This window comes from Streptomyces sp. NPDC001093, assembly GCF_040298985.1.
Taxonomy (GTDB): Bacteria; Actinomycetota; Actinomycetes; order Streptomycetales; family Streptomycetaceae; genus Streptomyces.
This window is the reverse complement of record NZ_JBEPBF010000089.1, coordinates 1-42760: the sequence shown is the minus strand read 5'-3', so window position 1 is coordinate 42760 and position 42760 is coordinate 1. Positions and strand designations below refer to the sequence as shown.

At 70.6% G+C, this 42760-nt stretch carries 37 protein-coding genes and 1 pseudogene; 16 read left to right on the top strand and 22 right to left on the bottom strand.

Features of this window, described 5'->3' with window-relative positions; all coding sequences use genetic code 11:
* Positions 1-58 precede the first annotated feature (58 nt).
* A pseudogene (locus ABT288_RS33565) lies at positions 59-1114 on the bottom strand (RICIN domain-containing protein); the annotation flags it as partial.
* A 304-nt stretch (positions 1115-1418) separates the two neighbouring features.
* Here ABT288_RS33565 and galU point away from each other — a divergent pair.
* The gene (gene galU, locus ABT288_RS33560) at positions 1419-2372 is read left to right on the top strand and encodes a UTP--glucose-1-phosphate uridylyltransferase GalU (protein ID WP_351615934.1); all 954 of its coding nucleotides are present in this window, start codon (positions 1419-1421) and stop codon (positions 2370-2372) included.
* A gap of 61 nt (positions 2373-2433) precedes the next feature.
* On the opposite strand, the gene ABT288_RS33555 is transcribed toward galU, so the two are convergent.
* A complete protein-coding gene (locus tag ABT288_RS33555) occupies positions 2434-2886 on the bottom strand; it encodes a DUF4442 domain-containing protein (protein ID WP_351615931.1) in 453 nt (150 codons plus the stop codon).
* Positions 2887-3034: 148 nt separating this feature from the next.
* Between ABT288_RS33555 and ABT288_RS33550 the strand changes: the two genes are divergently transcribed.
* Entirely contained in the window at positions 3035-4057 is a 1023-nt protein-coding gene (locus ABT288_RS33550; protein ID WP_351615928.1) for a DUF8017 domain-containing protein, read from the top strand.
* Positions 4058-4368: 311 nt separating this feature from the next.
* Here the strand turns inward: ABT288_RS33550 and ABT288_RS33545 are convergent, their stop codons facing one another.
* Positions 4369-5823, bottom strand: coding sequence for an MFS transporter (locus tag ABT288_RS33545; protein WP_351615925.1), 1455 nt, complete (start codon positions 5821-5823; stop codon positions 4369-4371).
* Between the two features lie 45 nt (positions 5824-5868).
* Entirely contained in the window at positions 5869-6813 is a 945-nt protein-coding gene (locus tag ABT288_RS33540; protein WP_351615922.1) for an NADP-dependent oxidoreductase, read from the bottom strand.
* Positions 6814-6915: 102 nt separating this feature from the next.
* Here ABT288_RS33540 and ABT288_RS33535 point away from each other — a divergent pair, with 102 nt between their 5' ends.
* Positions 6916-7923, top strand: coding sequence for a GlxA family transcriptional regulator (locus ABT288_RS33535; RefSeq protein ID WP_351615919.1), 1008 nt, complete (start codon positions 6916-6918; stop codon positions 7921-7923).
* Positions 7924-8132: 209 nt separating this feature from the next.
* A complete protein-coding gene (locus tag ABT288_RS33530; RefSeq protein WP_351615916.1) occupies positions 8133-8777 on the top strand; it encodes a dihydrofolate reductase family protein in 645 nt (214 codons plus the stop codon).
* Between the two features lie 88 nt (positions 8778-8865).
* On the opposite strand, the gene ABT288_RS33525 is transcribed toward ABT288_RS33530, so the two are convergent.
* The 3 genes from ABT288_RS33525 to ABT288_RS33515 all read right to left on the bottom strand — a co-directional run bounded on the left by ABT288_RS33525 (position 8866) and on the right by ABT288_RS33515 (position 11931).
* Positions 8866-9711 (bottom strand): spermidine synthase, encoded by an 846-nt coding sequence (locus tag ABT288_RS33525; RefSeq protein ID WP_351615914.1) that lies wholly within the window; start codon positions 9709-9711, stop codon positions 8866-8868.
* Positions 9712-9742: 31 nt separating this feature from the next.
* On the bottom strand, positions 9743-10915 hold the full coding sequence (gene tuf, locus ABT288_RS33520) for an elongation factor Tu (protein WP_351615911.1): 1173 nt from the start codon (positions 10913-10915) through the stop codon (positions 9743-9745).
* A 293-nt stretch (positions 10916-11208) separates the two neighbouring features.
* Positions 11209-11931 carry a DNA alkylation repair protein gene (locus tag ABT288_RS33515; protein ID WP_351615908.1) on the bottom strand — a complete coding sequence of 241 codons (723 nt, stop codon included), beginning with the start codon at positions 11929-11931 and terminating at the stop codon, positions 11209-11211.
* A 139-nt stretch (positions 11932-12070) separates the two neighbouring features.
* Here ABT288_RS33515 and ABT288_RS33510 point away from each other — a divergent pair, with 139 nt between their 5' ends.
* Together ABT288_RS33510 and ABT288_RS33505 are read left to right on the top strand one after the other, a co-directional pair.
* Complete coding sequence (locus ABT288_RS33510) at positions 12071-13222, top strand: glutathione-independent formaldehyde dehydrogenase (RefSeq protein WP_351615937.1); 1152 nt, start codon at positions 12071-12073, stop codon at positions 13220-13222.
* Between the two features lie 98 nt (positions 13223-13320).
* Positions 13321-14088 carry a TVP38/TMEM64 family protein gene (locus ABT288_RS33505; RefSeq protein ID WP_351615906.1) on the top strand — a complete coding sequence of 256 codons (768 nt, stop codon included), beginning with the start codon at positions 13321-13323 and terminating at the stop codon, positions 14086-14088.
* Between the two features lie 10 nt (positions 14089-14098).
* Here the strand turns inward: ABT288_RS33505 and ABT288_RS33500 are convergent, their stop codons facing one another.
* Positions 14099-15268, bottom strand: coding sequence for a thiolase family protein (locus tag ABT288_RS33500; protein ID WP_351615904.1), 1170 nt, complete (start codon positions 15266-15268; stop codon positions 14099-14101).
* A 137-nt stretch (positions 15269-15405) separates the two neighbouring features.
* Between ABT288_RS33500 and ABT288_RS33495 the strand changes: the two genes are divergently transcribed.
* On the top strand, positions 15406-15876 hold the full coding sequence (locus tag ABT288_RS33495; protein ID WP_351615901.1) for a winged helix-turn-helix transcriptional regulator: 471 nt from the start codon (positions 15406-15408) through the stop codon (positions 15874-15876).
* 3 nt (positions 15877-15879) lie between these two features.
* Here the strand turns inward: ABT288_RS33495 and ABT288_RS33490 are convergent, their stop codons facing one another.
* The 4 genes from ABT288_RS33490 to ABT288_RS33475 all read right to left on the bottom strand — a co-directional run bounded on the left by ABT288_RS33490 (position 15880) and on the right by ABT288_RS33475 (position 19125).
* Positions 15880-16155 carry a YciI family protein gene (locus tag ABT288_RS33490; protein WP_351615898.1) on the bottom strand — a complete coding sequence of 92 codons (276 nt, stop codon included), beginning with the start codon at positions 16153-16155 and terminating at the stop codon, positions 15880-15882.
* Between the two features lie 140 nt (positions 16156-16295).
* Entirely contained in the window at positions 16296-17018 is a 723-nt protein-coding gene (locus ABT288_RS33485) for a cupin domain-containing protein (RefSeq protein WP_450859575.1), read from the bottom strand.
* Positions 17015-17947: a DUF6807 domain-containing protein gene (locus ABT288_RS33480; RefSeq protein ID WP_351615893.1), complete on the bottom strand. Its 933-nt coding sequence runs from the start codon at positions 17945-17947 to the stop codon at positions 17015-17017. The genes ABT288_RS33485 and ABT288_RS33480 overlap by 4 nt, the downstream gene beginning before the upstream one ends.
* On the bottom strand, positions 17944-19125 hold the full coding sequence (locus ABT288_RS33475; protein WP_351615891.1) for a Gfo/Idh/MocA family protein: 1182 nt from the start codon (positions 19123-19125) through the stop codon (positions 17944-17946). The genes ABT288_RS33480 and ABT288_RS33475 overlap by 4 nt, the downstream gene beginning before the upstream one ends.
* Before the next feature lie 322 nt (positions 19126-19447).
* Here ABT288_RS33475 and ABT288_RS33470 point away from each other — a divergent pair, with 322 nt between their 5' ends.
* The 3 genes from ABT288_RS33470 to ABT288_RS33460 all read left to right on the top strand — a co-directional run bounded on the left by ABT288_RS33470 (position 19448) and on the right by ABT288_RS33460 (position 22698).
* Positions 19448-19627 (top strand): hypothetical protein, encoded by a 180-nt coding sequence (locus ABT288_RS33470; protein WP_351615888.1) that lies wholly within the window; start codon positions 19448-19450, stop codon positions 19625-19627.
* A gap of 334 nt (positions 19628-19961) precedes the next feature.
* Positions 19962-22025 (top strand): restriction endonuclease, encoded by a 2064-nt coding sequence (locus ABT288_RS33465; RefSeq protein ID WP_351615886.1) that lies wholly within the window; start codon positions 19962-19964, stop codon positions 22023-22025.
* A gap of 49 nt (positions 22026-22074) precedes the next feature.
* Positions 22075-22698, top strand: a complete 624-nt coding sequence (locus tag ABT288_RS33460) for a hypothetical protein (protein ID WP_351615883.1) — start codon at positions 22075-22077, stop codon at positions 22696-22698.
* Between the two features lie 52 nt (positions 22699-22750).
* Here the strand turns inward: ABT288_RS33460 and ABT288_RS33455 are convergent, their stop codons facing one another.
* Positions 22751-23404 carry a hypothetical protein gene (locus ABT288_RS33455; protein WP_351615881.1) on the bottom strand — a complete coding sequence of 218 codons (654 nt, stop codon included), beginning with the start codon at positions 23402-23404 and terminating at the stop codon, positions 22751-22753.
* A gap of 253 nt (positions 23405-23657) precedes the next feature.
* On the opposite strand from ABT288_RS33455, the gene ABT288_RS33450 reads away from it, so the two are divergent.
* Entirely contained in the window at positions 23658-24158 is a 501-nt protein-coding gene (locus ABT288_RS33450) for a nuclear transport factor 2 family protein (RefSeq protein ID WP_351615878.1), read from the top strand.
* Positions 24159-24289: 131 nt separating this feature from the next.
* On the top strand, positions 24290-25864 hold the full coding sequence (gene lnt, locus ABT288_RS33445; RefSeq protein ID WP_351615875.1) for an apolipoprotein N-acyltransferase: 1575 nt from the start codon (positions 24290-24292) through the stop codon (positions 25862-25864).
* On the opposite strand, the gene ABT288_RS33440 is transcribed toward lnt, so the two are convergent.
* Positions 25782-26693 (bottom strand): Gfo/Idh/MocA family protein, encoded by a 912-nt coding sequence (locus ABT288_RS33440; RefSeq protein WP_351615872.1) that lies wholly within the window; start codon positions 26691-26693, stop codon positions 25782-25784. The two genes, lnt and ABT288_RS33440, sit on opposite strands and share 83 nt — an antisense overlap.
* A 10-nt stretch (positions 26694-26703) precedes the next feature.
* The gene (locus ABT288_RS33435) at positions 26704-27873 is read right to left on the bottom strand and encodes an FAD-dependent monooxygenase (protein ID WP_351615870.1); all 1170 of its coding nucleotides are present in this window, start codon (positions 27871-27873) and stop codon (positions 26704-26706) included.
* An 82-nt stretch (positions 27874-27955) separates the two neighbouring features.
* On the opposite strand from ABT288_RS33435, the gene ABT288_RS33430 reads away from it, so the two are divergent.
* From ABT288_RS33430 to ABT288_RS33420, 3 genes are all read left to right on the top strand, one after another.
* Positions 27956-28546: a TetR/AcrR family transcriptional regulator gene (locus tag ABT288_RS33430; protein WP_351615868.1), complete on the top strand. Its 591-nt coding sequence runs from the start codon at positions 27956-27958 to the stop codon at positions 28544-28546.
* A gap of 43 nt (positions 28547-28589) precedes the next feature.
* Positions 28590-29102: a DinB family protein gene (locus tag ABT288_RS33425; RefSeq protein WP_351615867.1), complete on the top strand. Its 513-nt coding sequence runs from the start codon at positions 28590-28592 to the stop codon at positions 29100-29102.
* Between the two features lie 116 nt (positions 29103-29218).
* Entirely contained in the window at positions 29219-29701 is a 483-nt protein-coding gene (locus ABT288_RS33420) for a hypothetical protein (RefSeq protein WP_351615864.1), read from the top strand.
* Between the two features lie 21 nt (positions 29702-29722).
* Here ABT288_RS33420 and ABT288_RS33415 read toward each other — a convergent pair whose 3' ends face one another.
* From ABT288_RS33415 to ABT288_RS33385, 7 genes are all read right to left on the bottom strand, one after another.
* Positions 29723-30172, bottom strand: coding sequence for a hypothetical protein (locus ABT288_RS33415; protein ID WP_351615861.1), 450 nt, complete (start codon positions 30170-30172; stop codon positions 29723-29725).
* Between the two features lie 210 nt (positions 30173-30382).
* Positions 30383-31066 (bottom strand): uracil-DNA glycosylase, encoded by a 684-nt coding sequence (locus tag ABT288_RS33410; protein WP_351615858.1) that lies wholly within the window; start codon positions 31064-31066, stop codon positions 30383-30385.
* 108 nt (positions 31067-31174) lie between these two features.
* Positions 31175-32752 (bottom strand): ABC transporter substrate-binding protein, encoded by a 1578-nt coding sequence (locus ABT288_RS33405; protein ID WP_351615855.1) that lies wholly within the window; start codon positions 32750-32752, stop codon positions 31175-31177.
* Between the two features lie 187 nt (positions 32753-32939).
* Positions 32940-33707: an SDR family oxidoreductase gene (locus ABT288_RS33400; protein WP_351615852.1), complete on the bottom strand. Its 768-nt coding sequence runs from the start codon at positions 33705-33707 to the stop codon at positions 32940-32942.
* Positions 33708-33720: 13 nt separating this feature from the next.
* On the bottom strand, positions 33721-34482 hold the full coding sequence (gene fabG, locus ABT288_RS33395; RefSeq protein ID WP_351615849.1) for a 3-oxoacyl-ACP reductase FabG: 762 nt from the start codon (positions 34480-34482) through the stop codon (positions 33721-33723).
* Positions 34483-34885: 403 nt separating this feature from the next.
* On the bottom strand, positions 34886-36724 hold the full coding sequence (locus ABT288_RS33390; RefSeq protein ID WP_351615846.1) for a glycoside hydrolase family 15 protein: 1839 nt from the start codon (positions 36722-36724) through the stop codon (positions 34886-34888).
* A gap of 158 nt (positions 36725-36882) precedes the next feature.
* On the bottom strand, positions 36883-40320 hold the full coding sequence (locus ABT288_RS33385) for an ATP-binding protein (RefSeq protein WP_351615843.1): 3438 nt from the start codon (positions 40318-40320) through the stop codon (positions 36883-36885).
* Positions 40321-41942: 1622 nt separating this feature from the next.
* Here ABT288_RS33385 and ABT288_RS33380 point away from each other — a divergent pair.
* On the top strand, positions 41943-42760 hold an 818-nt coding region (locus ABT288_RS33380), incomplete at its 3' end, for an NAD(P)-binding protein (protein ID WP_351615840.1).

Here is a 42760-nt window from a genome sequence, read left to right as displayed (position 1 = left end):
GGCTTCCTCACCTGGTTCCTCAGCGGCTTCCACCACTTCTGATCAGGAAGGACACGGCGGGGGCGCCCCAGGTGGCGCCGGGTACGGGGACACCGTTGTCGTCGGACCAGCTCCTGACCGCGAGGACGGTGGCGAGCAGCGCGAGCGAGACCAGTCCGACGCCGACGGCCACTGCCGTGCGGTGGCGGCTGCCGGGCCCGGTGCGGTGCCTGCCGCCCGCCCCCGCCCCCGCTGCCGCCGGGGCGGGTGCCGGTGCCGGTGCGTACGGCAGGTCCTCGGCGGCGGCGCGTCCGGGCCGGGAGTCGAGGTAGCGGCGGGCGCCCCAGCCGAGCACGGTCTCGGCGAGCAGGAGGCCCAGGCCGCCGTCGAACAGGCCGAAGGTCTCGGCGGCGTACCGGCAGTAGGCACAGGCCTCCAGGTGCTGTCGCACCTCCGGCAGCAGGGCGCCGCCACGGCGCATGGGGACGTCCAGCAGCCGGTTGTAGAAGCGGCATTCCCTGGAGGGCGCGAGTTCCCGGTGGGCGCGTACGCAGCCCGCCCGGAATTGATCGCGCGCCTGTTCCAGGGCGGCCGTCGCGGTGGCCGGATCGATACCCAGCAGACCAGCGGGTATGTTTATCGGTTCCGCTTCCACCTCGGTGTGCCACAGAAGGCATTGCGAGGCGCCGGGAAGTGCCCGGAACGCGCGTTCGGCGAGTTGTCGCCTTTCCGGTGTTCCGGGGTTTGTCGCACGCAGTCCGCGGCCTCCGGCGGGTTTGCGCAATTCCGGCAGGGTCGCGCAGGCCACGTCGTCCGCCGCCCAGGCGCGGACGATGTCGCGGACGGCGACGAGCAGCTGCGGGCGCAGGGCGCCGCCGGCCACTCCGCCCGCCATCCGCCCGAGGACCTCGTGGAAGGCGGCGGTGGCCACGAGTTGCGGCACGGGACCGGCGGAGGCCAGACAGACGACGGCGTAGTCGCGGGCGGCGCGCCAGTGGCGGGCCAGCAGCAGGGCGACGGCGTGATGGCGGACGGGGTGGGGGCCGCCGAGCCGGGCGGCGAGATCGCGGTCGGACTCCCCGGGCGAACCGGGCAGCGGCGGGTAGGGCGGGCGTGGGGGGTGTGGGGACTGCACGGAACCATTTCCTTCCAGCCGCAGGACCGCACACGAAATGCCGTCCTGTCGGAAAGCAGTGCGAGGTGGGGCATACCTGGTTCTGGTACATACCTAAAGGGCCGGCCTGGGCGTTCGACGCCCGCCTCTGCCCTCCCGCGGGAAGGCTCACCTTCGCACATGCGACTCACAGGAAACAAGAAGTTCGATTGACTCGACTTCAAAGTCGGTGAAATACACAGGCGTTACCGCCGGTATCACTTCCACAGCCCGTTCCCATGTTTCTCCGGGCGCGCTCTCATCGGCGTACCCGAGCATGGGCCGCATGATCGTCCCCCACTCCCCGGCGACCCCCGCCCACCCCCGTACGGTCCGCAAGGCCGTCGTACCGGCCGCCGGACTCGGCACCCGCTTCCTGCCCGCGACCAAGGCCACACCGAAGGAGATGCTGCCGGTCGTCGACAAGCCGGCCATCCAGTACGTGGTCGAGGAGGCGGCCGCGGCCGGCCTGGACGACATCCTGATGGTCACCGGCCGGCACAAACGGGCCATCGAGGACCACTTCGACAGCGCCTTCGAACTGGAGCAGGCGCTGGCGGCCAAGGGCGACACCGTACGTCTGGACGCGGTGCGCGATCCGGCGCGGCTCGCCGACATCCACCACATCCGCCAGGGCGACCCGCTCGGGCTCGGCCACGCCGTACTGTGCGCCCGCCACCACGTCGGTGACCAGCCCTTCGCGGTTCTCCTCGGCGACGATCCGATCGACCCGCGCGAGACCCTGCTGAGCCGGATGCTTCAGGTCCGCGAACGTCACGCGGGCAGCGTGGTGGCGTTGATGGAGGTCGACCCGGCGCAGATCCACCTCTACGGCTGCGCGGCGGTGGAACCGGCGGGCGAGGACGGGGTCGTACGCGTCACCGGACTGGTGGAGAAGCCGGCGCCCGCGGCCGCGCCGAGCCGGTACGCGGTCATCGGCCGGTATGTCCTCGACCCGGCCGTGTTCGACGTGCTGGAGCGCACCCCGCCGGGCCGCGGCGGGGAGATCCAGCTGACCGACGCCCTCCAGGACCTCGCGGCGGCCGGCGCCGTGCACGGGGTCGTCTTCGACGGTCTGCGCTACGACACCGGCGACAAGGCCGACTATCTGCGCACGGTGGTCCGGCTGGCCTGTGCCCGCCCCGACCTCGGCCCCGAATTCACCGACTGGCTCAGGGAGTTCGTGGCAGGACTGGAGGAGGGCGCAGCCGGCGGCAGGGGCGGGCGACGGGCGGCGTAGCGAGAACGCACGCAAGGGGAAGGGCCCTTCTGCGGGCCCCCTCCCCCTCACCCATGTCCGCCTAGCCGTTGGGACGCAGCGTCCAGACGACGGTCATCTCCCCGGTCACGGCGCCGTCGGCGCGGCGGATCTCGATCGCCACGGGGAACTCGGGGCGCTGCCCGGCGTCCAGCTCGGCGACGACGTCGGCGGCCGGACGGCCCAGCGTGGCGGTCGCGGTGACGGCACCCATCGCGAGCTTCTTGTAGGCGATGTCGGCTCGGACGGCCAGCGGCACCGCGCGGGAGAGCTGCTCCCCGAAGGCGGCGAGCACGATGGCCCCGCTGGCCGACTCACCGAGGGTGAACATCGCACCGGCGTGCGGCCCGCCCACGTGGTTGTGATACGCGCCCTGGTCCGGCAGGGACACGACCGCCTTGTCCGGAGAGGTCTCCAGGAACTCGAGGTTCAGCGTCCGGGCCATGGGCACGGTGGCGGCGAGCATCTCGCCGATCGACATCTGGTCTGCGCTCATGGCGCCATGTTACTCATGAGTAGCCGAACCTGACCAGCAGGGAGCCGCGGCCCGCGTCCTCCCCTCCACTGAGTCGCCCCGCTTCGCTACGACCCTGACGAGGGCCGGTGACCGAATCGTGTCCCTGGCGGCACTAGGGTTACTGGCCATGTGGCCAGATCAGCAGCCGCCAGGGGGCGCGCAGAACCCGCAGAACAACCCGCAGCACAATCCGTACCAGCAGCCGGGTTACCAGCAGCCGAACCCGTACCAGCAGCCGGGATACCAGCAGTATCCGCAGGCCGGGCCGTACGGTCAGCAGCCGCAGTGGGGGCAGCAGCAGCCGCCCACCGTGCCCGTCCCGCAGCCGCCGCAGTCCGGCGGCGGCCGCACCAGGCTGATCGCGATCGCCGCGGCCACGGCGGTCGTGGTGGCCGCCGGAGTGACCGGCTATCTCGTCCTCGGCGGGAAGAACGACAAGAAGGACCAGGCCGACGGCAAGGGCGGGCAGCACGCGAGCCAGTCGCCCGCCTCCCAGACCACGGCCAGTCCGTCGGTGACGGACGACCCGCGCGGAGCCGAGACGGAGAAGCCGACCATTCCCGGCTGGAAGGTCGTGGTGAACCCCAAGTGGGGCGTCGCGTTCGACGTGCCGGCGGAGTGGGAGGTCCAGTCCCCCGGCGTCGCGGTCGGCTTCACCTTCCCGAAGAGCGAGAAGGACAAGGGCATCACCATGTCGGGTCTCGCCGAGTACAAGTCCAGTTGGTGCACCTCGGACGACGACAAGGACGGCCGCACCGAGGACACCCCGCTGGCGGTCGTGGGCACCAAGGGGGCGAGCGGCGCCAAGAACACGGACGAGATCGCCATCAACACACCGCCCTGGTGGATCTACGGCGGTTACACCATGCCGGACAAGAAGAGCATCTCGTGGGACAAGAAACCCACATCCTTCAAGTCCGCTTCGGGTGTCGAGGGCAGCTACGCGTGGGCCCAGTCGACCCACACGCCACGGAAGGGCAAGTGTGTGTCCGACGGCAAGGCGCTCACGTTCGGCTTCCAGAACTCGGCGCACGACTACGTGTCGTTCGACTTCTACGGCGCCAAGGGAGTGAACGGCGAGGTGTCCAAGGCAACCGTGCTGAAGATCCTCGGCACCGTCCGGCTGCACGGAGACCCGACGAATCAGTGAGCCCGCCGGGTGTTCCGGCCCGCCGCGTCCCGGTGGGCCGGAACACGAACGACAAGGCCGAGGCGGGCGCCGCGGCAACGGCGGTGCGGCGACAACGGCGGGTGCGGGGGCATCGGGCAGCGCGGCGGAAGCACGCGGCGCCGCGTCCGGCTTGTTTTTGCGGGCCCGCCGGTCCCCCGGGGCCAACGCGCCCCCCCAGCCGAGCGGTGGCCCTACAAAACGGCGGACGTCCGGCCCGCCGCCCCCCCCGCACGTCCCTACGGCTGGACCCGCCGCATCCGCGGCCCGGCCATGGCGGGTGATCCTCGCGCTCAGCCCTGGGCCGCCGCCCGCTTCGGCAGAAGGAAGACGACGATGCCCGCTGTGACAGCGAGGACGAACACCCCGAACGACGCGACGGCAAAGGCGTGGCCGGCGGCGGCAACCCTGCCTACTGCCGCGGGATGGAACGAGCCGAAGAAGACCGCTCCGACAACGGCGACGCCCAGCGCTCCGCCACACTGCTGGGCCGTGGACAGGACCCCGGACGCGACACCCGCCGACTCCGGTGTGACGCGGCTCAGCACCGTATTGAGCGCCGGAGTGATGACCAGTCCCCCACCGACGCTCTGCACAACGAGGGCGGGGATCACGAGCAGCGGAGTGATCCGCGGGCCGGAGACCAGCAAGAGGCCGGCCGCCAGGTAACCGCTCGCCAGTATGATCGCCCCGACCTCAAGGACACGTCGTCCATATGTCGGGATGATCCGGCTCGCCACCATGCTGAACACGAAGAACGCGGTGGCTGCCGGCGCCTGGACCAGGCCGGCGCCGAGCGCCGACATCCCGAGGCCCTGCTGCATCGTCACCGACAAGGCCAGGTAGTACGAGTAGATCAGCGCGTACAGGGCCAGGACGAGAATGATCCCGAGCGAGAACGAGCGCTGTCTGAACAGCGCCAGCGGTACCAGCGGATCCCCGCCCCGCCGTTCCAGGCCCCGCTCGACCGCGACGAACGAGCCGAACGCGACCGCGCTGCCCGCGAAGCAGGCCCAGACCCACCATGGCCAGCCCGCCTCCTGCCCCTGGATCAGCGGGAGCACCAAGAGGAAGAGGGCCGCGCTGAGCACCAGGACGCCGGGCACGTCCAGCTTGCGGGTGGCAGCCGAGCCGGTCTTCGGCAGGTGCCGAACGGCGAGCAGGAACAGGGCGGTCCCGATCGGCACGTTCACCCAGAACACCAGGCGCCAGCCGGAGCCGAACAGGTTGGCACCGATCAGCAGTCCGCCGATGAGTTGTCCGCCGATGGTGGCCATCCCCATGACGATGCCGACCGCGCCGTAGACGCTGTGCCGCCTCGCTGCCGGCACCAGCACGGTGACGAACGCGAACACCTGGGGAACCATCAGGGCCGCTCCCAGGCCCTGGACGACGCGCGCGGCGACAAGGCTGCCCGCGTTCGGTGACAGCGCACACGCGACTGATGACAGAGTGAACAGGGCCACCCCGAGAAGGAGGATCCGCCTGCGGCCGTACAGGTCGGCCAGGCGAGTGGCGGTGATGATGAAGACCGCGTAACTCAGCTGATAACCCGCCAGAACCCACTGGACATCGCCGGCGGAGGCGTGTAGGCCCGCCACGATCGAGGGATCGGCGACCACGACGATGAACGAGTCGAGGACCGCCATGAACAGGGCGGACAAGACCACCGATATCGTCGTCCAGGGAATGGCGTCAGCTCGCGCGGCCACCAACGGCGGGCCGGCTGATTTCTGGCTGCTGGCCACGATGAGAAGCCTCTTTGCGCGTTGTGGTCGGGCAGTGACGTTCCATCAGTCGACGGTGAGCACCAACTTCCCCGCGGTCCTGCCGGTTTCACCGAGCTCGTGGGCCTTGGCGGCGTCCGCCAGCGGGAAGACGGCGTCGACGTGGACCTTGAGCCTGCCGGTCTCGACCAACTCCGTGATGGCCAGCAGCGCTCGCCGGTCGGGCTCGACCAGCATGAAGCCGGAGCGGACGGAGCGCGCGGCCGCAGCCGAGGCGAGCGCCTCGGTCTCGCGAGCCGGAAGGGTGATCAACGTGCCGCCGTCGCGCAGGACCGACAGCGAGCGCTCCTGGTAGTCCCCGGCGATCGGGTCGATCACCACGTCCACATCGGAGACGACGGACGCGAAGTCGACCTCCGTGTAGTCGATCACCTCGTCCGCGCCCAGCCCCCGCACGAACCCGTGCTTGCCCGCGCCGGCCGTGCCGATGACGTACGCGCCGTACGCCTTGGCGATCTGCACCGCCAGGTGCCCCACGCCACCCGCCGCGGCGTGCACCAGGACGCGCTGTCCCTCCCGCAGGGCCGCCGTGTCCACCAGGGCCTGCCAGGCCGTCAGCGCGGCCAGCGGCAGGGCCGCCGCCTGCACGTGGTCGAGTCCGGCCGGCTTGGGGGCGAAGTGGCGTGCCGGAGCGGCCACGTACTGCGCATAGCCGCCGACCATCCGCGGAAAGCCCGGCATGCCGTACACCTCGTCGCCCGGCCGGAAGAGTCTCACGCCGCGGCTGACGGCCTCCACCACACCCGAGACGTCCCACCCCACGATGCCGTCACCAGGCAGGTACAGGACACCGGCCGCCCGGGTCTTCCAGTCCACCGGATTGACGCCGGCCGCGTGCACGCGGACCAGGATCTCCGTCGGACCGGGTACCGGCCGCTCCCGTTCCACGACCTTCAGGACCTCCGGCCCACCCGGCTCTTCGAAGGCAACGGCCAGCATCTTCTCCGCCATCCGGAATCACTCCCCCGTCTCGTTCGCGGTTGATCCACAGCCTGGCGCCGCCGGGCGGCCCAAACGAGTGGCCAGATTGCCAATAAGTGAGAGAATCTGGCCATGCAGCAGACCAGGCACCGCGTCGTCGTCCTCGCCCTCCCCGGCGTCGTCCCCTTCGAACTCGGCATCCCCGCCAAGGCCTTCGGCCTCGCCCACGGCCCGGACGGGAACCGGCTCTACGAGGTGCTCACCTGCACCCCGGACGGCCGGCCGGTGCGGACCAGCGAGGACTTCTCGATCGCCGTCGAGCACGACGCAGGCGTGATCGCCACCGCCGACACCCTGATCGTGGCGGCCGTCAAGGACCCGATCGGCGGCAGCGGCCCGCTCCCCGAACCGGTCGCCACCGCTCTGGCCCAGCTGCGGCCAGGGACCCGCCTGGTGTCGATCTGCACGGCCTCCTTCGTCCTCGCCGCCGCCGGACTGCTCGACGGGCGGCCCGCCACCACGCACTGGGCGCACAGCAAGCGCTTCCGCGAGCTGTACCCGCGGACCCCGCTCGACACCGACGTGCTCTACGTGGACGACGACGACGTGCTCACCTCGGCCGGCGCCGCCGCCGGGATGGACCTCTGCCTGCACCTGATCCGCCGCGACCACGGCAGCGAGGTCGCCAACCAGGTCGCCCGCCTCTGCGTCGTTCCGCCGTGGCGGGACGGCGGGCAGGCCCAGTACATCGCCCGCCCCGTCCCCGATGACAGCGGCAGCGACACCGCCGGGGCCCGCGAGTGGGCCCTCCAGCAGCTCCACCGGCCCATCCAGCTCGCCGAGTTGGCGGCCCAGGCGGGTATGAGCGTGCGCACCTTCAGCCGTCGTTTCCTCGCCGAGACCGGCCGGACCCCCGGCCAGTGGCTCACCGCCCAGCGGCTGGAACTCGCCCGCAGGCTGCTGGAGTCCAGCGACCTGCCGGTGGACCAGGTCGCCGAGCACGCCGGGTTCGGCAGCGCCTCCTCACTGCGCCAGCACCTCGCCGCCGCGATCGGCGTCTCACCCGCCGCGTACCGCCGTACCTTCCAGGGCCGGAACCACTCCCGGATCCGCCGTCAGCCACTCGACATCGGCGGCTGAACCCGGCCGCTCGGCCTGCCCGAGGCATGCGGCGCGGGGAACGGGCCGAGGCGGTGACGTCCGCCACGACCACACCGCCGGCGGTGGCGCTTCCCGACGCGCCTCGGAAGAAGTTGTGGGCCGCTGTCGATCCGGCCACGTCCCGTTCGACGTCATGATGTGCGGCGCCCCGCCACACGACGACGCGACAGGACCTGCCGAGGACACCCGTGGATCAACTACTGAGAGTCATGAACTTCACCGTCTCGAGTGACGGAATCGGTGCCGGTGAGCACCAGAGTCTCGAGCGGCCGTTCGGCCACGACCATCCCGAGAGGCTGTTCGCCTGGGCCGGAGCCACGGCGAGCTGGCCCATGCGCACGGATGCCGGGGGAAGCCGGGGCCTCGATGACTACTTCACGCGAGACTTCGCGCGCAACATCGGTGCCGAGATCATGGGCCGCAACAAGTTCGGGCCCCAGCGCGGGCCCTGGCAGGACCATGAGTGGCGCGGCTGGTGGGGGGAGGAGCCCCCGTTCCGCACACCGGTGTTCGTCATGACCCACCACACGCGCCCGTCGTTCACGCTCTCCGACACCACGTTCCACTTCGTCGACGGCGACCCGGCCGCGGTCCTCGAACGGGCGCGGGAAGCGGCACGGGGCAAGGACGTCCGGCTCGGCGGCGGGGTCACCACCGTCCGGCAGTTTCTCGATGCCGACCTCGTCGACACCATGCACGTGGCGGTCTCGCCGGTGAAGCTCGGGCCCGGACTACGGCTGTGGGAGTCCCCCGATGAGCTGCTCGACCGGTTCCACCTGGAGGTCGTGCCCAGCCCGAGCGGCGTGACACACCACCTGTTCTGGCGAAGGTGACGCGACGGCCCCGGTCTGCGCGGCGGACGTCGGCACCGGTGTGGGCGGAAAGGTTGTCCAGGATGCTGCAGATCGGGGCGCCGTCGGGTCAGCCGATGCCGAACGACCCGCCGGGAGGCTCGGGTGACGGTACGGCCTCGGCGTCCTCCACCGGCCGCGCCGGACCGGTGAACTCCCGCACCGACGCCCCGTGTTCGACCCGCGCCGGAAAGGCGTCCGCCGCGGTACGCCGGGCCAGGACGGCGGTGTCCAGGGGCCGGTGCGCGGCGACGAGCACCGTGTTCCCGAACCTCCGGCCGCGCAGCACCGCGGGCTCGGCGATCAGCAGCAGCTCCTCGAAAACGGCGGAGAACGTGGCCAGTTGGGACCGCAGGAACCCGAACGGCGCGGCGTCGGCGAGGTTGGCCAGATAGACCCCGCCCGGGCGCAGCACCCGCTCGGCCTCCCGCGCGTAGGCGAGCGTGGTCAGATGCGCCGGCACCCGGGACCCGCCGAAGACGTCGGCGATCAGCACATCGGCGTGATCGTCCGGGGCCGCCTCCAGCCAGGCCCGGGCATCGGCGGCGTGCACCGCGATGCCCGGGCCCTCCGGCAGCGGCAGATACTCGGCGACCAGGTCCAGCAGCCCCCGGTCGGCCTCGACGACGTCCTGCCGCGAGCCGGGCCGCGTCGCAGCCACGTACCTGGGCAGGGTCAGCGCTCCCCCGCCCAGGTGCACCACGTCCAGCGGCCGTCCGGCCTCGGCAACGGTGTCCAGCACGTGCCCGAGGCGCCGCGCGTACTCGAACTCCAGGTACGTCGGCTCATCGAGATCGACGTAGGACTGTGGCGCTCCGTCGACCGTGAGCAGCCAGGCCCGCTCCCGGTCGACGTCGGGCATCAGCTTGGCGGTGCCGTGGTCGGTGGCGCGGGTGACGGGTATCGATGCGTTCACTTCTCCATTGTGGGCGAGCGCGACACCGGCCTCACTCCACAGTGGTCACCGTCCCGGCTCCCACAGTCCTGCCCCCCTCACGGATGGCGAAGCCGAGACCGGGCTCCAGGGGAACCTCCCGCCCCAGCTCGACCGTCATCTCCACGGTCTCCCCGGGCCGGGCGATCCCCGCCTCCCCGAGGTCGACGTCCCCCACCACATCCGCGGTCCGGATGTAGAACTGCGGCCGGTACCCGGTCGCCACCGGGGTCGTACGACCCCCTTCGCGTCCGGACAGCAGATACACCCGCGCCGAGAACCGCCGGGCGGGCACCACGCTCCCGGGAGCCGCCACGACATGCCCGCGCCGCACGGCGTCGCGTGGCACGCCCCGCAGCAGCACCGCCACATTGTCCCCGGCCTGCGCCTCCTGCATCGGCTTGCCGAAGGTCTCGAGGCCGGTGACCACGGTCTCGACCTCGGCACCCAGCACCGCCACCCGGTCCCCGAGGCGGAGCGTCCCCCGCTCCACCGCGCCGGTGACGACCGTGCCCCGGCCGGTGATGGTGAGCACGTTCTCCACCGGCAGCAGGAACGGCGCGTCCAGGTACCGCTCCGGCATGGGCACGTAGGTGTCCACCGCGTCGAGCAGCGCCTCGATGGCCGCCGTCCACCGCGGGTCGCCCTCCAGCGCCCGCAGCCCCGAGACCCGTACGACCGGTACGGCGTCGCCCGGGTAGCCCTGCGCCGTGAGCAGGTCGCGGACCTCCAGCTCGACGAGGTCGACGAGCTCCTCGTCGTCCGTGCCGTCGGCCTTGTTGAGCGCGACGACGATGTGGTCGACGCCCACCTGCCGGGCGAGCAGCACGTGTTCGGCGGTCTGCGGCATGATCCCGTCGAGCGCGGACACGACGAGGATCGCCCCGTCGAGCTGTGCGGCGCCGGTGACCATGTTCTTGACGTAGTCGGCGTGGCCCGGCATGTCCACGTGGGCGTAGTGCCGGGTGTCGGTCTCGTACTCGACGTGCGCGATGTTGATGGTGATGCCGCGCGCGGCCTCCTCCGGGGCCCGGTCGATGCGGTCGAAGGGCACGAAGGTGCCGGTGCCGCGCTCGGCGAGGACCTTGGTGATGGCGGCGGTCAGGGTGGTCTTGCCGTGGTCGACATGACCCATGGTGCCGATGTTCAGGTGCGGCTTGGTGCGCACGTAGGCCGTTTTGGACATGGCTGTACCTCGAAGCCTCTCAGCCTTGAAAGGAGAATCGGGACCCCGGGGACTGGCCGACCCTCCCCCTGCGGGGTCCGCCGGACGTTCCGGGGAGGGTCAGCTTCGGGCGCCGTCGACAGCGGCCACGAGGATCAGGACGGCAGCCTTCGGCGCATCCGCGACGGCGGATGCTGCGAGGAGGAAGGCGTACCGGAACATGGGTCGATCATCGCCGAGCAGATGTCCCGCGTCGAACGATTTTCGGTGGTCGGCGAGTTGGGGCCTGCGGTGGAGCCCGCGTCGAGGCCTGCTCAGGCGCCGATGTTCTTCAGCGCCTCCCGGACGGTCAGCGGGGCGAACCGGCCCCGCTCGCGCGCCAGGAAGGCCCGTACGGCCTCGGGGTCGGTCTTGGCGTACTCGCGCAGGGCCCAGCCGATCGCCTTGCGGATGAAGAAGTCGGGGTGCCCGGACTGGAGCAGGCAGTAGCCGAACAGCCGGTCGGTGTCGGTGTGTTCCTTGCGGGTCAGCTGGTGGAGCAGGGCCGTGCGCACCGGCCACAGGTCGCCGTCGGTGATCCAGGCGTCCATGTCCGCGCCGAGCGCGGGGTCGGCGGCGACCAGCCGGCCGACCACGTGCGCCGCGAGCGCATCGACGGTGTCCCACCACGGGACGGTCGTCACGAGGTACCGGATCACCGGCAGGAGGCCGGAGGAGCACCGTCCGGCGTGCCGGCGCAGACAGTCCACCGCGAAGTAGTGGTACTCACGCTCGGGCAGCGCCCAGCAGCGCAGTGCGATCGCGGTGCAGTCGGCCTCGTCGGGGCGCGGGGTGCCCGCGAGGACGGTGCGGGACAGGGCACGGCGGTACGGGGTGGGGATGCCGAGGAAGGGCGCCACGTCCTTCATGTACGCCCGCATCGGTCCGGCCCGACCGGGATCGGCGGCGGCCGCGAACACGGCCGTCACCCGCTCCAGCACGGTGTCGGCGAGAGCACTGCGCGGCACATGCGGCGGGGTCGCGCCCGTGGCAGTCATGAACGAACCATACTATCGAATGCACGTTCGGACATCCGGCGCGAACCCCAGCTCAGCGGCCCTCGCGACGGGGGTTGCACCCCCTTCCGCACCGGCGTTACCTGGAAGTAGCGGTGGTACAGCGGCGGAGGTGACAGACGTGAAAGCCGTCGTCTACGAAGAGCCTTTCAGCGTGGTGGTGAAGGACGTCCAGGATCCCCGGATCCAGCATCCCAACGATGTGCTCGTACGCGTCACGTCGAGCGCCATATGCGGCTCGGACCTGCACATGTACGAGGGCCGCACGGCGGCCGAGTCGGGCATCGTCTTCGGGCACGAGAACCTCGGCATCATCGAGGAGGTCGGCAGCGGTGTGACCTCCCTGTCCCAGGGCGACCGTGTCGTGATGCCGTTCAACGTCGCCTGCGGATTCTGCAAGAACTGTCTCGCCGGGAAGACCGGCTTCTGCCTGACGGTCAATCCCGGGTTCGCGGGCGGGGCCTACGGCTATGTGGCGATGGGCCCGTACAAGGGCGGACAGGCCGAGCTGCTGCGGGTGCCGTTCGCCGACTTCAACTGTTTGAAACTGCCTCCGGGTGACGAGTTCGAGACCGATTTCGTGCTGCTCGCCGACATCTTCCCGACCGGCTACCACGGCTGCGAACTCGCCCAGGTCTCCCCCGGTGAGAGCGTGGCCGTCTACGGCGCCGGACCGGTGGGGCTGATGGCCGCCTACTCGGCACTGCTGCGCGGTGCGTCGAAGGTGTTCTCCGTCGACCGGGTGCCCGAGCGGCTCGCCAAGGCGGAGGAGATCGGGGCCATCCCGATCGACTTCACCAAGGGCGACCCGGCGGAGCAGATCAAGGAGCAGACCGCAGGCGAGGGCACCGACAAGGGTGTCGACGCCGTCGGCTACCAGGCCCAGGCACACGACGCCAGCCACGAGGAACCGGCCATCGTCCTCAATGAGCTGGTCATGACGGTACGGCCGACGGGCGTGCTCGGTGTGCCGGGTCTGTACGTGCCCTCGGACCCGGGCGGCCCCGACGAGCACGCCAAGCACGGTCAGCTACTGGTCTCCATCGGCAAGATGTTCGAGAAGGGCCAGCAGATGGGCACCGGTCAGTGCAACGTCAAGCGGTACAACCGCCAGCTGCGCGACCTGATCATCGCCGGGCGCGCCAAGCCCAGTTTCGTGGTCTCCCACGAGCTCCCGCTGGACCAGGCGCCACAGGCGTACGAGAAGTTCGACAAGCGGGTCGAGGGTTACACCAAGGTGGTACTGCACCCCGGTCACGCGCTCGCCGCGTAGGACATGGGTCCATGGGTCCGGGTGCCCGAGGTGCCCGGACCCGCTCGGTGCGGCCTACCTGACGGCGATCACACGCGCTCGTCGGTTAATGTCACCGGATGCTCGATGCCAACCGCTCTGGCACCGCCACGGCCTCTCCCCCGGCCGCCGCCACGGAGCTCGTCGTACCCGTGTCACCGCTGCCCCGCGCCGGGTTCGCCGGGCGGTGTGCGCGGGCGCTGGCGCATCCCCATGCCCGGCTGTCACTGCTGCTCGCCCTGCTCGCCGGTGCCGCCGCGTGCGTGCTGGCCTTCGAGCCGCAGCGGCTGCTGACGCACGGGTGGCCGCCGCAGCTGGGCGGAGCCGCGGCGGCCGCGGTGTTCGGTGTGACGTACGGGCTGTGCACCGTGGCGTTCGTGCCGCGTCCCCTGCTCAATCTGGCGGCGGGCGCGCTGTTCGGCTCGCAGCTGGGGCTGGTGACGTCGCTGGCGGGGACGGTGCTCGGGGCGGGCGTGGCGTTCGGGCTCGGCCGGGTGCTCGGGCAGGACGCGCTGCGCCCGCTGCTGCGGGGCCGCTGGTTGAAGGCGGCCGACGGCCAGCTGAGCCGGCACGGGTTCCGGTCCATGCTGGCGGCCCGGCTCTTCCCCGGCGTGCCGTTCTGGGCGGCGAACTACATCGCGGCCGTCTCCCGTATGCGCTGGTGGCCGTTCCTGCTGGCCACGGCCGTCGGCTCGATCCCGAACACCGCCGCCTACGCGGTCGCCGGCGCCCGCGCGGCCGCGCCGACGTCTCCCGCCTTCCTGATCGCGATGGCCGGTATCGCCGTACCGGCGCTGCTGGGCGCGGTGGTGGCCTGGCGCAAGCGTCACCACCTGCGCGGCCGGTGAGGGTCTCCGGTCAGACGCCCTCGAGGATCATCGCGTTGGCCAGTCCGCCCGCCTCGCACATGGTCTGCAGGGCGTAACGGGCGCCACGCTCGCGCATGGCGTGGACCAGGGTGGTGGTCAGCCGGGTGCCGCTGGCGCCGAGCGGGTGACCCAGGGCGATCGCGCCGCCGTGCACGTTGACCTTGGCCAGATCGGCGCCGGTCTCCTGCTGCCAGGCCAGCACCACGCTGGAGAAGGCCTCGTTGACCTCGAAGAGGTCGATGTCGGCCATCCTCAGCCCCGCCCTGTGCAGCACCTTCTCCGTGGCCGGGATGACGCCCGTCAGCATCAGCAGCGGATCGGAACCGGTGACGGCGAAGCTGTGCAGGCGGGCGAGCGGGCGCAGGCCGAGGCGGGCCGCGGTGTCGCTGGAGGTGATCAGGACGGCGGAGGCGCCGTCGTTGATCGGGCTGGCGTTGCCCGCGGTCACGTTCCACTCGATCTGCGGGAAGCGCTCGGCGAAGCCGGCGTCGTAGTAGGCGGGCTTGAGGCCGGCGAGGACCTCCGGGCTGCTGCCGGGGCGGACGCACTCGTCGCGGGCGACACCGTCCAGCGGCGCGATCTCGGCGTCGAACAGGCCCGTGTCCCAGGCCGCGGCGGCCTTGCGGTGCGAGGAGACGGCGAACTCGTCCATCCGGGCGCGGGTGAGGGACCACTTGGCGGCGATCAGCTCCGCGCTGATGCCCTGCGGGACCAGGCCCTCGGGGTAGCGCTCGGCGACGCCCGGACCGAACGGGTCCTTGCCGGCGGGCACGTTGGACCACATCGGCACCCGGCTCATCGACTCCACACCGCAGGCGACCACCAGGTCGTACGCCCCGGACAGCACGCCCTGCGCGGCGAAGTGCACGGCCTGCTGGGAGGAGCCGCACTGGCGGTCCACCGTGGTCGCCGGGACCGTCTCGGGGAAGCCGGCGGCGAGGACCGCGTACCGGGTGGTGTTCATGGCCTGCTCGCCGACCTGGTCGACGGTGCCGCCGATGACGTCGTCGATCAGCGCGGGGTCGACGCCGGAGCGCTCGACCAGGGTGCGCAGGGTGTGGGCGAGCAGCTGCACGGGGTGGACGTGGGCGAGGGAGCCGTTCGGCTTGCCCTTGCCGATGGGGGTGCGTACGGCTTCGACGATCACTGCGTCGCGCATGGCGGGGCCCTCCTTGGCCGCCTGGCTGTCCGCAGCGGGCCGGGGGGCGGGCTACGACAGCTACCGGTGAGTAGGAAATCCAAACTCACCATAGCTCGCTGGGTTGGAAAAACAAACCCTCCTCTAGACTGGCCCTCATGGCCGCCACGAAAGACCCGCGCCCCTGCTCCATCGCCGACGCCCTCGCGGTGGTCGGCGAGAAGTACTCCCTGCTCGTCCTGCGCGAGGTGTGCCTGGGCAACGGCCGCTTCGACCAGCTCGTGCGCAACATCGGCGCCCCGCGCGACGTCCTGGCCGCCCGGCTGCGCCGGCTCGTGGAGGCGGGCATCCTCACCAGGCGCGCCTACAGCGAGCGGCCCCAGCGCTTCGAGTACCGGGCCACGCAGGCGGGGCTGGACCTGGAGCCGGTCCTGATGACGCTCAAGGAGTGGGGCGACCGCCACATCCGCAAGGGCGCCGACCTGCCCATGGCCGTCGAGCACAGCTGCGGCAATGAACTGGTCCCGGTGGTCACCTGCCGGGCCTGCGGCGAGGAGGTCCGCCACGAGGACCTCACGGCCCATCCGCAGGCGCCGGGCTGGACGCGCACCGGCCCGGCGGCGGCGTGAGGCTCAGGGCGCCGTGAGGACCTCGTTCCACTCACGGATGTGCCAGGCCTTCACCACTCCGTGCAGGACGAACGGGTCACCGGCGACGAACTCCTCGGCCGCCTCGCGCGTGCGGAAGACGGCCATCGAGCCCTCTTCCCGGGGGTTCGCGAACGGGCCGATCAGCAGCAGCTCGCCGCGTTCGACGAACGGCTGGTAGCGGGCCACGTGGGCGGCGAAGTGGGCGGGCGCCTTCTCCTCCAGGTCGTCGGCCGACTCGTAGAACACCACGTACTTCATCGGGCCTCCCTGCGCATCGGGCCCTTCCCCGCCTCTCAAGGCTACCCGCCCGGGCGACCGGGCCGACCGGCCACGATCTGCCGCTGCGGGCCTGTTCCACGGCCACGGCGCGGACGGACCACCGCACGCCCGCAGGACCGCTAGGGCCCCGGGTAGACGTCCAGCCGCCCGCACATCCCGAACCTGCCCTGCTCAACGGGCAGTTCGGCCCGTACGACCGCCTCGGCGAGGTGCGCGACGTCACCCCGTTCCAGGCGATCCAGCTGCTCCCCCGTGGCCGCGGCGGCAGCGGCGGCACCGCTCCTCCAGCGCCGGCGCCACTCGGCGATCCGCGGCCGTACGAGCGCGGCGGCGGCCCGGTGGAAGGCGGCCAGGGGCTCCGGCCCCGAGGCCTCGCGGAGCGCCCGGTAGCCCTCCAGGGCCAGGTCACGCCGAGCGCGAGCGAGCCGCCCCCGCTCGGCCTCCGGGACGTCGGCCGGGATCGTGGTGGCGGCGGCGTACGTCTCCGGGTCGGCCAGGTACTCCGGGGGAAGCGTGAGCACCGCGTCCCCGGCCTCCGGCAGCCCGCTGTTCTGCATGAGGACGGTGATGCGCAGATCGCCCTCGCTGACCAGCCGGTGGATGGTGCCCGGCGTGAACCAGGCGACCGTGCCGGGCGCGAGCGGGGTGACCTCCTGGCCGGACGCGGTCAGCGTCTGCACCGCGCCCCGGCCGCCGGTGACGACGTACGCCTCCGAACAGGCCAGATGAACATGGGGAGTTCCGCCGCCCACCCCGTCGGCGGCGGGCCAGTCGTACACGCACAGCCGGGACACGGCGACCCCGCCGGGCAGACCCGTGAACGTGTGCTCCCCGGCGCTCACCACGGATGCGCCTGCAGGTACTCGACGACGTCCCCGCGCTGCCAGGCCCCGTCCGCCACGACGACCCGGTAGCGGCGGCGGAGCGTGTCGCCGGGGGCGAGTTCCAGCTCCTCGAAGAAGGACCAGGAGGGGGCGACGGCGGCGAAGGGCTCATTGCGGACGAACCAGTGGGCGGGGTGGGTTCCGCCCGCGCCGGAGTGGTCGTTCTCCGGGGCGTGCGCGAAGACGAGGGTGGCACGGCCGTCGGTGCCGTCGTGTTCGCCGCAGTAGGCGAGCCAGGGCGCCTGGGTGCCCATCAGCTCGGGCCCCTCCCCCTCGGGCCCGAGGATCCGCCCCTCCCGGAAGGCACGCGGACCGCGCCAGAACAGCCCGGTGTAGCCCGCCAGTTCGCGCCCGGCGGTGGTCGGGCTGCCGAAGCGGAGCGGTACGGCGCGCCGGTTGGTGATCGCACTGGTCCACGTCAGCGCCCAGGAACCGGAGTCCGGGTCGACGTCGTGGACCTCGATCCGCCGCTGCTCCTCGGCCCACAGCTGACCGTCGTACGGATGCCAGGTCAGCCGCTCGGCGACCACCGCCCGGCCGTCGGCCGCGGAGATCTCGTCGAAGCCGGCGTGGCGCATCGAGCCGACCCGCTCGGGCAGTTCGAGATACCCCTGCCCGTGCACGTAGGTGTTGCCGCCCCACAGGTTCGCCCCCGACAGGTGCGAGGCGGTCAGGGACAGGCCCTTGTGCCAGCGGTGGTCGTTCGGGCGGTAGTCGGTGACGACGGCGCCGGCGAGGGTGCGGACCGGGTGGAGGTAGGGCCGGGGCGCCTCCCAGGCGGCCTCGGGACGGTAGACGTAGGCGAAGAGCTCGACGCCGGTGACCGGTTCGCAGACGCTGATCCGTTCGCCGTGCGCGTGGACCACCCGCAGCCCGCCGCCGGTCATGCCGTGACCTCCTCGGCCGTCGCCGGTGCCCAGCCGGGGGCGCCGCCGTGCAGGGCGGTGTAGTAGGGGTCGCCGGGGCCGATCTCGCCGGCGCGGACGGTGGTGTCGGTGAAGGCCGACCTGTACAGGGCCGTGATCAGCTCCAGGCTCGTACGCCCGTCGGCGCCGCTGCTGCGGGGCCGGTCACCCGCGCGCATGCTCGCGACCAGTTCGCGCAGTTGGGCCAGGTGCGAGCTGGGCACGTCCGGACCGAAGTCCCGCCACCGTTCGGCCAGTTCGGCGGGGACGTCCGGGGCCGGGGTGATGCGCCAGTCGTCGTTGGCGTGCCCGTAGAGGTGGGTCAGTTCGACGGTCGCGCGCTCGCAGTCGATGCGGATGCGGCTGACCTCGTCGGGGCTCAGCACGCTGTTGACGACGGTCGCGAGGGCGCCGCTCCCGAAGCGGACCAGGGCGGTGGAGACGTCCTCCGTCTCGACGTCGTGCACCAGCCGCCCGGCCATGGCCCGCACCTCGCTCCACGGCCCGAGCAGGTCCAGCAGGAGGTCCATCTGGTGGATGCCGTGGCCCATGGCCGGGCCGCCGCCCTCGGTGTGCCAGCGGCCGCGCCAGGGCACGGCGTAGTAGGCGGTGTCGCGGTACCACGTGGTCTGGCAGTGCGCCACCAGGGGCCGCCCGAGGGCGCCTTCGGCGAGCAGTCGGCGCACATGCCGGGATCCGGAGCCGAACCGGTGCTGGAAGACGATCGCCGCGTACGGCCCGCCGTCCGCGCCCTCCGCCGCCTCGATCGCGTCGAAGTCGGCGAGCGAGGGCACCGGCGGCTTCTCGCACCACACCCATGCCCCGGCGCTCAGCGCGGCCACGGTCTGCGCGCGGTGCAGGGTGGGCGGGGTGCAGACGCTGACCAGGTCGGGCCGCTGCTCGGCCAGCATCCGGTCGAGGTCGGTGTAGGCGTGCGGGATGCCGGACCCGGCGCAGAAGGCCTCGACGGCGTCCTGGTCGATGTCGACGGCGGCGACGACCTCCGTCTCACCCTCCCGCGCGAGTTGGGCCAGCGCGGGCAGATGGGAGCCGCGCCCGATGGCGCCGGTGCCGATGACGGCGGCCCGGATGCGCCGGCCGGTGAACGGGGTTGCCGGACGAGGGCGGTCGGGCCTGGGCAGGAGGGGAGAGGGCGGCATAGGCGAGTTCAGCACTCCTCCGGTACGGCGGGCGCGCGGGCCGACAGTGCGGAAGCAATAGCGAGGAATACGGCAAGCAATGTAGCAAGCGCTTTCTCCTGTGCTGCAACGTAAGCGGCGACGCCGGGACCGGTCAACACCACGGACACGTGAACGTCCCTTGACCTTCCAGCGCCTGGAACAGTCCGGGAGTCGGGGCCTACCCCGGTTCTGCCGCGGCCGGGTGCCGATGCGGTCAGGTGTCGGTGACGGTGACCAACCGCATACCTTCTGGGTAGCCGGACGGTAGCGCAGTGTCAGTGCTTACCCCTAGGCTGTCCGCATGTCCCCCGATGTCCCGCCCTCTGGTTCCGTGCGGTCTGCCGCCGAGGTGAACGAGCAGATCCGGGCACTGTGGCTGCGTGCGGGCGGCACCCTGTCGGCTCAGGAGCGCGCGGAGTACGAGCTCTTGGTGGTCGAGTGGGCCGAGGCGATCCGTGGCGAGGTCGTCAAGGCGGCCTGACCCGACCGGCGGCCCGCTGCCGCCGGCCTACGCCCGCAGATGCGCGAGCGCCTCGTCCGCCACCGGATACGGCTGTTCCTCAGGCAACCGCCGTGCCGCCCGCTCCAGTTCTCCGGCCTGCACCAGGCCGTACCCCTGGGTGGCCGGCGGGGCGCGGGGGCGACGGACAGGCGTGCGGCAGGGCCCCCTCGCATCCCGCGCGGCGCTCACAGACCCTTCTGCCGGCGGTGGCCTTGCCCGGTGGATGTGCGATACGGGCATCGCTGGATAAAGTCGTTCCGTCACAACTGGTTGCGGGGACAGCCGGCGCGCCTTGGGGAGGGCCTGCACACACATGAGTCGTCGTTCTCACGGCTTGGTCGGCGTCTGGGCTGAGATGCAGAGGCAGCAGCAGCGCCAGAGGGAGGCCGAAGCCAGACGACAGAGACAGGAAGCACAGCAGGCTCGTGCGTATCAACGGCAGGCAGCCCAGAACTACCGCGAGCACAGGCAGGCGGAGGCGCTCCGTCGCACCGAGGAACTGGACGCCCAGGTCACGGCGCTGCAAGAGCTTCTCGCCTCGGGCTGCCAGGCTCCGGCGTTCAGGGCTTCCTCTCTCATGCGCACCGAAGAGATCGAGCCCTTCGCTCCGGGACCATTGGCGCAGCCCGTGCCCATGCCGCACTTCGCTCACTACCCGACAGACCGCGGATGGACCGCCGGTCGCCGCGCCCAGGCTCAGGCCGAGGCCAGGGCGCGCTTCGAGCAGGACTGGCACGCGGCCCAGGCAGCGGAGGCGCAGCGGCGGCAACAGTTGGCGTCGTACCAACGCGAGTACCGGGAATGGGCCGATGCCCAGCTGGCCGAGGTGCGGCGGCACAACGCCGGCGTCGTCGAGCTGACGGAAGGCGTCAGACGCCACGACCCCGCTTCCGTGGTCGAGTACTTCTCGGCCGCTCTCTACGCCTCCACTGCGTGGCCTGAGGGCTTCCCACGCCAGATCGCAGCAGCCTATGACCCGGCAGCCGGACAGCTGGTGCTGGACTGGGAGCTGCCCGCCTACAGCGTCGTACCCGAGGTCAAGTCCGTTCGATACATGCCCGGTGCGGACCAGGACAAGGAGACTCCCCGGCCAGTGGGTCAGCGTCGGTCCCTGTACCGGGAGGTCCTGGCACAGTGCATGCTGCTCGTGCTGCACGAACTCTTCGCCGCGGACGAGCTGGGCGCGCTCGAGTCGGTGACCTTGAACGGGTTCGTGGACGGACACGACCCCACGACGGGCCGCCCAGGCCACATCTACCTGGCGACGGTCATGGCTCCACGCTCGACATTCCGCGACCTGCGCTTGGCACAGGTGGACGCCGGCAGCTGTCTGGCCGATGCCCTGCGCGGGCAGCTCTCGGCCCGCCCCGACCAACTCACGCCGGTGCGGCCGAGCCGTCGGCCGCAGGAGGTCGGGCATCGTGTCGTCACGCAGGGCAGCGACGAGGAACCCGACCTGTTCGACATGGACCCCATCGCCTTCGAGAACCTCGTTGCCGAACTCTTCCGCGCCATGGGGATGCAGGCGGTCACCACGCAACGCTCGAACGACGGCGGCGTGGACGTCGACGCACTGGATCCGACGCCGATCCGAGGCGGCAAGATCGTCGTGCAGGTGAAGCGCTACCGCAACACGGTGCCGCCCACCGCTGTGCGTGACTTGTACGGGACCGTTCAGGACACCGGCGCCAACAAGGGTGTGCTCGTCACGACCTCGAGGTTCGGCCCTGGCTCACACACCTTCGCCAACGGCAAGCCGCTGGAGCTGATCTCGGGAACCGAACTCGTCGACCTGCTGCATCGTCACGGCCTGCGGGGACGCTTGGGAGATGGCGCCCGTCGTGCCGTGGCACAGCGGACGCCGACGGTCGTGGACACTCGCTTGCCCGACGAGCACAACGTCCTGGGCATGTCCTGGACCGGAAGTGTCGCCCTGGACGTGTGCGCTCTCGTCTGCCGTGGCAACCGCGTCCTCAGCGACGATCACTTCGTCTTCTACAACAACCCGCAGACGCCGGACGGCTCTGTCCGTGCCCTCCCGGCCACCGCACCCGACAGGGCCGCCCTCCGCGTCTCCTTCGACGGACTGCCGGATGACGCTGATCGACTGGTACTGGTGGCCGCCGTCGACCCGGAGGCCGACCCGAACGCCGATCTCTCCAGCTTCACGGACGCCTGCATCCGCCTGCTCGACCCGGCGCTGGCCGAGTTGGGACGACTGCGAGTCTCCGACGGGCGGCCAGGCGAAACCGCCCTGGTGCTCGGCTCGTTCCGCCGCAGGTCGAACGGCGACTGGGACTTCGTCCTGGGCGGCAAGGGCTACACGGGCGGTCTGGAAGGGCTCGTCCGGGATTTCGGCATCGAGGTCGAGGAGTGATGATGCCCGCGGGTGTCTGTCCACTCCGACGCCGTCAAGGTGCGGCGCCGTGAGTACGGACATCCATGGCGGCATCGAGTTTCGTCATCCCGGTGTCGGCACCGACCACTACGACGGCGAGCCGTGGGTGGCCGCCATGGATCTCTGGCCGCTGTACGACGAGACCGACTACGCGGCCTTCGGCTGTCTCTTCGGGGTGCGCAACTACGCGGGCTTTCCACCCCTTGCACCGGATCGCGGTCTTCCCGCCGACCTGTCGAGCGGCATGCGCTCGCAGCTCGAGCCCTGGGTTTCATCGGGCCACCTGCACGGCGCGAGCTGGGTCAGCTGGGCGGAACTCGCTTCCCTGGATCCCGGGGCCTCGCCCGATCACTTCATCGGCCGGCTGACCTGGCGCACGACATCGCTGCCATCGACCCTGCGTCAACAGCTCGTATCCGATCCATGGCCACCGGAAGCCCTGTCCGCGGCAGGCACGCCGCCCGCGGACGTGCGCAGCGCGACGCGCCGCGTGGAGTGGTCCACCGGCGAAGTGATGTGCGCCTACGAACCGTTGACCGTCGGCGCCGTCCTGGGCCCCGGGACTCACTGGCCACATGTCTTCGCGGTGATGAAGGCGCTGGCAGGCCGCTTCGGTGACGACGGCGTCCGCCTGGTCGTGGCGTTCGACTGACCGGGTGCCGCCGCGTCGCGGCCGGCCACACCTGGTCCCAGGCATCCACTGGTCAGTCGCTGCCACTGCGGCTGTGGCCGGCGCCGCGGGTCCACAGGGACAGATCGCTGCTCGTCGCCACGGCAAGGGTCTGCCCGGAGGGCGAGAAGCCGGCGGCGCGGAGCTCGGAGTAGTCGGAGTGGAAGATGTGCCACCAGCGCTCCCCGTGGGGACCGGAGTGCGGCAATCCGCTGCCGCGGGAGAGCAGGACACGCTCGTTCGGCCAGGCCGGGGCAACGACCTCCAGCTTCCAGCCGTCTTCGGTGGTGGTGTGCAGTCCTCCTCCGAAGAGCCCGGCGATGCGCACCCTGCTTCCGGCGACCGGTCCCAGTCCAGGACACGACAGAGCGGGATCTGCATCGGGGCTGCTGTCCTCGGGATCAGGGTCACGGTCCCGCGCGATCTTCTCTCCGGTGACGGCGTCGAAGAGACCGTGACCGTCGTGCGAGACGACCATGACCACGTCCTGACCGGTGCCGGGGTGCGAGGCGAAGCCGATCCCGAGCAGCCCGCCGACCGGGGCGTACGCGATGCGCCGCCATGGCTCGGGCGCCGGCACCACGGGGGCCGCGAGCAGCCTTTCCCGCATCGCCTGCTGGTACGGGGAAAGCCCCGGCTCAGGGCCCGGCTGCTCGACCGGAGGTTCGTCCTTCGTCCACTTCGTCACCCCGCCATGATCCATACTTCGGCAGGTTCACCCAACAGAGTTGGCACAGCCCGGTGGGCCTGATGGACGGCCGCCGACCGTGGAGCCCGTGTACGGGCCCGGATGCGGAACTGGGGTTCCGGCTCGGTGGATTGACCGTTCATGGCGACAGGTTCGGGGCGTCGGCCCGCCCCGCACCACCGAATGTCCCCGCACCACCGATTGTCCCGGCGCGCCTCTTGGCTCAGCGCCCGCCATGCCCAACACTGTGCCGATGACGCAGCGCGCTGAGCTCGCGACCGTGATGGACCGGCTGGCCGTGGACGAGTTGATCACCGCGTACGCGGTGGCGGTCGACGACGGCGACTGGACGGCGTACCGAATGCTGTTCACGGCGGACGGACGGGCCGACTACCGTTCGGCCGGCGGTATAGAGGGCGACGCGGGTCAGATCGCCGGATGGCTCGCCGAGAGCCTGGCGCTGTTCGCCATGCGACAGCACCTGATCGTCAACCGCCAGGTACGGTTCGGCTTCCTGGAACACGACACCGGCGACACCGCCTCCGTGCGGGCCGACTACCTCAACCCGATGCGCTTCGCGGCCAACGGCAGCCCTACGGCCCCGGACCTGGTATGCGGTGGCCGGTACGACTTCGCGCTCCTGCGCACCCCGGAGGGCTGGCGCCTGCGCCAGGTGACCGTGGAGGAGAAATGGCGCCGCCTTGCCACCAAGGTGACCCCAGCCCCGCCCACTGAAGAGGGCGCGCGGGGCTGACGTGCGGCTCCGCCAGGGACCCGCAGCGTGCCGCCGGCAGATCCACCCGGGCTTTCCGCGACCCCACGCCCCCTGTCCTAGATCGCTTCGGACGCGCACACTGGAGTGAGCGCAGGGCAGGGAGGGCCCCCATGAGGACGATCAATCGCTGGCTCAGCTCCCCCTGGCGCCGTTCCTGTGCCGCCGCCCTTGCGGGTGCGCTGCCGGTGCTCGCCTTCCCCGCGCCGGCACTGTGGTGGTTCGCCTACGTCGCCCTGGTCCCCTGGATCCTGCTGGCCCGCTCGGCCCCCAGCGGGCGCCGCGCGGCGTACGACGGCTGGAGCGGCGGCTTCGGCTTCCTGCTGGCCGTGCACCACTGGCTGCTGCCGAGCCTGCACGTGTTCATCTTCCTGATAGCCGCCCTGCTGGGTCTCCTGTGGGCGCCCTGGGGCTGGCTGGTGCGCCGCTTCCTGGGCGGCCACCCGACGCCGGGCCGGGCCGCCGCCGCCGTGCTGGTACTGCCGTCCGGCTGGCTGATGGTGGAGCTGGTGCGGTCCTGGCAGGGGCTGGGCGGGCCGTGGGGCATGCTGGGCGCCAGCCAGTGGCAGGTGGCTCCGGTGCTGCGGCTGGCCTCGGTCGGCGGGGTGTGGCTGCTGAGCTTTCTGGTGGTGGCCGTCAACGTGGCGGCGGCCTTGCTGACATCCGTGCGGGAGGCCCGCGTCCCGGCCGTGGCCTCGCTGGTCGCCACGGCGGCCGCGACCTCGGCCGTATGGGCCTGGGCACCGCACCCGGAGGTCGACGGGCGGGTGCGGATCGCGGTCGTACAGCCCGGGATCGTGAGCGGGCACGACAGCGGCGCACAGCGGTTCGACCGCGAGGAGCAGCTGACCCGGCGGCTCGTCGGTCAGCATCTCGACCTGGTGGTGTGGGGCGAGTCCAGCGTCGGGTACGACCTGGGCCACCGGCCCGACCTGGCCCGGCGGATCGCCGCGCTGTCCCGCGCGACCGGCGCGGACGTGCTGGTGAACGTGGACGCCCGCCGCTCAGACCGGCCCGGGATCTACAAGAGTTCGGTGCTGATCGGTCCGGACGGCCCGACCGGCGAGCGGTACGACAAGATGCGGCTCGTGCCCTTCGGCGAGTACATACCGGCCCGCTCGCTCCTCGGCTGGGCCACCTCGGTCGGCCGGGCGGCCGGCGAGGACCGCAGGCGCGGCACCGAGCAGGTCGTGATGGACGTCGGGCACGGGCTGCGGATAGGCCCGCTGATCTGCTTCGAGACCGCGTTCCCCGACATGAGCCGGCATCTGGCCGAGGACGGCGCCGATGTCCTGCTCGGGCAGTCCGCCACGTCCACCTTCCAGGGCAGCTGGGCGCCGGAGCAGCATGCCTCGCTGGCCGCGATCAGGGCCGCCGAGACCGGCCGCCCGATGGTGCACGCCACCCTCACCGGGGTCTCGGCCGTGTACGGTCCGGGCGGGCAGCGGCTCGGTCCGTGGCTCGGCACCGACGCGAGCGCCGCCCGCGTGTACGACGTACCGCTCGCGCACGGCATCACGCCGTACGTCCGCTACGGCGACTGGCCGGTGCACGGCGCGCTGCTGGTGCTGGCGGCGCTGTGCGTCACCGAGAGCCTGCGGACGCTCAGGCTGCGGCGGAACGGTCCCGAACCGCTCGTACCACCCGCTCGCACAGCTCATGGGTCGCCAGCGCGTCCCGGGAGCTGAGCACCTTCCCTGCGCGCACGGCGTCGAGGAAGGCGAGGACCGCCTGCTCGATGCCGCGCTGCCGGGCCACCGGCACCCAGTCGCCGCGCCGGCGCACGGTCGGCTGGCCCTTGTGGTCGATGACCTCGGCGAGGTTGAGCACCTGACGCTTGGTGTCCTGCCCCGACACCTCCAGGACCTCCTCGGCGGAGCCGCTGAGCCGGTTCATCACGCCGAGTGCGGTGAAGCCGTCCCCGCCGAGCTGGAGCACCACGTGGTGCAGCAGCCCGTCCTCCACCCGGGCGCGGACGGTGACGTCGTCGACCGGGCCCGGCACCAGGAACCGAAGGGTGTCGACGACGTGGATGAAGTCGTCCAGGATCATCGAGCGCGGTTCCTCGGGCAGCCCGATCCGGTTCTTCTGCATGAGGATCAGCTCGCGCGGGTGCTCCAGGCACTGTGCGTACCCGGGCGCGTACCGACGGTTGAAGCCGACGAACAGGGAGACCCCGCGCTCCTCGGCGAGGCCCACCAGCCGCTCGGAGTCGGCGAGTTCGTAGGCGAGCGGCTTGTCCACGTACGTCGGTACGCCCGCCTGGAGCAGCCGGGTGACGATCTCCGGGTGGACGGGGGTCGGGGCGTGCACGAAGGCCGCGTCGAGACCGGCGGCCAGCAGGGAGTCGAGCGTGCTGTGCCGGCGGCCGGCCGGCAGGTGCAGGCTGTCCCCGACCCGGTCGAGGGTGGCGGACGTCCTGGTCTGGAGGTGCAGGTCGACGCCCGGCTGCATGGCCAGCACCGGCAGGTACGCCTTCTGCGCGATGTCCCCGAGTCCGATGCAGCCGACCTTCACGATCTCTCCCCTACCGCTCGACAGCCTCTCCGGCAGCATACGGCGGCCGCCAGCCGGCGATGTCGTCGAAGCCGCGCAGGAGGAGCGCGGGCGCGGCCTTGGACAGGGCCGCGATCGCGGTGTCGCGTACGGCGACGGCGAGGGGGTTGCCGGCCATGTTCACGCGGGCGGCCCTGACGGCCCGGCGGGCGATCGCGGTGGTGCGCGGCAGCCGGGCGGCGGTGTAGGCGGCCAGGTCGTCGCGGTGGTGCGCGAGCACGACGGCGTCCTCGATGGCCTGGTTGCCGCCCTGGCCGAGGGTCGGCGGCATGCCGTGGGCGGCGTCGCCGAGCAGGGCCACCCGGCCCGCGTGGTAGGCCGGCAGGGGCGTGACGATGTGGTGGACGTCGTGCCGGAGCACGTCCTCGGGGTGGGCGGCGGCGAGCACGGCGGGGACGGGATCGTGCCAGTCGCCGAACAGGCGCAGGAGTTCGGCCTTCTCGTCGTCCGGTGCCCGCCCGCCGGCCGGGGTCATGGCCGCCGCGTAGGCGTAGACGCGGCCGTCCTTGACCGGCTGGGTGCCCCAGATGCGGCCCCGGCCCCAGGTCTCGTGCGGGGCGAACTCCACGCCGGGCACCGGGATCAGCACCCGCCAGGTGGTGAACCCCGCGTACACCGGGCCGGGGTGCTCCGGGAAAAGGGAGCCGCGGACACGGGAGTTGATGCCGTCCGCGCCGACCACCAGCTCGGCCTCCAGCTCGTCGTCGCCGATGCTCACCCGGGCGGGCCGCCGGCCGTCGCCGGGTTCGGCGAGGCTCGCGGTGGCCGCGGTGCGGACGGCATCGGGCGGGAGCAGGGCGGCGAGGCGGTCGACGAGCGCGGCGCGGGGCAGCAGGACCAGCGGGCCGCCGAATCGGGCGGCGGCCGCCTCGGCGCTGGACCGGGACAGCCACCGTCCGCCGGGGGTGCGCAGGCCGCCGTCGCCCTGCCAGGCGGCCAGATCCCGGATCTCCTCGCCGATGCCGAGCACGTCCAGGGCGCGCAGGGCGTTCGGGGCGAGCGAGATGGCCGCGCCGACCGGTTCCAGGGAGCGGGCCCGCTCCAGCACGGTCACGTCCCGGCCCCTGTGGTGCAGTGCCGCCGCCGCGGCCAGACCTCCGATGCCGCCGCCGATGACGATCGCGCGCGCCGGCTGAACCATGGCTCCTCCCGGATCCCCTCAGACTACATCTGTAGTGCATGCGACCCTACTACAGCCGTAGTGAGACAGATAGGGTCACCTCATGTCCGTACGCACCCCCACTGCCTCCCGTGCCGATCTCGTCGCCGACGCCGCCCTGGCCCTGCTCGCCGAGCGCGGGATGCGCGGGCTGACGCACCGGGCGGTGGACGAGGCGGCGGGGCTGCCGCTGGGCTCGACGTCGAACGTGGCGCGCACCCGGCAGGCCCTGCTGGAACTGGCCGTACGACGGCATGCCGAGCGCGAGGCCCGGGTGCTGGACCCGGCCGAGATGCCGGATCCGAGCGGCGGACCCGACGCACTGGCCGACGGGCTGGCCCTGGCCGTGCACCGCTCCCTGACCCGGGGCCGCGAGCTGCTGATCGCCCGCTACGAACTCGCCCTGGAGGCCACCCGCCGCCCCGAGCTGCGCGCCTTCTACGACCGGACCGGTGCCGTCCTCAAGGAGCAACTGGCCGCGATGCTCGCCGCCGCGGGCTCCCCGGACCCGGCCCGGCACGTGCTGTCCCTGGTCTCCTGGGCGGACGGGCTGATGTTCTCGTGCGCGGCGGGTTCGTTCAGCGCCGAGCAACCGGGCCTGGAAGAGATCCGCACGGGCCTGCGGGCACTGCTCGCGGGGCTGCTGGGACGGTGAAAACCCCTCGTGGGAGGCGTGATCTTCGGCGAGGATGACATGCATGACGACCGAACGCCGAGAACCCGCCCTGAACGCCGGTGAACGCACCATGCTGGAGGGCTGGCTGGACTACCACCGCCGGACGCTGGCCTGGAAGTGCGAGGGCCTGACCGACGAGCAGCTGCGGACCGCGTCCGTGCCGCCCTCCGAGCTGTCCCTCATGGGCCTGGTACGGCACATGACGGAGGTGGAACGGGGCTGGTTCCGCAAGGTCCTCGTGGGCGACGAGCCCGGCCCGGTCTACTCCACGGAGGAGGACCCGGACGGCGAGTTCCATCTCACCGAGGCCGACACCTGGCAGGAGGCGTACGCGACCTGGCAGGCGGAGATCGAGATCGCGCGGCGCAACGCGGCCGGCTTCGAGCTCGACGATCTGTCCAGGGGGAAGAGCAGGTTCAGCGACGAGCCGTTCAGCCTGCGCTGGATCTACACCCACATGATCGAGGAGTACGCCCGGCACAACGGCCACGCCGACCTGATCCGCGAGCGGATCGACGGCGCCACCGGCGACTAGAACGTCAGCCCCGGTCCCCGGAATCCCTCCGTACGGGGCACGAGATCACCCGTGCGGGGGCTCCGACCTCGACTCCCTGCTGCCAACCCGGGCATCGAACCAGCAGAGTTGCGCGGGTGCATCGAACGACGACCACCGCAGCGATCCTGGTCACCGTGGCCGTCTCGGCCCTCTCCGGCTGTGTGACGGTACCGCGCCCCTCGCCCCCCGCGCCGCCCCGGGACACGGCACCCTCAGTGCCGACCGCGGCCCGGCCGGACGGCAGCGCGGAGCCGCGGGCGGTGCAGGCGCCTGCCCAGGAGGCGCTGGAGAGGACGGAGCCGTCCCGGGGTCCGCAGCGCGTCACGGCGGCCACGCCGGCCACGCCGGCGACGCCGCATCGGCCGGCGGAGGCACCCCGGGTCGTACACCACCCCCCGGCGGCCCCATCCGCTCCGGCACGTCCCCGCGGGCGCCCCCGGAAGTCGTACACCGCCGCCCCGGACCTGCCGAGCGCGGCCCCCGAGGCCTCGAACGTGTGCGCCCTGGGCAGGCAGTACGGCGGCTGGCGAGGAGACAGCCCGGAGGCGGAGATCTGCGAGCGGACCTACGGCCACTGAAGCGCGGCAGCCCGGGAGGCGCTAGTCGCCCAGCCGCAACTCCAGCCGACCGATCGCAGCCCACACCCCATCGCCGTACCCGTCGTCGGCCAGAGCGCCGGCGGCTTCGCGCGCCCGGTCCAGTTGGCTGCGGGCCGCCTCGTCCCGGCCCAGCTTCATGTAGTCGGCGGCGAGATTGAGGTGGAGCAAGGGAAACAACCCCCGCACGCTCAGGGGAGCGCCTCGCTCCTCCGCCGCCGACAACGCCCTGAGATCCCAGGCGAGTTCGGCCTCGGGGTCCTCCTGCGTGTCCGCGAGATAGTGGGCCAGGGTGCACCGGTGCAGCGGGTCGCCGTCCTCGCCGACCTCCGCCCACAGGTGCAGGAACCGGCTGCGGGCCTCCTCGCGGTCGCCGCCGTGGTGCAGCATGACGGCCTGCCCGATCCGCGTCAGCAGGGCATCCGGTGCCGCCTGCTCCTGTTGCTCCGCCACGGGTGCCCTCCGGGCTGTCGACCGTTGTGTGGTGCTGACGCTAAACGGCGCCGCGAGGATTCTCGGTCAGGCGGCGCCGTTGTGCCTTCGGCCGGTGGGAAACCGCGGGGCCATCGTGGCTGGTCGCGCCGCGCGGCGGAGCCGCACATCGACACAGGCCCGCGCCCCTGGGGAGTTGCACCCCGGTCGGCTTCGGGGCGCCCCCTGTCCTCAGCCCAGATTCGGGATGCGCCAGTCGATCGGCTCATGTCCCTGCGCGGCGATCGCCTCGTTGATCTGGGTGAACGGGCGGGAGCCGAAGAACTTCTTCGCGGACAGCGGCGAGGGGTGCGCGCCCTTGACGACCACGTGCCGCTGCTCGTCGATCAGCGGCAGCTTCTTCTGCGCGTAGTTGCCCCACAGCACGAAGACCGCCGGGTCCGGACGGGAGGCCACCGCGCGGATCACCGCGTCGGTGAACCTCTCCCAGCCCTTGCCCTTGTGCGAGTTGGCCTCGCCGGCCCGGACCGTGAGGACCGCGTTGAGCAGCAGCACACCCTGCTGGGCCCACGGCATCAGATAGCCGTTGTCCGGGATCGGCAGGCCCAGCTCCTCCTGCATCTCCTTGTAGATGTTCCGCAGGGAGGGCGGGGTCTTCACGCCGGGGCGGACCGAGAAGCACAGGCCGTGGCCCTGGCCCTCGCCGTGGTACGGGTCCTGGCCCAGGACGAGGACCTTGACCTGCTCGTACGGCGTCGCCTCCAGCGCGGCGAAGACCTCCTCGCGCGGCGGATAGACGGGACCCTTCGCCCGCTCCTCCTCGACGAACTCGGTCAGCTCCTTGAAGTAGGGCTGCTGCAGCTCGTCGCCCAGAACCCCGCGCCAGGACTCGGGCAGCATGGCGATGTCGGTCACGTCAACGTCCTCACGATGTCGATCAACCACGGCGTGTGGTCACTTCCAGGTTTCAGAACCTACAGGCGACCACTGACAACCGGCACGCGAAGGCCGCTTCCCCGGGGATCACCAGCTGGTCTTGCGGTGCAGCGCCCACATCATCATGATCGTCGACGGGTCGAGGGCCTGTTCGCCGCCCGAGACGTCCTCGCTGGCGGCGACGAACTGCCGGCCCTGCCACAGCGGGATCAGCCGCGCGTCGTTCACGATGACCTGCTGGGCCTCCTCCATGTCCTTGACCGTCTGGGCGCGGTCGCTCTCCGCGCGCGAGTGGGGCAGCACCTTGTCGGTGATCTCCTTGGACGGGTAGGGCGTACCGAGCGCGTTGTGCTCGCCGACGAACGGCGCGATGAAGTTGTCCGCGTCGGGGAAGTCCGGGAACCAGCCGCGGCCGAACACCGGGTACTCGCCCTTCTGGTAGCCGACCACATAGGTCTTCCAGGGGCGGCTCTTGAGCGTGATCGTGAACAGCCCGGACGCCTCCAGCTGCCGCTTCAGCTCCTGGAACATCAGCGCGGTCTCGGAGCCGTAGCGGTCGGTGGTGTACCAGAGGGTGAGCGGGACGGGCTGGTGGATGCCCGCGTCGGAGAGGATCTTACGGGCCTTGGGGACGCTCGGGTCGCCGTAGTCGTCGAAGAAGCCGGTGGTGTGTCCGGTCAGGCCCTTGGGCACCATCGAGTACAGGGGGTCGACCGTGTCCTTGTAGACCTTGTGCGCGATGGCGCCCCGGTCGACGATCTGGGCGACGGCCTTGCGTACGGCGGGCTGCTTGGCCCAGGGGTCCTTGGGGTTGAACACCAGGTAGCTGATGTCGATGCCGGACCCGTCGACCAGCTGCAGGTTGCTGTCGGCGTGCTGCTGGAGGGCGAGGATGTCGTCGGCGGCGAGGCCGCGGTAGGTGACGTCGATCTGCTTGTCCCGCAGCGCCTTGACCATCCCGGCCGAGTCCTGGAAGTAGCGGATGGTCACCGCGTCGTTCTGCCGCCTGGCGAAGCCCTGGTAGTTGCCGTTGGCGACGAGGACGGCCTGCTTGCCCTCCTCGTAGGACTGGAGCTTGTACGGTCCGGAGCCGTCGACGTCGCCGTCCTTGCGCAGGGAGCGCGCGGGGTAGTCCTTCGGGTCGACGATCGACATGGCGGGCGTGGCCAGCACGAACGGGAAGGTGGCGTCGGACTGGTTGAGCTGGAAGACGACCTCTCGGTCGCCGGTCACCTGCACCCGGTCCAGGCTGCCGAGCAGACCGGCGGGCCCGCTGGGGGCGTCGATCGTGCGGATGCGGTCGATGGAGTACTTGACGGCCTGGGCGTTCAGCGGGTCGCCGTCCGCGAACTTCATGCCCGCGCGCAGCGTGCAGCGGTAGGTGCGGCTGGAGGAATCGGTGAAGGAGCAGCTCTCGGCGGCGTCGGGCTGGGGGGCGGTGGCACCGCTGGGGTAGGCGACCAGCGTCTGGAAGATGTTCCGGTACAGCTCCCAGGACCCGTCCCAGGCACCGGCGGGGTCCAGCGTGCTGGGGGCGCTGGTGGTACCGACGACGATGGGGCCCTTGCCGTCGCCGCTGCCGCTGGACAGCAGGCCGCAGCCGGTCACCAGGGACATGGACGCGATCGCCGCGACTCTCCGCAGGAATCGGTTCCGGTTGAACACGCGCACGCTCCTCGATCTGCCATACCAAGGGTCGGCAGACCATACCGCAGCGTTCTGTCCCCTGAACCTCCCCTGATTCACGGCTTCTTGATCGACTTCGCGATGACGACGTTGTCAGTCCGCTGTGCGGATTCCATGAGGGGTTCCGGGCGCCGATCCGTCCGAAAATCGACGCCCGGAAGGTGGCTCAGCCCACGCCGGCGTTGAGGAAGATCCCGCCGTCGACGACGAGCGTCTGACCGGTGACCCAGTCGGACTGCTCGGAGGTGAGGAAGGCGGCGGCCCCGCCGATGTCGGACGGCACGCCGAGCCGGCCCAGCGGGTAGGAGGCGGCGGCCTCCGCCTCGCGGCCCTCGTACAGGGCCTGCGCGAACTTGGTCTTGACCACGGCGGGGGCGATCGCGTTGACCCGCACCTTCGGCGCGAACTCGTGCGCCAGCTGCTGGGTCAGGTTGATCATCGCGGCCTTGCTGACGCCATAGGCGCCGATGAACGGCGAGGGCGCGAGGCCCGCGACCGAGGCGATGTTGACGATCGCGCCGCCGTTGTCCTTCTGCCAGGCGTGCCAGGTCTTCTGGGCGAAGCCGAGCGCGGAGATCACGTTGGTCTCGAAGACCTTGCGGGCCACGTCCAGGTCGAGGTCGGCGATCGGGCCGAAGACCGGGTTGGTGCCCGCGTTGTTGACCAGGAAGTCCAGGCGGCCGAAGGCCTCCATGGTGCGCCCGACGGCCTCGGTCTGGTGGGCCAGGTCGTGCGCCTTGCCGGCGACGCCGATGACCCGGTCCGAGCCGAGCTTCTCGACGGCCTCCTTCAGCGCGTCCTCGTTGCGGCCGGTGATGCACACGCGGTCGCCGCGCGCGACGAGGGCCTCGGCGACGCCGTAGCCGATGCCGCGGCTGGCGCCCGTGACGAGGGCGACCTTGCCCGAGAGCTCGGGGAGTTCAGCGGAAGTCATGTACCCGTATCCCTTAGTTGAGCGGTCCGCCGGCGACGTACAGCACCTGGCCGGAGACGAAGCCGGCCGCCTCGCCGGTGAAGAAGGCGATGGCGTTGGCGATGTCCTCGGGCTCGCCGACGCGCTGCACCGGGATCGTGCCGGCGGCGGCCTTCTTGAAGTCCTCGAAGTCCATCTTCATGCGGTCGGCGGTGATCTTGGTCATCTCGGTGGCGATGAAGCCGGGGGCGACGGCGTTGGCGGTGATGCCGAACTTGCCCAGCTCGATGGCGAGGGTCTTGGTGAAGCCCTGCAGGCCCGCCTTGGCGGCGGAGTAGTTGACCTGGCCGCGGTTGCCGAGCGCCGAGGAGGAGGAGAGGTTGACGATCCGGCCGAAGCCCGCGTCGACCATGTGCTTCTGGACGGCCTTGGTCATCAGGAAGGAGCCGCGCAGGTGCACGTTCATGACGGTGTCCCAGTCGGAGACGCTCATCTTGAACAGCAGGTTGTCGCGCAGCACGCCCGCGTTGTTGACCAGGATCGTGGGGGCGCCCAGCTCCTCGACGATCCGGGCGACGGCCGCCTCGACCTGCGCCTCGTCGGACACGTCGGCGCCGACCGCGATCGCCCTGCCGCCGGCGGCGGTGATCTTCTCGACGGTGTCCTTGCAGGCGGCCTCGTCGAGGTCGATCACGGCGACCGCGCGACCCTCGGCGGCCAGCCGTACGGCGGTGGCGGCGCCGATGCCGCGCGCCGCGCCGGTGACTACCGCGACCCGCTGTTCAGTGGTGGACATTGCTGCTTCTCCTCGCCCTTGAGAGAACCTGTCGGGGCCTTCGGAAGTGAACCCCTGGTGCGGTGAGCGACCGCTTAGTACCTTCAATACAACGTGACGCTAGAAGCCCTGGCACCCGGTGTCAACGGCACACCTCACTCAGGCGCCATTTTCTTGATCACCCTGTACAGCTCCGATGTCAGCGCAGGCAAGGCGCTCGCGGCGCGGGCGCCGCTCCCAGGGATAGCAGAGGCGCCGCCTTCGGCGCTCCCATGGCGGGGCGAGGTGAGGCCGGCCGGCGGACGGTCTGCGGCCCCGCAGCTCATGCGCGCCGCTCGGGGCGACCGACTGTACCGGTCGCCGATGTGCTGCCGGTGGCTGCCGACGGTGCTCCTCGGGCCCGGCCGGGGGAACCGGGCCCGGGTCACCGACCGTCGAGTGCCTTGTCGAGGGTGAGTGTCGCGTCGATGAGGGCGAGATGCGTGAACGCCTGCGGGAAGTTGCCGAGCTGGCGTCCTGTCAGGTCGATCTCTTCCGAGTACAGGCCCAGATGGTTGGCGTACCCCATCATCTTCTCGAACACCAGCCGGGCCTTGTCCGTCCGTCCCGTGCGGGTGAGGGCGTCGACGTACATGAACGTGCACAGGGAGAAGGTGCCCTCCGAGCCGTGCAGGCCGTCGGGCGAGGCCTCGGGGTTGTAGCGGTAGACCAGGCTGTCGCTGACCAGTTCCCGTTCGATGGCGTCCAGGGTGGATGCCCACATCGGATCCTCGGGGCTGAGGAATCCCACCGTCGCCATGCGCAGCAGCGAGGAGTCCAGCACCTCACTGCCGTAGTGCTGGACGAATGCCTGCCGTTCCTCGCTCCACCCCTTGGCCATGACCTGTTCGTAGACGGCGTCCCGCTCGGTCTGCCACCGTCCGGCTGCCGAGGGCCAGCCCTTCGCCTCGGCGAGGCGCAGGGCGCGGTCGAAGGCCACCCAGGACATGACCCGGCCGTAGGTGAAGTCCTGGCGCCCGCCGCGGGTCTCCCAGATCCCCTCCTCCGCCTGGTCCCAGTGGTCGGCCAGCCAGTCCAGGTTCGCCCGCATCGCGGTCCATCCCCGGTACCCGACCTGGAATCCGTGCTGCTGCGCGAAGTAGATGCTGTCCAGCGCCTCGCCGTAGATGTCCAGTTGAAGCTGTGTCGCGGCGCCGTTGCCGATCCGCACCGGCGCGGAGCCCGCATAGCCCTGCCAGTGGTCGAGGATCTGCTCGTCCAGGTCGGACGAGCCGTCGACCCTGTACATGATGTTGAGCGGGCCTGTGCTGCCGCTGCTGCCGGCCTGCTCCCTGACCCGGTCGCTCAGCCAGACGATGAACGCCCGGGCCTCCTCCGTGAAGCCCAGCCCCAGCAGGGCGTACACGGAGAAGGAGGCGTCACGGATCCAGGTGAAGCGGTAGTCCCAGTTGCGTTCGCCGCCCAGTTGCTCCGGGAGAGCCGCCGTCGGGGCGGCCACCACGGCACCGCTGGGAGCGAAGGTCATGAGCTTCAATGTGATCGCGGAACGCTCCACCATCTCGCGCCAGCGCCCGGTGTAGCGCGACTGCGCCAGCCAGGAGCGCCAGAACGCCACGGTCTCGTCGAAGAGCCGTTGGTATGCGTCCAGGCGGATCTCGGCGGGCGGCCCCTCGGCGCCCAGCTCCAGCATCAGCCCGCGGTGCTGACCGGCCTGCAGCGTCAGCGACAGGTGCAGGTCGGCACCCTGGCCCGTGAGAACGTCGAGGAGCCGCATGTCCTCGGGTTCACGGATGGGGTGCACGGTGAGCTCCGTGCCGTCCTCCGCGGCGAAGACCGCTCCGTTCGGGGTGATGTGCAACTCGTGCTTCGTGCGCCCGTAGTCGAACCGCGGGGCGATGTCCACCTGGAACGTCATGCTGCCGCGCACACAGCGCACCAGACGGACCAGCCGGTGGCGGGAGGTGACCTTCGTACCGGTCACGGGCATGAAGTCGACGACCTCGCCGGCACCCGCCTCGGTCATGAACCGGGTCACCAGGACCGCCGTGTCGGGCAGGTACAACTGCTTGGTCGCATACGTCCGGTGCGCCGGCCGGACCGTGCAGTGCCCGCCGTTGTCCTTGTCCAGCAGCGCCCCGAAGACACTCGGCGAGTCGAAGCGGGGGGAGCAGAACCAGTCGACCACGCCGTCGGTGCTGACGAGCGCCGCGGTCTGCAGATCGCCGATGAGACCGTGGTTTTCGATGAGTGGGTAGCCGTTCATCGCGGCGCCCCCTTCGGTGTGAGACACCCGAACGCCCCCCTGGATCAGCCTAATCCGTAGGTTCCGCTCCCGCTCGTCGTCCGAATGCGCGTGCTGTGCGCCGGCAGCCGGCAGTTCACGCGGGGCGGTCGAGGAGCCGGCCCGCCGCACCTCTCACCTCAGAGGAGGTGATCGTCCTCGTCGGTGGTCTTGCGGTTCCGGTTGGCCATCTCTTCCCAGAAGGCATCCAACTCCCTGACGGGGATGCTCACCCAAGGCGCGGTGCGACGGCTGACGGCCGGCAGATGCCAGCGGGAGCGGCTGTGCAGAAGCGCCTGTTGCTGCCGGCAGAACAGCTCCGCCACCTCCGTCTGTGCCTTTCCGGCCCGCGGAGGATAGGGGCACAGACGGAACTCGCACGGGGACACGCACGTGGTGCGGGAGCCCTCCCTCTCGGCCCGGCCGACACTGCGTTCCGGGTGAAGCCGGCTGCGGTCGTGGGTGAGACAGAACGGGAGGTCGTTCCTGTTCGCGCGTTTCAGACGTTCCTCGATGTCGTCCGGGGTTTCGTTGCCCTCGGTGAGATTGAGCATCACCAGTACGTCGGCGAGAAGGCGCTGTGCCCGCGGGTGCAGGATCGTCCAGCCGACGGACGGGGCGATCCACAGGTTGTGCTTGCGGTAGCGCTCCGGATCAGCCGGGGTGGAACCGACGTTGTCCGTGGCCTCGTTCTCGTCGATCCAGATGAACCGCTCGGGGTGTCCCGTCTCGAGGGCCAGGGTCATCAGATCGCCGGCCTCGGCGACAAACGGGTGCAGGACCCTGTCAGCATGGCGCTCGTGCGGGGCGCCGACGGACGGTGCGGCCTCGTGCGCACTGCCCGCCATGGCGAGCCATCGGGTGACCGACCTCATGGGCTCCATGGGGCCGTCGGATGCCACGTCGCCGTCCGGCGAAAATCTGGTGGGCGGTGGTGCGGCTCGGCGGCCGTGCCTGTTCGCCGCGCCCGTTCCGCCGTTGTGTCCAAGCGTGTCGGGGAGCTCCCACAGGCACAGTGCCTGCATAAGACTCAGCTGCGCGTACCAGGAGCGACTGCGGGTGAGCATCTTCTCCGCCTGTTTCACCAGATACGCCCGGGTCTCCTGGTAGGCCCCCGGGTGCCGTCGTCTGCGGTTCGCCGCGTTCTTGAAGCCCTGGGCCAAGGCGTTTTCCAAAGAGAACGGCATGGGCGGGGTCTGCCGGCCGGCCGGGACGATCAGGTTGTCCAACCACAGGTTCAGCCGCTCCTTGGCCTCGTCACGGTACTTCTCGGAGACCGACCCGACACTCATGGGAACGAGCCAGGCCCGGAGAGCGAAATGGCGCCACCAGGTGATGCGGCTCTGCTCGTACTCCTCCACGATCCGGTCGTGCTTCCGCTGTCTCCTTTCCGCCGCCTCCAGGTCGGCAGCAGGTCTCTTGTCCACTTCTTTGAGCCAAGCAGCGTATTCGCAGTCGAGCTTCTGCTTCGCTTCGCGAATCTTGTCCAGGTACTGGGATATGGGGTCGCTTCCGAGTGTGAACTCCGTGCGTAGTGCCTGGAAGGCCGCATCGCCACCGGCGGCTATTTGGTGTGCGATGGCGATCCGGACCGGATGTGAGGGCTCATGCGTACCGATGTCGAAGAGGCGCTTGTAGGGCAACGCATGGTTCAGCGCATGGTTCCCCTTGTCGCGGCGGTTCCGTTCACGCAGTGCGGCTCCGAAGCGCCGGACCAACCGCAGCTTCGCGTCCTCGATGGTCCGCTGATCGCCTCTGATGTCGAGCCTCGGCCATTTTTCTTCCAGGTCACGGGCCAGCTTGTCCTGTATGGGATCCGGATCGACACAGTCGATCTCCAGGGCCGCTGCGTACAGGTCGAAGTACTTCGCGTCGTGCCGGCCCTCCGCGGCGTCGCTCAGCAGCTTGGAGAGTCCCCGCGTTCCGTGGCTGTTCCAGGTGCGGGCAGCCGTGGCCGGCACGGTGGCCGACTGGGTGGCGCGGGGATCTGCCTGCTGACGTGAGAGCAGCACCAGAGCGATGAGCAGTTCCCGGGACGGCCCCGGACTGTGCAGTGCCGGTGTGACCACCGCGGTGATCTCGTCGTCCTTCATCTCCCTCAGAAGGAGATATCCCAGATATGCCTGAAGGATGCTGTGCGGGAACCGAACCTTGTTCTTGCAGCCGTAGACCAGTCCGAGGAGCTGCCCATTGGCGGTATATCTCGCCAGTTCCGTACGACACTCGACGGGGTAATTCAGGGTGTCGAGCCAGGCTGCTGAACCGCCGATTTTCCGGTGCAATACGCCCCATATCGCGTCGCGTTGCTTCGGGGAAACGGTGAGGCGCACTCCGTGCTGCTGAGGATCCAGGGGCGGTTCCTCTTCCATTTCCTGATATTTCCTGCGCTCGCAAAGATCGTTCAAGTGCGCGCTGACGAATGCGTCGAACGTCACCTCGATACTGTCCTGCAACAGTCCGAGGCAGGCCAGCGCCGACACGACCCACAGCGTTTCCCGGCGCTCCCTGCGGTCCATCACCAGCCTGTCGAATATGTGTCCGTCTTCGATGGCCTGTCGGTAGGTGTTCAGAAGCCCGAGTCTGAGAGTCGAGCAGTCGTTGCTGCGCGTGTCCAGGCGACCGCCTTCCTCACGGAGGGTCAGGTGCTCCAGGAGCCCGCACTGCTGCAGCAGACGGGCGATACGCAGGTAGATCGGCGAGTCCGTGACCTGGGCGGTCTCCACCACCCAGTCCAGTCGGCGCTCGTCCGACTCACCGGGTTCGCGTATCAGGTATTCCAGGGCCGCTTCCTCGCTCAGCGGTTCAAGGTTGGCGATCGCGGCCCGGGTCCCCTCGAGCGGTGCGTGCGGGCGCGAGGCGATGACCAAGGGGAGCTTTTGCCGGTCCGCGCGCTCTATCGCCCGGCGGATGATGTTGTCGCGGTCCTCCTGGTACTTCTCGTCCAGAAGGGCCTCCTCCAGACCGTCGGCGATGACGACAGCCTTGTCGTCGAGTCTCAGCTGCCGCCACGTCTTGTCGATGTTGCTGCCGGCGAGTACTCCCTGATCCGCCTCGTCCTCGAAACGACGCCGTGCTATTTCCTCGAAGTCGAGTTCACCGTCGCCCTTCATGTCGCGCAGACTGATGGGTACGGGAACGGCGGACTGTTGTGCCAGCATCCGGGTGAGTTCGACCAGAACGGCCGTCTTGCCGACGCCCACACCACCGACGAGCAGATAAGGCTTCCGCGTTTTCCGGCTGCGGAGGGTCTGGGCCATCACCTGGGACAGTTCCCGGCGCCCGACAATCCTGTTGACGAGCGTACCGGCCGTGGGGACCAGTTCATGGGGATGCGTGCGCGCCTTGTCGATGAGCGGCTTCTTGGTCTTGTGGTACCAGTAGAGAAGGAAGAATGCCAGGAGCAGGGAGCCCGTCAGAACAGGGCCCACGATGTTCTTGACGGCGTCGAACCAGAAGGAGTCGAGGGATTTGTGCAGATCGGTATCTTTACCCTTCGGATTACTTTTGAAATCATAAAGAGCCAGTCCTACCCAAGTGAAAAGAAGAAGAGTTCCGAGGAAGGCGTATATGCGCAGCAAGGGGCCCAGGGAAAAATTCCAGGAGCGCCAATTCCGGTTAGGGACGATGCTCCTGCGTGCCTCCCTTTCAGTCCTGATCTTGCGCCATCTTCTGCCCACTGCCCGTGAGATCCGGGAGGACCACCGTCTCGGATACAACGTGTACCAGGGGGCGCTGTGGGGCCGTGCCCTGCCTTCCGGATGGCGGATGACCTTGGTGGACATGAGGTCCGTTCCCTCCGCGCGGCACATTGCTGACGGGACGTCCTGCGGACGCAGAGTGGTGGCGCGCATAGAGATCGGCGGGTCATGGTCGTGGTGCCGCGCATCACATGTGCGACCCGGCTCCACGCTGCAACTGCGTCATATCGCTGCCCCGCGTCGATGGCATCGGCCGCGCGAACACCTGCTGGCACGTATGCCTTCATTCCCATCAAAGCACGCGTAGGGTGGACCGCAACACGGCCGCCGGTCAAACGGACGTGGCCTCCTGCGCAGCCTGTGCGCGGGGCATAGCCCTTCTGCAGGCCGGTAGTTGAGCTGTGGACTTCCGGGCGCGGTGCTGATCGTCTACAGGGCCGGTCTTCGCGCTTCGGTGGGCACCGGCCTCCGGGGTGCGGTGGCCTGCCCCCGGCTCTTCGATGTCACCACACCCGCTGGGATCGCACGGTCACGTACGCACTGACCAGCCGCTCGGCAGCCGCTCACGCGCCGTCATGGGAGGGCTGCTTGAGGTACGGCCAGGCCGGCGCCGGCGTCACTCCGGCCCGCTCTGCCCGGTGCGAGCGCGCCACCGCCGGAGCCACCCCGCGGCCGTCGCCTCTCGCAAAACCACTGCCGACGGCACCTCCTGATGCCCATTCTGGTTCAGGCGACGGCGATGGGGACGTCATGCCACAGGTCGGCCGAATCGACCTCTGGCATACGCCCGCGGCCCATCCGGCGATCTTGCGGGATCGCGCGTATCGTTGTGGATGCGGCAGTGGTCTGCGCGCCCGGCGTTCCCGGCAGCGACACCACTCGCGGCTTGACCATCGAAAGTCCCCAAGAACGATCTGCGCTCTCCTGAGCCGTCCTTCCGGCATGCTCGCGCCGGATTCCCACGTACTCGTGGCGGCAGCCGATGGACGCACTCGATTCCCGCCCTTTCCCTCCGCGTGATCAGAAAGCCGGCAGCAGGCCGGATCCGATGGATCCGCTCGAAAGGTGACGGAGTTCGGAAATGCCGAGTCCACCATGTCCGACATGCGCGCCCGCACCAGACGGCCGTCCGGCGCTTCCCGAGCGCGGGCGAGCGGTAGTGGTTTCGGTTTCAGCGATCCTCAGCCTCCGGGTGACTCCTTCTTCACCCGGTCCGGCACCGATATGTCGACGTCCCAGGCTGTGGCCGTCACCGCCCTGACGGCCACCGGTGACGCCGTGCTGAGGGCCGTCATCCACCACAGCGACCGCACGGAACCCTCCGGGCAGTTCGTCGGCACCACCGGCCACCGGCACAGCGTCCGCGACCTGACGTGGAGCCGCGGCGCCCACCTGTCCGCCATGCGAGCCAGGGCCGAGACCGTCCGACGGTGGCCGGCCGACTCGAACGCCGGCCGCCACACCCGTCCCGGCGCGCCCGGCAGAGGAGGAGTGACTGCCCCATGTACGAGAAGTTCCCCCAAGGGGCGGCGAAGCGCACCGACCCCATGGCGGCGGCCGAGGATGTCTACGATGCCGTCATCGTCGGCGGCGGGATCTCCGGCGCCCTCATCGCCTCGCGGCTCAGCGACGCGGGCAGGAGAGTGCTGATACTGGAGGCGGGCCCGGCCGAGGACCTGACCCTGAGGGGCTACGAGGACTACCTGAACCGGTTCTACTCGGCCATCGGCAAGGACAACCAGTCCCCCTATCCGGCCATCCTCAACGCCCCGATGCCTCGCGGCACCGACGCGCGGCGCATCTTCCCGGGCACGTCCGATGCTTCGGCCTACCTCGTGCAGAGTGGGCCCTTGGCCACCGACACGACCTATACGCGGGTCCTCGGGGGCACGACCATGCACTGGGAGGGCAAGACGCTGCGGATGCTGCCCGAGGACTTCCGGATGCGCACGCTCTACGGCGAGGGGGCCGACTGGCCGCTCACCTACGAGGATCTCGCCCCGTACTACAACGAGGCCGAACGGGAGATCGGGGTCTCCGCCGACGTGGCGGACCAGGCCTACCTCGGGATCACCTTCGACGAGGGCTATGTGTTCCCCATGAAGGGGCTGCCCCTGTCGTACCTGGACCGGATGGTGGCCAGGGATGTCGACGGGATGCCGGTGGAACTCGACGGGGAGCGGCGGGAGTTGCGGGTGCGGCCGTTCCCGCAGGGGCGGAACGGGGTTCCGAACCCGGCCTATGACGGTGGGAAGGGCTATGTGCCGCGGGGGGCGGTGAGTACGTATCAGGTGGAGGTCGGCGGGCGGTGCCAGGGCAA

Coding starts and splice junctions, on each gene's coding strand:
- galU (WP_351615934.1), top strand. CDS start 1,419: ATGATCGTCCCCCACTCCCCGGCGACCCCCGCCCACCCCCGTACGGTC.
- ABT288_RS33555 (WP_351615931.1), bottom strand. CDS start 2,886: ATGAGCGCAGACCAGATGTCGATCGGCGAGATGCTCGCCGCCACCGTG.
- ABT288_RS33550 (WP_351615928.1), top strand. CDS start 3,035: ATGTGGCCAGATCAGCAGCCGCCAGGGGGCGCGCAGAACCCGCAGAAC.
- ABT288_RS33540 (WP_351615922.1), bottom strand. CDS start 6,813: ATGGCGGAGAAGATGCTGGCCGTTGCCTTCGAAGAGCCGGGTGGGCCG.
- ABT288_RS33535 (WP_351615919.1), top strand. CDS start 6,916: ATGCAGCAGACCAGGCACCGCGTCGTCGTCCTCGCCCTCCCCGGCGTC.
- tuf (WP_351615911.1), bottom strand. CDS start 10,915: ATGTCCAAAACGGCCTACGTGCGCACCAAGCCGCACCTGAACATCGGC.
- ABT288_RS33515 (WP_351615908.1), bottom strand. CDS start 11,931: ATGACTGCCACGGGCGCGACCCCGCCGCATGTGCCGCGCAGTGCTCTC.
- ABT288_RS33505 (WP_351615906.1), top strand. CDS start 13,321: ATGCTCGATGCCAACCGCTCTGGCACCGCCACGGCCTCTCCCCCGGCC.
- ABT288_RS33500 (WP_351615904.1), bottom strand. CDS start 15,268: ATGCGCGACGCAGTGATCGTCGAAGCCGTACGCACCCCCATCGGCAAG.
- ABT288_RS33495 (WP_351615901.1), top strand. CDS start 15,406: ATGGCCGCCACGAAAGACCCGCGCCCCTGCTCCATCGCCGACGCCCTC.
- ABT288_RS33490 (WP_351615898.1), bottom strand. CDS start 16,155: ATGAAGTACGTGGTGTTCTACGAGTCGGCCGACGACCTGGAGGAGAAG.
- ABT288_RS33480 (WP_351615893.1), bottom strand. CDS start 17,947: ATGACCGGCGGCGGGCTGCGGGTGGTCCACGCGCACGGCGAACGGATC.
- ABT288_RS33475 (WP_351615891.1), bottom strand. CDS start 19,125: ATGCCGCCCTCTCCCCTCCTGCCCAGGCCCGACCGCCCTCGTCCGGCA.
- ABT288_RS33470 (WP_351615888.1), top strand. CDS start 19,448: ATGTCCCCCGATGTCCCGCCCTCTGGTTCCGTGCGGTCTGCCGCCGAG.
- ABT288_RS33465 (WP_351615886.1), top strand. CDS start 19,962: ATGAGTCGTCGTTCTCACGGCTTGGTCGGCGTCTGGGCTGAGATGCAG.
- ABT288_RS33450 (WP_351615878.1), top strand. CDS start 23,658: ATGACGCAGCGCGCTGAGCTCGCGACCGTGATGGACCGGCTGGCCGTG.
- lnt (WP_351615875.1), top strand. CDS start 24,290: ATGAGGACGATCAATCGCTGGCTCAGCTCCCCCTGGCGCCGTTCCTGT.
- ABT288_RS33435 (WP_351615870.1), bottom strand. CDS start 27,873: ATGGTTCAGCCGGCGCGCGCGATCGTCATCGGCGGCGGCATCGGAGGT.
- ABT288_RS33430 (WP_351615868.1), top strand. CDS start 27,956: ATGTCCGTACGCACCCCCACTGCCTCCCGTGCCGATCTCGTCGCCGAC.
- ABT288_RS33425 (WP_351615867.1), top strand. CDS start 28,590: ATGACGACCGAACGCCGAGAACCCGCCCTGAACGCCGGTGAACGCACC.
- ABT288_RS33400 (WP_351615852.1), bottom strand. CDS start 33,707: ATGACTTCCGCTGAACTCCCCGAGCTCTCGGGCAAGGTCGCCCTCGTC.
- fabG (WP_351615849.1), bottom strand. CDS start 34,482: ATGTCCACCACTGAACAGCGGGTCGCGGTAGTCACCGGCGCGGCGCGC.
- ABT288_RS33390 (WP_351615846.1), bottom strand. CDS start 36,724: ATGAACGGCTACCCACTCATCGAAAACCACGGTCTCATCGGCGATCTG.